53 protein-coding genes (2 of these 53 running past the window's edge) are annotated in these 56,244 nt (G+C 71.1%); 15 read left to right on the forward strand and 38 right to left on the reverse strand.

Annotated elements, in window-relative coordinates:
* Nucleotides 1–108: the 5' end (the start) of a phosphoribosyl-AMP cyclohydrolase gene (hisI, locus tag ACIQ8J_RS01295; RefSeq protein ID WP_329465685.1), read on the reverse strand. Its footprint begins 243 nt before the window's first position; 108 of the gene's 351 nt are visible here — the first part of the coding sequence; it begins with the start codon at nucleotides 106–108; its stop codon lies beyond the left edge, outside the window.
* An 83-nt stretch (nucleotides 109–191) separates the two neighbouring features.
* Here hisI and ACIQ8J_RS01300 point away from each other — a divergent pair, with 83 nt between their 5' ends.
* Complete coding sequence (locus ACIQ8J_RS01300) at nucleotides 192–824, forward strand: TIGR03085 family metal-binding protein (protein ID WP_403263614.1); 633 nt, start codon at nucleotides 192–194, stop codon at nucleotides 822–824.
* A gap of 27 nt (nucleotides 825–851) precedes the next feature.
* Here the strand turns inward: ACIQ8J_RS01300 and ACIQ8J_RS01305 are convergent, their stop codons facing one another.
* The 10 genes from ACIQ8J_RS01305 to hisD form a co-directional block, all read right to left on the reverse strand.
* The gene (locus ACIQ8J_RS01305) at nucleotides 852–2,096 is read right to left on the reverse strand and encodes an MFS transporter (protein WP_403263615.1); all 1,245 of its coding nucleotides are present in this window, start codon (nucleotides 2,094–2,096) and stop codon (nucleotides 852–854) included.
* A 46-nt stretch (nucleotides 2,097–2,142) separates the two neighbouring features.
* Nucleotides 2,143–2,730, reverse strand: a complete 588-nt coding sequence (locus ACIQ8J_RS01310; protein WP_403263617.1) for an ArsR/SmtB family transcription factor — start codon at nucleotides 2,728–2,730, stop codon at nucleotides 2,143–2,145.
* 119 nt (nucleotides 2,731–2,849) lie between these two features.
* Nucleotides 2,850–3,605: an imidazole glycerol phosphate synthase subunit HisF gene (gene hisF, locus ACIQ8J_RS01315; protein ID WP_403263619.1), complete on the reverse strand. Its 756-nt coding sequence runs from the start codon at nucleotides 3,603–3,605 to the stop codon at nucleotides 2,850–2,852.
* Complete coding sequence (locus ACIQ8J_RS01320) at nucleotides 3,602–4,003, reverse strand: RidA family protein (RefSeq protein ID WP_403263621.1); 402 nt, start codon at nucleotides 4,001–4,003, stop codon at nucleotides 3,602–3,604. Before ACIQ8J_RS01320 ends, hisF begins: the two co-directional genes overlap by 4 nt.
* Complete coding sequence (gene priA / locus ACIQ8J_RS01325; protein WP_403263623.1) at nucleotides 4,000–4,728, reverse strand: bifunctional 1-(5-phosphoribosyl)-5-((5-phosphoribosylamino)methylideneamino)imidazole-4-carboxamide isomerase/phosphoribosylanthranilate isomerase PriA; 729 nt, start codon at nucleotides 4,726–4,728, stop codon at nucleotides 4,000–4,002. Before priA ends, ACIQ8J_RS01320 begins: the two co-directional genes overlap by 4 nt.
* On the reverse strand, nucleotides 4,728–5,372 hold the full coding sequence (gene hisH / locus ACIQ8J_RS01330) for an imidazole glycerol phosphate synthase subunit HisH (protein ID WP_403263625.1): 645 nt from the start codon (nucleotides 5,370–5,372) through the stop codon (nucleotides 4,728–4,730). Before hisH ends, priA begins: the two co-directional genes overlap by 1 nt.
* Nucleotides 5,369–5,533 carry a hypothetical protein gene (locus ACIQ8J_RS01335; RefSeq protein WP_189389242.1) on the reverse strand — a complete coding sequence of 55 codons (165 nt, stop codon included), beginning with the start codon at nucleotides 5,531–5,533 and terminating at the stop codon, nucleotides 5,369–5,371. Before ACIQ8J_RS01335 ends, hisH begins: the two co-directional genes overlap by 4 nt.
* Nucleotides 5,534–5,535: 2 nt before the next feature.
* Nucleotides 5,536–6,129, reverse strand: coding sequence for an imidazoleglycerol-phosphate dehydratase HisB (gene hisB, locus ACIQ8J_RS01340; RefSeq protein ID WP_329465676.1), 594 nt, complete (start codon nucleotides 6,127–6,129; stop codon nucleotides 5,536–5,538).
* Nucleotides 6,126–7,259: a histidinol-phosphate transaminase gene (locus ACIQ8J_RS01345; protein WP_403263627.1), complete on the reverse strand. Its 1,134-nt coding sequence runs from the start codon at nucleotides 7,257–7,259 to the stop codon at nucleotides 6,126–6,128. The genes hisB and ACIQ8J_RS01345 overlap by 4 nt, the downstream gene beginning before the upstream one ends.
* Nucleotides 7,256–8,581, reverse strand: a complete 1,326-nt coding sequence (gene hisD, locus ACIQ8J_RS01350) for a histidinol dehydrogenase (protein WP_403263628.1) — start codon at nucleotides 8,579–8,581, stop codon at nucleotides 7,256–7,258. Before hisD ends, ACIQ8J_RS01345 begins: the two co-directional genes overlap by 4 nt.
* 135 nt (nucleotides 8,582–8,716) lie before the next feature.
* Here hisD and ACIQ8J_RS01355 point away from each other — a divergent pair, with 135 nt between their 5' ends.
* The 4 genes from ACIQ8J_RS01355 to ybaK all read left to right on the forward strand — a co-directional run bounded on the left by ACIQ8J_RS01355 (nucleotide 8,717) and on the right by ybaK (nucleotide 12,903).
* A complete protein-coding gene (locus ACIQ8J_RS01355; RefSeq protein WP_403263630.1) occupies nucleotides 8,717–10,321 on the forward strand; it encodes an oxidoreductase in 1,605 nt (534 codons plus the stop codon).
* A 220-nt stretch (nucleotides 10,322–10,541) separates the two neighbouring features.
* Nucleotides 10,542–11,618, forward strand: coding sequence for a hypothetical protein (locus ACIQ8J_RS01360; RefSeq protein WP_403263632.1), 1,077 nt, complete (start codon nucleotides 10,542–10,544; stop codon nucleotides 11,616–11,618).
* 5 nt (nucleotides 11,619–11,623) lie between these two features.
* Nucleotides 11,624–12,394 carry an LON peptidase substrate-binding domain-containing protein gene (locus tag ACIQ8J_RS01365; protein ID WP_403263634.1) on the forward strand — a complete coding sequence of 257 codons (771 nt, stop codon included), beginning with the start codon at nucleotides 11,624–11,626 and terminating at the stop codon, nucleotides 12,392–12,394.
* A 17-nt stretch (nucleotides 12,395–12,411) separates the two neighbouring features.
* Nucleotides 12,412–12,903 carry a Cys-tRNA(Pro) deacylase gene (gene ybaK / locus ACIQ8J_RS01370; protein ID WP_403263635.1) on the forward strand — a complete coding sequence of 164 codons (492 nt, stop codon included), beginning with the start codon at nucleotides 12,412–12,414 and terminating at the stop codon, nucleotides 12,901–12,903.
* A gap of 145 nt (nucleotides 12,904–13,048) precedes the next feature.
* On the opposite strand, the gene ACIQ8J_RS01375 is transcribed toward ybaK, so the two are convergent.
* From ACIQ8J_RS01375 to ACIQ8J_RS01390, 4 genes are all read right to left on the reverse strand, one after another.
* Nucleotides 13,049–13,717, reverse strand: coding sequence for an ABC transporter permease (locus tag ACIQ8J_RS01375; protein WP_403263637.1), 669 nt, complete (start codon nucleotides 13,715–13,717; stop codon nucleotides 13,049–13,051).
* Nucleotides 13,718–13,751: 34 nt separating this feature from the next.
* Complete coding sequence (locus tag ACIQ8J_RS01380; protein WP_403263639.1) at nucleotides 13,752–14,594, reverse strand: ABC transporter permease; 843 nt, start codon at nucleotides 14,592–14,594, stop codon at nucleotides 13,752–13,754.
* Nucleotides 14,591–15,598 (reverse strand): ABC transporter ATP-binding protein, encoded by a 1,008-nt coding sequence (locus ACIQ8J_RS01385; RefSeq protein WP_403263641.1) that lies wholly within the window; start codon nucleotides 15,596–15,598, stop codon nucleotides 14,591–14,593. The genes ACIQ8J_RS01380 and ACIQ8J_RS01385 overlap by 4 nt, the downstream gene beginning before the upstream one ends.
* Before the next feature lie 72 nt (nucleotides 15,599–15,670).
* Nucleotides 15,671–16,918, reverse strand: a complete 1,248-nt coding sequence (locus tag ACIQ8J_RS01390) for an NYN domain-containing protein (RefSeq protein ID WP_403263642.1) — start codon at nucleotides 16,916–16,918, stop codon at nucleotides 15,671–15,673.
* 265 nt (nucleotides 16,919–17,183) lie between these two features.
* Between ACIQ8J_RS01390 and ACIQ8J_RS01395 the strand changes: the two genes are divergently transcribed.
* The gene (locus tag ACIQ8J_RS01395) at nucleotides 17,184–17,360 is read left to right on the forward strand and encodes a hypothetical protein (protein ID WP_403263644.1); all 177 of its coding nucleotides are present in this window, start codon (nucleotides 17,184–17,186) and stop codon (nucleotides 17,358–17,360) included.
* A gap of 72 nt (nucleotides 17,361–17,432) precedes the next feature.
* Here the strand turns inward: ACIQ8J_RS01395 and dnaE are convergent, their stop codons facing one another.
* Complete coding sequence (dnaE, locus tag ACIQ8J_RS01400) at nucleotides 17,433–20,972, reverse strand: DNA polymerase III subunit alpha (protein WP_403263646.1); 3,540 nt, start codon at nucleotides 20,970–20,972, stop codon at nucleotides 17,433–17,435.
* A gap of 169 nt (nucleotides 20,973–21,141) precedes the next feature.
* Here dnaE and ACIQ8J_RS01405 point away from each other — a divergent pair, with 169 nt between their 5' ends.
* The 3 genes from ACIQ8J_RS01405 to ACIQ8J_RS01415 all read left to right on the forward strand — a co-directional run bounded on the left by ACIQ8J_RS01405 (nucleotide 21,142) and on the right by ACIQ8J_RS01415 (nucleotide 24,099).
* Entirely contained in the window at nucleotides 21,142–22,470 is a 1,329-nt protein-coding gene (locus ACIQ8J_RS01405) for a DUF2252 domain-containing protein (RefSeq protein WP_403263648.1), read from the forward strand.
* 90 nt (nucleotides 22,471–22,560) lie between these two features.
* Nucleotides 22,561–23,235, forward strand: coding sequence for a hypothetical protein (locus ACIQ8J_RS01410; protein ID WP_403265152.1), 675 nt, complete (start codon nucleotides 22,561–22,563; stop codon nucleotides 23,233–23,235).
* 51 nt (nucleotides 23,236–23,286) lie between these two features.
* Nucleotides 23,287–24,099, forward strand: a complete 813-nt coding sequence (locus tag ACIQ8J_RS01415) for a thioredoxin domain-containing protein (protein WP_403263650.1) — start codon at nucleotides 23,287–23,289, stop codon at nucleotides 24,097–24,099.
* A 232-nt stretch (nucleotides 24,100–24,331) separates the two neighbouring features.
* On the opposite strand, the gene ACIQ8J_RS01420 is transcribed toward ACIQ8J_RS01415, so the two are convergent.
* A complete protein-coding gene (locus tag ACIQ8J_RS01420) occupies nucleotides 24,332–24,916 on the reverse strand; it encodes a dienelactone hydrolase family protein (RefSeq protein ID WP_403263652.1) in 585 nt (194 codons plus the stop codon).
* A gap of 30 nt (nucleotides 24,917–24,946) precedes the next feature.
* Here ACIQ8J_RS01420 and ACIQ8J_RS01425 point away from each other — a divergent pair, with 30 nt between their 5' ends.
* Nucleotides 24,947–25,999 (forward strand): mechanosensitive ion channel family protein, encoded by a 1,053-nt coding sequence (locus ACIQ8J_RS01425; RefSeq protein ID WP_403263654.1) that lies wholly within the window; start codon nucleotides 24,947–24,949, stop codon nucleotides 25,997–25,999.
* A gap of 36 nt (nucleotides 26,000–26,035) precedes the next feature.
* Here ACIQ8J_RS01425 and ACIQ8J_RS01430 read toward each other — a convergent pair whose 3' ends face one another.
* The 5 genes from ACIQ8J_RS01430 to ACIQ8J_RS01450 form a co-directional block, all read right to left on the reverse strand.
* Entirely contained in the window at nucleotides 26,036–27,622 is a 1,587-nt protein-coding gene (locus ACIQ8J_RS01430; protein WP_403263655.1) for a Na+/H+ antiporter, read from the reverse strand.
* A 116-nt stretch (nucleotides 27,623–27,738) separates the two neighbouring features.
* A complete protein-coding gene (locus ACIQ8J_RS01435; protein WP_403263657.1) occupies nucleotides 27,739–28,197 on the reverse strand; it encodes a GNAT family N-acetyltransferase in 459 nt (152 codons plus the stop codon).
* Entirely contained in the window at nucleotides 28,194–29,135 is a 942-nt protein-coding gene (locus ACIQ8J_RS01440) for an RluA family pseudouridine synthase (protein ID WP_403263659.1), read from the reverse strand. The genes ACIQ8J_RS01435 and ACIQ8J_RS01440 overlap by 4 nt, the downstream gene beginning before the upstream one ends.
* Before the next feature lie 89 nt (nucleotides 29,136–29,224).
* Nucleotides 29,225–29,791 (reverse strand): signal peptidase II, encoded by a 567-nt coding sequence (gene lspA / locus ACIQ8J_RS01445; RefSeq protein WP_403263661.1) that lies wholly within the window; start codon nucleotides 29,789–29,791, stop codon nucleotides 29,225–29,227.
* Nucleotides 29,792–29,852: 61 nt separating this feature from the next.
* Nucleotides 29,853–30,791, reverse strand: a complete 939-nt coding sequence (locus ACIQ8J_RS01450; RefSeq protein ID WP_403263663.1) for a TraR/DksA family transcriptional regulator — start codon at nucleotides 30,789–30,791, stop codon at nucleotides 29,853–29,855.
* Nucleotides 30,792–31,358: 567 nt separating this feature from the next.
* Here ACIQ8J_RS01450 and ileS point away from each other — a divergent pair.
* Complete coding sequence (gene ileS, locus ACIQ8J_RS01455; protein ID WP_403263665.1) at nucleotides 31,359–34,499, forward strand: isoleucine--tRNA ligase; 3,141 nt, start codon at nucleotides 31,359–31,361, stop codon at nucleotides 34,497–34,499.
* 421 nt (nucleotides 34,500–34,920) lie between these two features.
* On the opposite strand, the gene ACIQ8J_RS01460 is transcribed toward ileS, so the two are convergent.
* The 16 genes from ACIQ8J_RS01460 to rsmH form a co-directional block, all read right to left on the reverse strand.
* The gene (locus tag ACIQ8J_RS01460) at nucleotides 34,921–36,087 is read right to left on the reverse strand and encodes a DivIVA domain-containing protein (protein WP_403263666.1); all 1,167 of its coding nucleotides are present in this window, start codon (nucleotides 36,085–36,087) and stop codon (nucleotides 34,921–34,923) included.
* A gap of 49 nt (nucleotides 36,088–36,136) precedes the next feature.
* A complete protein-coding gene (locus tag ACIQ8J_RS01465) occupies nucleotides 36,137–36,421 on the reverse strand; it encodes a YggT family protein (protein WP_399049781.1) in 285 nt (94 codons plus the stop codon).
* A 72-nt stretch (nucleotides 36,422–36,493) separates the two neighbouring features.
* Nucleotides 36,494–37,111, reverse strand: a complete 618-nt coding sequence (locus ACIQ8J_RS01470; protein ID WP_403263667.1) for a cell division protein SepF — start codon at nucleotides 37,109–37,111, stop codon at nucleotides 36,494–36,496.
* A 139-nt stretch (nucleotides 37,112–37,250) separates the two neighbouring features.
* Entirely contained in the window at nucleotides 37,251–37,970 is a 720-nt protein-coding gene (locus ACIQ8J_RS01475; RefSeq protein WP_403263669.1) for a YggS family pyridoxal phosphate-dependent enzyme, read from the reverse strand.
* Nucleotides 37,971–37,976: 6 nt separating this feature from the next.
* Nucleotides 37,977–38,684: a peptidoglycan editing factor PgeF gene (gene pgeF / locus ACIQ8J_RS01480; protein ID WP_403263671.1), complete on the reverse strand. Its 708-nt coding sequence runs from the start codon at nucleotides 38,682–38,684 to the stop codon at nucleotides 37,977–37,979.
* A gap of 52 nt (nucleotides 38,685–38,736) precedes the next feature.
* Nucleotides 38,737–39,939, reverse strand: a complete 1,203-nt coding sequence (ftsZ, locus tag ACIQ8J_RS01485) for a cell division protein FtsZ (RefSeq protein WP_403263672.1) — start codon at nucleotides 39,937–39,939, stop codon at nucleotides 38,737–38,739.
* Between the two features lie 277 nt (nucleotides 39,940–40,216).
* Nucleotides 40,217–41,023, reverse strand: coding sequence for a cell division protein FtsQ/DivIB (locus tag ACIQ8J_RS01490; protein WP_403263674.1), 807 nt, complete (start codon nucleotides 41,021–41,023; stop codon nucleotides 40,217–40,219).
* Nucleotides 41,024–41,046: 23 nt separating this feature from the next.
* The gene (gene murG, locus ACIQ8J_RS01495; RefSeq protein ID WP_403263676.1) at nucleotides 41,047–42,132 is read right to left on the reverse strand and encodes an undecaprenyldiphospho-muramoylpentapeptide beta-N-acetylglucosaminyltransferase; all 1,086 of its coding nucleotides are present in this window, start codon (nucleotides 42,130–42,132) and stop codon (nucleotides 41,047–41,049) included.
* Between the two features lie 6 nt (nucleotides 42,133–42,138).
* Nucleotides 42,139–43,530, reverse strand: coding sequence for a putative lipid II flippase FtsW (gene ftsW / locus ACIQ8J_RS01500; RefSeq protein WP_403263678.1), 1,392 nt, complete (start codon nucleotides 43,528–43,530; stop codon nucleotides 42,139–42,141).
* Between the two features lie 58 nt (nucleotides 43,531–43,588).
* Entirely contained in the window at nucleotides 43,589–45,028 is a 1,440-nt protein-coding gene (gene murD / locus ACIQ8J_RS01505) for a UDP-N-acetylmuramoyl-L-alanine--D-glutamate ligase (protein ID WP_403263680.1), read from the reverse strand.
* Nucleotides 45,010–46,080 (reverse strand): phospho-N-acetylmuramoyl-pentapeptide-transferase, encoded by a 1,071-nt coding sequence (gene mraY / locus ACIQ8J_RS01510; RefSeq protein ID WP_399049794.1) that lies wholly within the window; start codon nucleotides 46,078–46,080, stop codon nucleotides 45,010–45,012. The genes murD and mraY overlap by 19 nt, the downstream gene beginning before the upstream one ends.
* Nucleotides 46,077–47,483, reverse strand: coding sequence for a UDP-N-acetylmuramoyl-tripeptide--D-alanyl-D-alanine ligase (gene murF, locus ACIQ8J_RS01515; protein WP_403263681.1), 1,407 nt, complete (start codon nucleotides 47,481–47,483; stop codon nucleotides 46,077–46,079). The genes mraY and murF overlap by 4 nt, the downstream gene beginning before the upstream one ends.
* 4 nt (nucleotides 47,484–47,487) lie before the next feature.
* Nucleotides 47,488–49,155 carry a UDP-N-acetylmuramoyl-L-alanyl-D-glutamate--2,6-diaminopimelate ligase gene (locus tag ACIQ8J_RS01520; protein ID WP_403263683.1) on the reverse strand — a complete coding sequence of 556 codons (1,668 nt, stop codon included), beginning with the start codon at nucleotides 49,153–49,155 and terminating at the stop codon, nucleotides 47,488–47,490.
* 14 nt (nucleotides 49,156–49,169) lie between these two features.
* Nucleotides 49,170–51,089 (reverse strand): peptidoglycan D,D-transpeptidase FtsI family protein, encoded by a 1,920-nt coding sequence (locus ACIQ8J_RS01525; protein ID WP_403263685.1) that lies wholly within the window; start codon nucleotides 51,087–51,089, stop codon nucleotides 49,170–49,172.
* A gap of 4 nt (nucleotides 51,090–51,093) precedes the next feature.
* Nucleotides 51,094–51,609, reverse strand: a complete 516-nt coding sequence (locus tag ACIQ8J_RS01530) for a septum formation initiator (protein WP_403263687.1) — start codon at nucleotides 51,607–51,609, stop codon at nucleotides 51,094–51,096.
* Nucleotides 51,606–52,556 carry a 16S rRNA (cytosine(1402)-N(4))-methyltransferase RsmH gene (rsmH, locus tag ACIQ8J_RS01535; protein WP_403263689.1) on the reverse strand — a complete coding sequence of 317 codons (951 nt, stop codon included), beginning with the start codon at nucleotides 52,554–52,556 and terminating at the stop codon, nucleotides 51,606–51,608. The genes ACIQ8J_RS01530 and rsmH overlap by 4 nt, the downstream gene beginning before the upstream one ends.
* Nucleotides 52,557–52,979: 423 nt before the next feature.
* On the opposite strand from rsmH, the gene ACIQ8J_RS01540 reads away from it, so the two are divergent.
* The 4 genes from ACIQ8J_RS01540 to ACIQ8J_RS01555 all read left to right on the forward strand — a co-directional run.
* A complete protein-coding gene (locus ACIQ8J_RS01540; protein ID WP_403263690.1) occupies nucleotides 52,980–53,546 on the forward strand; it encodes a beta-class carbonic anhydrase in 567 nt (188 codons plus the stop codon).
* Between the two features lie 201 nt (nucleotides 53,547–53,747).
* Nucleotides 53,748–54,758, forward strand: coding sequence for an AAA family ATPase (locus ACIQ8J_RS01545; protein ID WP_403263692.1), 1,011 nt, complete (start codon nucleotides 53,748–53,750; stop codon nucleotides 54,756–54,758).
* The gene (locus ACIQ8J_RS01550) at nucleotides 54,758–56,116 is read left to right on the forward strand and encodes a DUF58 domain-containing protein (RefSeq protein WP_403263693.1); all 1,359 of its coding nucleotides are present in this window, start codon (nucleotides 54,758–54,760) and stop codon (nucleotides 56,114–56,116) included. The genes ACIQ8J_RS01545 and ACIQ8J_RS01550 overlap by 1 nt, the downstream gene beginning before the upstream one ends.
* Nucleotides 56,113–56,244 carry the start of a transglutaminaseTgpA domain-containing protein gene (locus tag ACIQ8J_RS01555; RefSeq protein WP_403263695.1) on the forward strand. It continues 2,352 nt past the right edge of the window, so the window shows 132 of its 2,484 coding nt (coding positions 1–132); it begins with the start codon at nucleotides 56,113–56,115; its stop codon lies off the right edge, out of view. Before ACIQ8J_RS01550 ends, ACIQ8J_RS01555 begins: the two co-directional genes overlap by 4 nt.

Consider the following 56,244-nt stretch of genomic DNA (forward strand, 5'->3'; position numbering starts at 1 on the left):
GAGCATGAGCACCTCGCCGGTGTCGTACTGCTGGGCGATGGCCGGGACCAGACCGTCGGCGCTGCGCTTGAGGCGGGCGGCGATGGCGGGGTCGAGATTGCTGGTCATGCCCCCATTCTGCCGTGGCCCGCGGACCTTCCGGGCGGTGCGTCCACTGTCCGGACGACTCCGGCGCCCGTACGCTGGCGGACATGTCGACCCATGCCAAGCGTGAACGGCTTCTGCTCGCCGACCTGTTGGAGGCCGCGGGCCCCGAGTCACCGACCCTCTGCGAGGGCTGGACGGCCCGTGAGCTCGCGGCCCATGTCGTGGTGCGCGAGCGGCGCCTCGACGCGGCGGGCGGGATCCTGATCCCCGCGCTGAAGAACCGCCTCGACCGGGTCCAGGCGGAATTCGCCGCGAAGCCGTACGAGGAGCTGATCCAGCTGATCCGCACCGGCCCGCCGAAGTACTCCCCGTACAACCTCAAGCAGGTGGACGAGGGCGCCAACGCGGTGGAGTTCTACGTCCACGCCGAGGACGTCCGCCGGGCCCAGCCGGACTGGACGCCCCGCGAGCTCGACCCGGTGTTCTCGGACGCGCTGTGGTCCCGCCTGGAGAAGACGGCCCGGCTGATGGGCCGCAAGTCGCCGGTCGGCATCGTGCTGCGCCGCCCGGACGGCCAGACGGCGGTGGCGCACAAGGGCACCCCGGTGGTCACGGTCACCGGCGAGCCGGGCGAGCTGACGCTGTTCGCGTCCGGGCGGCAGGACGCGGCGCAGGTGGAGCTCGACGGCGACAAGGAGGCCTCGACGCGGGCGATCGAGGCCAAGCTGGGGTTCTGAACCCCGGCCGCCGCTCGGGCGGTTCGGCTACTCGGGGAGCTCCGCGCGGCGCAGGTTCCCGGACGCCAGGCCGATCAGGGCGCCCGCCGCGCACACCCCCGCGCTCACCAGGAAGACGGGTGTCGTCCCCCAGGCGCCGATCGCCGCACCCGTCACCGGGTAGCTGAGCGGTGCGATGCCGAGGGTGAACAGGGCGGACACCGAGCTGACCCGGCCGAGGTAGGCCTGGTCGGTGGCCAGCTGGAGCAGCGCCCCGCACAGGGCGCCGCTCAGCCCGGCGAGCAGACCGATGAAGAGCCCGGCGGTGGCCGCGAGCAGCGCCGAGGGGGCCTGGGCGAGGCCGACCACGGCCGCCGTGCCGCCGAGCAGCGACACCGGGAGCACGAGCCCGGCGCGCCCGATCCGGCCGCGCACCGAGAGGATCAGCGACACGATGCCGGCGCCCGCCCCGAACGCGGCGACGATCAGCCCCATGCCGGACGCGCCCCAGCCGCGCTCCTGGGCGAGCAGGGTGAGCCCGATGTTGAGCGGTCCCGCGAAGCCCAGCTCGCTGATGGCGATGACCAGCATCAGCGGGAAGAGCACGGGGTGGTTGCGGATGTAGCGCAGCCCGGCCACGAGTTCACGGCCCGCCGCGCCCTTCCGCCCGGCCCCGTCGGACGGGGCCGGTGCGATGCGTACGCCGAGCAGGAGCACGGTGGAGACGGCGAACAGCGCACCGGCGGCGGCGAAGGTGGCGGCCGAGCCGCCGAGCGCCACGGCGAGCCCGCCGAGCGGGGCGCCGGTGATGTTGGCGATGCGGGCGGCGAGCCCCTTCAGGCCCTGGATGCGGGCGAGTTGGCCCGGTCCGGTGATGCGGGGCGGCAGGGCGCCCACGGCCGGCAGGAACACCGCGTCCACCGCGCCGAACACCAGCGCCACCACGATGAGCAGCCACAGGCCGGGGCTGCTGAGGAGCAGCGTCGCGGCCATCGCCAGGATCACCAGGCAGCGCACCGCGTCGCTGCCGATGACGACCCGGCGCGGCCCGAACCGGTCGGCGACGACTCCCCCGCCGAGCATCAGAATCGCCCGCGGCACGGCGCCCACCGCCAGCACCAGGCCCGCCTGGGCGGCGCTGCCGGACTGGGCGGCAGCCCAGGAGAGCGCCATGTAGTACACGCTGTCGCCGACCAGCGAGGAGGTGTAGGCGCCCAGCCAGCGCAGGACGTTGCCGTCCCGGTGCGCGGGGCGCTCGACGGGGGCTATGGGGGCCGTGACGGTGGCGCTCATGGGAGGGGCGGGTCCTCTCGGGCGGGGCGGGAAGGGGCGGGCGGGGTCAGGCGCGGAACGGGAAGGCGTACACGTGGAGGGCGACGTTCTCGCGCCCCTCGGTGTCGCCCTGTGCCTCGGCGGCGATGGCCTCGTCGTCGTACTTCCTGATGAGGGCGAGGATCTCGGCGGTGAGCGAGGAGAGTTCGCGGGGGCTGAGCCGGGTGACCGACTCGGAGCTGGAGGCGGCGTCCTTCCACTCGGTGCCCCAGGTCTGTGCCTCGTCCAGGTAGCGGAGGTAGAGGTCGCTGCGCTGCTGGAACATCAGCCGGGTGACCGAGGCGTGCGCGGCGGCCTTCTCGGGTGCGTCGCGGAAGTCCTCCTGGCGGAAGCTCACGCCCTTCGAACTCGGCTGCCACCAGCGCTCGCGGCCGTCGGCGCTCTGCGGTTCGGCCTCCTCGATCAGCCCGTGGTCGGCGAGCTTGCGCAGGTGGTAGCTGACCAGCGAGACCGCCTCGTCCATCTGCTCGGCCAACTGGGAGGCGGTGGCCGTGCGCGCCACGAACAGGGCCCGGTAGAGCTTCATGCGCAGGGGGTGCCCGAACGCCTTCAGCGTGTCCATGTCGGTGATCCTGCGGATCTCTTTCGCTGTCATGCCCTCAGAGTAGATACGAAAGAAAACTTGCGCAATAACTGTTGCGCAATTAATCCTGTGCGTCTGGGCATGCGAAAGGCCCGGGGGCGGACCCCCGGGCCTTGAGCGGGCTCGGCGCCTCAGCGGACCGGGTGGCCCGCTTCCCGCAGCGCGTTCTTGACCTCCGCGATGCGCAGGTCGCCGAAGTGGAACACCGACGCCGCGAGCACCGCGTCCGCGCCCGCCGCGATCGCGGGCGGGAAGTGCTCCAGGCGGCCCGCGCCGCCGGACGCGATCACCGGCACGGTGACATGGCGGCGGACCGCCGCGATCATCTCCGTGTCGTAGCCGTCCTTCGTCCCGTCCGCGTCCATCGAGTTGAGCAGGATCTCCCCCGCCCCCAACTCGGCCGCCCGGTGCGCCCATTCGACCGCGTCGATGCCGGCGGACCTGCGGCCGCCGTGCGTCGTCACCTCGAAGGAGCCCGATTCGGTGCGCCGCGCGTCGACCGACAGGACCAGGACCTGGCGGCCGAAGCGCTCCGCGATCTCGCGGATCAGGTCGGGCCGGGCGATGGCGGCCGTGTTCACGCCCACCTTGTCCGCGCCCGCCCGCAGCAGCTTGTCGACGTCGTCGGCGCTGCGTACGCCACCGCCGACCGTCAGCGGGATGAAGACCTGCTCCGCGGTGCGGCGCACCACGTCGTACGTGGTCTCGCGGTTGCCCGACGACGCCGTGATGTCCAGGAACGTCAGCTCGTCCGCGCCCTCGGCGTCGTACAGCTTGGCCATCTCGACCGGGTCGCCCGCGTCGCGCAGGTTCTGGAAGTTGACGCCCTTGACGACCCGGCCGTTGTCGACGTCCAGGCAGGGGATGACTCGTACCGCCAGCGTCATGCCGACGCACCTCCTCGGTACGCCTCGACCTCGACCTCGACCACCAGGCTGGGGTCGACGAAGCCCGACACGATCAGCATCGAGGCTGCCGGACGCACATCGTCGAACAGCTCCTTGTGGGCGCGGCCCACCTCGTCCACGTCGCGCGCGTGCGTGATGTACATCCGGGTGCGCACCACGTCCTCGCGGCCGAGGCCCAGGGACTCCAGCGCCTTGACGGCGACGCCGAACGCGGTGACCGTCTGCTGGTACGGGCCGCCCTCGTCGATGCGGCCGTTGACCGTCGACGTACAGCCGGCGACCAGGACGAGACCGCCCGGCAGTTCGACGGCACGGGAGTAGCCGAAGCGCTCCTCCAGGGGGGAGCCGGAGGAGATCCTGCGGATCCCGCCGCTCATCCGGAGACCGCCTGCAGCGCCTCTTCCAGCGTGAAGGCCTTCGCGTACAGCGCCTTGCCGACGATCGCGCCCTCCACGCCGGCCGGGACCAGCTCGGAGATGGCCCGCAGGTCGTCCAGGGAGGAGACGCCGCCGGAGGCGACGACCGGCTTGTCCGTCGCCGCGCACACGTTGCGCAGCAGCTCCAGGTTCGGGCCCTGGAGCGTGCCGTCCTTGGCGATGTCGGTGACGACGTAGCGCGCGCAGCCCTCGGTGTCCAGGCGCGCCAGGGTCTCGTACAGGTCGCCGCCGTCGCGGGTCCAGCCGCGGCCGCGCAGCGTCGTGCCGCGTACGTCCAGACCGACCGCGATCTTGTCGCCGTGCTCGGCGATGACCTTGGCGACCCACTCGGGGGTCTCCAGGGCGGCGGTGCCGAGGTTGACTCGGGTGCAGCCGGTGGCGAGCGCGGCGGCCAGCGAGGCGTCGTCGCGGATGCCGCCGGACAGCTCCACCTTGATGTCCATGGCGCCCGCGACCTCGGCGATCAGCGCGCGGTTGTCACCGGTGCCGAACGCGGCGTCCAGATCGACCAGGTGCAGCCACTCGGCGCCGGAGCGCTGCCAGGCGAGGGCCGCCTCCAGGGGGGAGCCGTAGGAGGTCTCCGAGCCGGACTCGCCGTGGACGAGGCGTACCGCCTGGCCGTCGCGGACGTCGACGGCGGGGAGGAGTTCGAGCTTGGCAGCCATTACAGGGTTCCGATCCAGTTGGTCAGCAGCTGGGCTCCGGCGTCGCCGGACTTCTCGGGGTGGAACTGGGTGGCCCACAGCGCACCGTTCTCCACCGCGGCGACGAACGGCTCGCCGTGGGTGGCCCAAGTGACCCTGGGCGCACGGATCTTGGGGTTGGTGACTTCGAGGCTCCAGTCGTGCACGGCGTAGGAGTGCACGAAGTAGAAGCGGGCCTCGGCGTCCAGGCCCGCGAACAGTTCGCTGTCCTCGGGCGCCTTGACGGTGTTCCAGCCCATGTGCGGCACGATCGGTGCCTTCAGCGGCCCGACCACGCCGGGCCACTCGTCCAGGCCCTCGGTCTCCACGCCGTGCTCGATGCCGCGCTCGAAGAGGATCTGCATGCCGACGCAGATGCCCATGACGGGGCGGCCGCCGGACAGCCGGCGCCCGACGATCCAGTCGCCGCGGGCGTCGCGCAGCCCCTTCATGCAGGCGGAGAAGGCGCCGACGCCGGGGACGAGCAGTCCGTCGGCGTTCATGGCCCGGTCGTAGTCGCGGGTGATCTCCACGTCGGCGCCGACGTGGGCGAGGGCGCGCTCGGCGGACCGTACGTTGCCGAATCCGTAGTCGAAGACGACGACCTTCTTGGCGGCTGCGCTCATGACCAGACGTCCAGTCGCAGGATTCCGGCGGCCAGGCACATCGCGGCGCCGATGGACAGCAGCACGATCAGGCTCTTCGGCATCCCCTGCTTGACGAAGGAGATCACTCCGCCGATCAGGAAGAGGCCGACCACGATCAGAATGGTGTTGAGACCGTTCATGCTTACAGCGCACCCTTGGTGGAAGGAAGGATTCCGGCAGCGCGCGGGTCACGCTCCGAGGCATAGCGCAGCGCGCGCGCCAGCGCCTTGAACTGGCACTCCACGATGTGGTGCGCATTGCGTCCGTACGGTACGTGAATGTGCAGGGCCACCTGCGCCTGGGCCACGAAGGACTCGAAGATGTGCCGGGTCATCGTGGTGTCGTACTCGCCGATCATCGGCGCCATGTTCTCGGGCTCGGTGTGCACGAGGTAGGGGCGGCCGGAGAGGTCGACGGTGACCTGGGCGAGCGACTCGTCCAGCGGGACCGTGCAGTTGCCGAAGCGGTAGATGCCCACCTTGTCGCCGAGCGCCTGCTTGAAGGCGGCGCCGAGCGCGAGGGCGGTGTCCTCGATGGTGTGGTGGGTGTCGATGTGCAGATCGCCGTCGGTCTTGACCGTCAGGTCGAACAGACCGTGGCGGCCGAGCTGGTCGAGCATGTGGTCGTAGAAGCCGACGCCTGTCGACACATCGACCTTGCCGGTGCCGTCGAGGTCGATCTCGACGAGGACGGAGGTCTCCTTGGTGGTGCGTTCCACCCTGCCAACGCGGCTCATGCGCTCTGCTCCTTCGGGGGTTCGGGGGTGTCCCCCGTAAAACACGGCAGCTGACGGACCGCGTCGAGGAACGCGTCGTTCTCGGAGGGGGTCCCCGCGGTGACGCGCAGCCACCCGGGCACCCCGTTGTCGCGGACCAGCACGCCCCGGTCGAGGATCTGCTGCCAGGCGGTGTGGGAGTCCTGGAAGCGGCCGAACTGGACGAAGTTGGCGTCCGATTCGGTCACTTCACAGCCGATCGCGCGCAGCTCGGCGACCAGCCGGTCCCGCTCCTTCTTCAGCTGCTCGACATAGCCGAGCAGCGTGTCCGTGTGCTCCAGGGCCGCGAGCGCGGTCGCCTGGGTGACGGCGGACAGGTGGTACGGCAGCCGTACGAGCTGCACGGCGTCGACCACCGCCGGGTGCGCGGCGAGATAGCCCAGGCGCAGCCCGGCCGCGCCGAAGGCCTTCGACATGGTGCGCGAGATCACCATGTTCGGGCGGCCCTCGATGAGCGGGAGCAGCGAGTCGCGGTGGCTGAACTCGACGTACGCCTCGTCCACCACGACCATCGAGGGCTTCGCGGCCTGCGCGGCCTCGTACAGCGCGAGGACCGTCTCGGCGGCGACCGCCGTGCCCGTCGGGTTGTTGGGCGAGGTGATGAAGACGACGTCCGGCGCGTGCTCGGCGATGGCCCGCTCGGCCGTCGCGAGGTCGATCGTGAAGTCCGCGTTGCGGGGCCCCGGGATCCAGCCGGTGCCGGTGCCCCGGGCGATCAGGGCGTGCATCGAGTACGAGGGCTCGAAGCCGATCGCGGTGCGGCCGGGGCCGCCGAAGGTCTGGAGCAGCTGCTGGATGACCTCGTTGGAGCCGTTGGCCGCCCACAGGTTCTCGACGGAGACCGGGTGCCCGGCCGTCCGGGTCAGGTACCGCGCGAGCTCGGTGCGCAGCTCGATCGCGTCCCGGTCCGGGTAGCGGTTCAGCGTCCGGGCCGCCTCGGCGACCCGCTCGGCGATCCGCGCCACCAGCGGCTCCGGCAGCGGGTACGGGTTCTCGTTGGTGTTCAGCTGGACGGGAGTGCCCAACTGGGGCGCTCCGTAAGGGGACTTGCCGCGCAGCTCGTCCCGTACGGGAAGGTCGTCGATGTTCATGACGAGTTCGGCACCTTCCATCCGAAGCGTGCCTTGAGAGCCGCGCCGTGCGCCGGCAGGTCCTCCGCCTCGGCCAGGGTCACCACGTGGTGGGCGACCTCGGCGAGCGCGTCGCGGGTGTAGTCCACGATGTGGATGCCGCGCAGGAAGGACTGGACGGACAGGCCCGAGGAGTGGCAGGCGCAGCCGCCGGTGGGCAGCACGTGGTTGGAGCCCGCGCAGTAGTCGCCGAGCGAGACCGGGGCCCAGGGGCCGACGAAGATCGCGCCCGCGTTCCGCACCCGGCCGGCCACGGCCGCGGCGTCGGCGGTCTGGATCTCCAGGTGCTCGGCGCCGTACGCGTCGACCACCTTCAGGCCGTCTTCGATCGAATCCACCAGGACGATCGCGGACTGGCGGCCCGCGAGGGCGGGCTTGATCCGGTCCTCGATGTGCTTGGTGGCGGCGACCTGCGGCGCCAGCTCCTTCTCGACCGCTTCGGCGAGCCGCTGCGAATCCGTCACGAGGACGGCGGCGGCGAGCGGGTCGTGCTCGGCCTGGCTGATCAGGTCGGCCGCGACGTGCGCCGGGTCGGCCGTGTCGTCGGCCAGGACCGCGATTTCGGTGGGGCCCGCCTCGGTGTCGATGCCGATGCGGCCGGTGAAGTAGCGCTTGGCGGCGGCGACCCAGATGTTGCCGGGGCCGGTCACCATGTTCGCCGGGGCGCACTCCTGCGTTCCGTACGCAAACATCGCGACGGCCTGGGCGCCGCCCGCCGCGTACACCTCGTCCACGCCGAGCAGCGCGCAGGCGGCCAGGATCGTGGGGTGCGGAAGGCCGCCGAAGTCGGCCTGGGGCGGGGACGCGAGCGCGATCGACTCGACGCCCGCCTCCTGTGCCGGGACCGCGTTCATGATCACGGAGGACGGGTAGACCGAGCGGCCGCCCGGGGCGTACAGACCCACGCGCTCGACCGGCACCCACTTCTCGGTGACGGTGCCGCCGGGCACGACCTGGGTGGTCTGGGTGGCGCGGCGCTGCTCGCGGTGGACGATGCGGGCGCGCCGGACGGACTCCTCCAGAGCGGCCCTGACCTGCGGGTCGAGCTGTTCCAGGGCTTCCTTGAGCGCCTCGGCGGGCACCCGCACCCGGTCGAGCCGCACGCCGTCGAACTTCTCCGCGTACTCGATGAGCGCCGCGGTGCCGCGATGATGCACGTCCTCGCAGATGGGCCGCACCTTCTCCAGGGCGGCTTCCACGTCGAACTCGGCACGGGGCAGCAGGTCGCGCAGGGCGCCACCCTCGGGGAGGGTGTTGCCGCGCAGATCGATTCGGGAGATCACGTCATCAATTCTCTCAGACGCCTCCGGAGCACTGGACGCCTGTATCAGTGGCTGATACGCAACGCGGGCGTCACCCGCTGTCACCCCCGGGCACTAGCGTTACTCCTGTCAGGGTGGACGGCGAGGGGGACGGCATTGACCGAGGCGCCCGATGTCGGCGATGCGCCGGACTGGCTCAGTCCGGCGGAGCTGGGCCTGTGGCAGGCCTTCCGCAACGGCAGTACGTACGATCTGCGCACCCGCAATCCGGTGCGCGACGATCCCTTCTCGGTGCGCCCCTGGGGCCCCGAGCGCAGCGTGCGGGCCCGGGTGGTGGCGCTGCTGCTGCTCAGCGGGCCGCCCGCGCTGCCGGGCCGGGTCGCCGCGCTGAAGCTCAACGGGGTGCAGATCACCGGCACCCTCAATCTGTCCGGCGGCACCATCACCCCGTACGTCGAGCTGAACAACTGCCGCTTCGAGAACGAACTCCTGCTCCCCGAGGCGCACTTCACCACGGTGCGCCTGGTGAGCTGCGCGATTCCGCGGGTCGAGGCGGCCCGGCTGACCACCGAGGGCGATCTGCACCTGCCGCGCTGCCGGGTCGCGGCGGGTATCCGGCTGACCGACGCGCACATCGGCACCGACCTCCTGATCAGCCAGGTCGTGGTGCACGCCGACCGCAGGGGCCGTGCGATCGCGGCCGACGGGCTCTCCGTCGCCCAGGACCTGCAGGCCGATCTGATCGAGACGTACGGGGAGGTGAGCCTGCGGGCCGCGAAGGTCGGCGTGACGCTGAGCCTGCGCGGCAGCAGGCTGATCAACCCGGACGGCCAGCGGGCGCTGAACGCCCCGCAGCTGACCGTGGAGCGCACCCTGTACCTCACCTCGGCGGCCGTCTACCCGGGCGGCAGCCAGGCGGGCACCACACCGCCGTACGGGACGAACTACACCAACACGCCCGTGCGGGGCACCCTGATCCAGCCGTTCGAATGCCGGGGCGGACTGCGCCTGGACGACGGGCGGTTCGGGGACGCGGTGGACCTGGCGCAGTCCCGGATCGTCATGAACGATTCCCAGGAACTGTCGCTGCGCCGCATCCAGACGCCGGAGCTGCGCTTCACCGGGCAGCGCCCGGAGCGCGGCAAGGTGATCCTGTCCGGGACCCGGGTGGTGAACCTGGTCGACATGGCGGACAGCTGGCCGGGACCCGGCAGCCTGACGATGAACGGTTTCGCCTACGAGAACCTCATCCCCATCGGCACCTTCACGCTGGCCGAGCGGCTCGACTGGGTGGCCGCGGCGACGCCCGAGTACGCGCCGGAGCCGTACGAGCGGCTGGCCGCCGTGCTGCGCAACAGCGGGGAGGACGCGGACGCCCGCGAGGTGCTGCTCGCCAAGCAGCGCCGGCGCCGCGAGACGCTGCCGCTGGCGGCGAAGGCGTGGGGCGTGCTCCAGGACCTGACGGTGGCCTACGGCTACCGGCCAGGCCGGGCCGCGCTGTGGATGGCGGTCCTGTGGGCGGCGGGCGCCCTCGCCTTCTCGCGCTACAACCCCCAGCCGCTCAAGGCCGACGAACACCCCGAGTGGAACGCGCCGCTCTACGCGCTCGACCTCCTGATCCCGGTGGTCAACCTGGGCCAGGACGGCTACTGGAAGCTCACCGGCCTGTGGCAGTGGGGGGCGGCCCTGCTGATCATGCTGGGCTGGATCCTGGCGACGACGGTGGCGGCGGGGGCCTCGCGACTGCTGCGGAGGGGGTGAGCCGGGGGGCGCGGGGGCATTCCGCGGGGGCCTCTCGCGGGGCGGCGAGGGGCCCCCGCGAACACCTCGCCGGGCACCTCGCCGGGCCTCCCGCCCGGCCTCCCGACGGGCCTTCGGCGGCTGAATTTGCCGGGCCTTGACCTCGTGCCGTACAACCCTCACCACCGATACAGAAGCTTCACAGCGGCCCCCCTGGCGCGGCCCCCACCTGCGGATTTCAATGGTCCGCACCATGACTTTCGTATCCGCGCTGATCCGCACCGCACGGCGGGCCAGGCATTTCCCCAAGCTCTCGGCTTCGTTCGAGCTGGGGAGGCCCCACGCGCACCTCACCGCCGGCTTGCCGGACGGCAGGGAAGTGCTGCTCGACGCCCCCGACGCCCGGCTCGCCCCCGCGCTGGTCTCGGCCGCGCTCGGCGAGTACGGGGCGGCGGCGAAGCTGCTCGCCGTCACCCGCGAGCTGGCCGAGTGGGAGAACCGCGACCGCTACACGGTGCGGCTCGCGGCCTTCGCGGTCGGCAGACCGGACTGGCTCGCCAACTGGCTGGCCGAGGCACCCCGCGACCCGGACGCGCTGCTCGTGAAGGCCGAACTCGCGATCGTCCGGGCCTGGGGCTCGCCCGCCCGCGCCGAGCGGCTGCGTGAGGTGGCCCCGCTGATCCTCTCGGCGGCGGACGGCGACCCGGCCGACCCGGTGCCCTGGCGGATCGCCCTCGACCACGCCCGCGGCACCCATGCGCCGCACACCGTCTTCGAGGAGTTGTGGGGCGAGGCCATACACCGTTCCTCGCACCACTACGGCTGCCATGTGGCGGCACTCCAGTACCTCTCCGCGCAGTGGTACGGCTCGCACCGCGAGTGCTTCGACTTCGCCGAGCGGGCCGCCGAGGACTCGCTGCCGGGCTCCCTGATCCGCGCGCTCCCGGCCCGTGCGGCCTTCGCCTACCTGGTGGGCGGCGCGGGCCGGGCGATCCCGTACGAGCGCATCGACGCGGCGGCCGACCTCGCCATCGAGCTGTCCGCCGCCTACGAGCCGGGCGACCCCTGGCCGGCCGAGGTCCGCAATCTGCTCGCCTACGTGCTCGCCGTCCGGGGGCGCTGGCCGGAAACGCTGGAGGAATTCCGGCGTATCGGGCCGTATGCGACGTCCTTTCCGTGGCTGCATCTGGCCGCCGATCCGCTGGGCCAGTTCCTCGAACTGCGCGAGTTCGCACGGACCGAGGTCGCCGCGGGCATGCCGTGGGGACGGGAGCGGGCGAAGCCCGGACGAGCCCGGTCCGGCGGCCATTACGCTTGAGCGTTGTGACCACCGCACGCCTCCCACTCTTCCCGCTCAACTCGGTGCTGTTCCCCGGGCTCGTCCTGCCGCTGAACATCTTCGAGGAGCGCTATCGCGCCATGATGCGCGATCTGCTGAAGACCGGCACCGACGCATCCGGCTCCTCGGACGAGGCCGGCGACGAGCCGCGCCGCTTCGCCGTCGTGGCGATCCGGGACGGCCGGGAGGTCGCGCCGACCGCGCCCGGTCTGCCCGACCAGACCGCGCAGCCCGAGAAGGGCCCGGCGGCCGGCTTCGGCCCCGACCCGATCCAAGCCTTCCACCGGGTCGGCTGCGTCGCGGACGCGGCGACGATCCGCGAGCGCTCGGACGGCAGCTTCGAAGTGCTCGCCACCGGCACGACCCGGGTGCGCCTGCTCTCGGTCGACGCGAGCGGGCCGTATCTGACCGCCGAGATCGAGGAGATCCCGGAGGAGCCGGGCGAGGAGGCGGGCGCGCTCGCCGAGGGCGTCCTGCGGGCCTTCCGCTCGTACCAGAAGCGGCTCGCCGGTGCCCGGGAGCGCTCGCTGGCCGGCACCACGGAGCTCCCCGACGAGCCCTCGGTGGTGTCCTATCTGGTCGCCGCCGCCGCCGTCCTCGACGTCCCGGCCAAGCAGCGGCTGCTCCAGGCCCCCGACACCGCGACCCGGCTCCGCGAGGAACTGCACCTGCTGCGCCAGGAGACCGCGGTCATCCGCCACCTCCCCTCGCTCCCCGCGGTGGACCTGACCCGCGCCCCCACGAGCCCCAACTGACCGACCGGAGGGCCGCCTTGGCCAAGAAGAAGCAGTCCGCGGGCACTCCGGCGACGGTGGCGCTGACCGCGGCGGGCACCGCGTTCACCGTGCACGCCTACGAGCACGACCCGGCGGCCGCCTCGTACGGGGAGGAAGCGGCGCAAGCCCTCGGGGTGAGCGCCGAGCGGGTCTTCAAGACGCTGGTCGCCGACGTGGACGGCGAGCTGACGGTGGCGGTGGTCCCGGTGGCGGGCTCGCTCGATCTGAAGGCGCTGGCCTCGGCGGTCGGCGGCAAACGCGCGGCGATGGCCGATCCGGCGGCCGCCGAGCGCACCACCGGTTATGTGCGGGGCGGCATCTCCCCGCTGGGCCAGCGCAAGAAGCTGCGCACGGTCCTGGACGACTCGGCGTCCGCGCACCCCACGATCTGCGTGTCGGCGGGCCGCCGCGGCCTGGAGGTCGAGCTGTCCCCCGCCGACCTGGCCGCCCTCACCGGCGCCCTGCTGGCCCCGATCGGCCGCGGGTAAAAGCCTGCGTCCAGGGTCTCGACGTACCTCCCGTCCTCGACTAGAACCCGAGGACGGGAGGTACGCCCATGTCGAAGCGGACCCGCAAGCGGAAGTGGCGCATCAAGAAGGGCCGGGCCAACCACGGGAGGCGGCCCGCGTAGCACTACGGCTGCGGCGACCCGGGCGGACCGGAGTCGAGCGACGGGATCTCGTCCGCCGGTCCCGGCGGCCACATCTGATCCGCGTCGCGCGGCCCGAACACGGCGGTCAGGCCCAGATGGACGGCCATCGCCGCGAACGGCCAGGCCAGCAGCGCGCCCTTGGCGTTGAGCTTGAGCGGGGCGTCGAAGGTGACGCCCTTGCCGGCCGCCTTCGCCGCCGCCACCACGTCCTGGTTGGGCCCGAGCCAGACGCCCAGGCGCCAGGCGAGCACGGAGCCGAGCAGGGCGCCGACCGCGAGGCCGATGACCACCGCGATGCCGCCGGCCTTGCGGAACAGGAAGACCGCGGTGGCGGTGAGGGCGCCGAGGCCGAGCGCGAGCAAGATGAACGTTCCGTCGCCGCCGATCGCCTCCTCCCCCTCGGTGTCCTTGAGGAAGACGGCCTTGTCGTCGGCGATCAGCGGCACCCGGGGCGCCAGCCACAGCCACAGGAGCCCGAGCACCACACCGGCCAGCGTCACCGCGAGGGCGACGAGCACCGCGTCCCGCAAGTCCTTCTTCACGGCGGGCGCCTCCTCGACGGGCCCGGGGTGCGAGCCCCCGGTGTGCGTCCGCCACGGATCGTTGTCCGGCGGCTGCTGGTGAGGAGGTGGTGTCAGAGGTGCGGTCACCCTGACATCGTGCCAGGCGTGTCTGTGCGCTGCCTCACCGGACCGCCGCCCGGCGGTAGGCCCACGCCGCCACCGCCAGCGAGACGACGCCGACGGCCGCGCACACCGCGAGGTCGAGCCCGACGACGCCCCAGTCGGGGTGCGCGTCGAAGCTGTGCGCGAAGGCCTCCACACCGTAGGTGGAGGGCAGCAGATCACGTGCGTACGCGATGGGGCCGGGCAGCCGGTCGGCCGGGAGCACCCCGAGCAGCAGCGCCGCCGACATCCCCAACTGGCCGAAGAGCGTGGCGAGTTCCTGGCGTGGCGCGAGCAGTCCGAGGGCCGCGCCGAGTCCGGCGAGCGCGGCGCCGGTCGGCGGGATCACCGCGGCGAGCACCCACAGGTGCCCCATCGGCAGCCCGAACAGGAGGCATCCCGCCACGGCCGTCACGGCCGTCCCGGGCACGGTGAAGGAGGCGTACGCCCCGGCGGCGCCGAGCACCACGGACGCGGGCGGCACCGGCAGCGTCGCGTAGTGGTCGAGACCGCCGCCGGCCCGCAACTGCCCGAAGTACTGGGCGAGCAGGTTGAGCGCGACGAAGGCGACGACGAGCACGCTGGATCCGGCGACCACGGACCGTGCCTCGCTCCCGCCGTCCACCACCCCGCGCATCAGGATCATGATCCCGACGGACTGGAAGGTCGCGACGAACAGCAGCGGGATCCGGGCCACCCGGGCCCGTGAGAGCTGGGCGCGGTAGACGGCGGCGAGCGCGGGCAGCAGCCGGGCGCGGGGGGCGAGCGGGGCGGCGGCGTGCGCGGTGTTCCGGGCGGGGCCGTTCGCCGGCGCGAGGTCGGCGAACGGCTCGACGCCGCTCTCCAGGGGAATGGCGCTCATGCCTTCACCAGCCCTTCCGTGCGGCCGCCCAGGGCGAGGTAGACGTCTTCGAGGCTCGGCGTGGCCAGGGTGAAGTCGTCGAGGGCCGCGAAGGCCGGGCCTCCGGTGACGGTGGCGACGGCGGCCCGCGCCCGCTCGGGGCTGAGCCGCAGCGTCCAGCGCCGCCCGGACTCCTGGGCCGCCGCGCGCAGCGCCGCGACCTCGGGCACCTCGACCGGGGCGCGGTCGCGCCACACGAGCTCGACCCGCACCTCGTCGGCGACCCGCGCCTTGAGCCCGGCGGGGGTGTCGCAGGCGATGACCCTGCCGCGTTCGATCACGGCGACCCGGTCGAGCACGGTCTCGGCCTCGATGACGTTGTGGGTGACGAGCAGCACCGTCGCGCCGCGCTCGGCCCGGCGCCGGTCGACGGCGGCCCACACCGCCCGCCGGGCCACCGGGTCCATGCCGGTGGTGGGTTCGTCGAGGACGAGGACGGGGCGTTCGCCGACGAGTGCGGCGGCGAAGCAGGCGAGCCGCCGCTGGCCGCCGGAGAGCTTCTTGAGCGGCCGCCCGGCGATCTCGCCGAGCCCCAGTTCGGCCAGCACGTCGTCGCGTTCGGCGCGCGCCGCGCGCAGGGTGAGTCCGCGCAGCCGGCCCGTGGTCTCGGCGGCGAGCGAGACGGTCAGCTCGTCGAGGGCGGTGGATTCCTGGCCGAGGTAGGCGATGAGGCGGGCGGCCCGCTCGGGATGCCGCACCAGGTCGTGCCCGAGCACCTCGACGGAGCCCGCGTCGGGCCGCATGAGCCCGGTCAGCTGGCGTACGAGGGTGGACTTGCCGGCGCCGTTGGGGCCGAGCAGGCCGAAGATCTCGCCGCCCCGCACCTCCAGGCTGATCCCGTCGGTGGCCCTGACCTCGGGCGTACCGGGTGCGCCCCGTCTGCCCCGCGCCGCGGGGTACGTCTTGACCAGGCCCCGCACCGCGCAAACGGTGCCGGCCCGCGCCGCTGCTGTGCCGGTACTCACGGGGCACGAGCCTAAGGGGTCGAGGCACCCGCCCCGCCCCGGGGGCGGTTCTAAGCCACGCTGTCCGTCCGGCTACTCCCCGACCGGCTGCCGCTCGGCCGCCGCGCGTACGTCGATCTCGCGCCAGAAGCCCGCCCGGATCGCGTACCGGTCGTGCTCGTCGATCTGGTCGTCCTTGTGCGCGAGGAGGCCGAACCGGGCCGCGTAGCGCAGGAGTTCGCCGTCGATGCGGTGCGGGATGCGCGGGTACATCGTGGACAGCTTCTGGACGTGCGAGGGCTCCGGGAGACGTTCCATCCAGCGCCGCGCGAAGACCTGGCCCACTTCGTAGGGGTCGCCGCCGACCGTGGTGATGTCCTCCTCGCGGTCGGCCCAGCGCTGCTCGGCGCTGGTGAGCTGGGCCAGCGTCGGCAGGGAGGCCGTCTCGGGGGACTCGCCGAGCGCCGAGCCGGGGCGCTCCACCCAGCCCTTGTCGGAGGACCAGCGCAGCGTCGCCGATGCGGGCTGGGGCGGCGCGGGGGTGCTGCCGGGTGCGCGCAGACCCGCGAGGTCCTTCGGTGTCGGTACGCCCTTGACGCCGCCCGGGGCGGGCACCGCGGCACCGTTCTCGCCGGGGGCCACGGACTGCGCGGTGCCGTTGCGGGTGGCCGCCGCCTGGGCCTCGGCGGCCCGCTCGGCCGATGCGGCGAGCGCCGACTCGGGCAGCGGCGCGGAGAGGATCGCGGCGATCTCCGGGCGGGGCGCGGGGGCCGGGGAGCAGATGCCGCTGAGGTCCTTGGCCCGTACCGCCTGGGTGATCCAGGAGCGGTCGAGCACCCGGCGCTCGTCGGCCTCGGCGACCAGGTCCTCGGACTGGTTGTAGTCGCCGTCGGCGGCCTGCACGGCCCACAGGTGCACGGCGACGCCGTGTTCCTTCGCGGACATCAGACCCGGCAGCAGATCGCCGTCGCCGGTCACCAGGACCACGTCGGAGCAGGCGCGGTTGCGGGCCAGTTCGGTCAGCTCGGCGTGCATGGCGGCGTCCACGCCCTTCTGCGCCCAGCGGCCGTCGCTGCGGGTCAGCGCACCGAGGCGGACCGTCACCCTGGGCATCACGCGCAGCCGCCGGTGCTCCGGCTGCGGCACCCGGTCGGGGGCGCCGTCGAACCAGTAGATGCGCAGCAGCGGCTGCTGGGTGTCGGCCTCCGCGCGCTCTCGGAGCCCCTGGATCAGGGCGGCATGGTCGACGGTGATGCGCGAACGGGCCGGTTCTCCGGCGAGCAGACTCGCGGCGGCGCCGAGCAGGTAACCGGCATCCACCAGGACGACGCAGCGGTCCATGCGTTCCACCCTCTTTCGGGAACCGAAAAGCCAAAGAAAAAAGAATCAGGAGCGGGGGTGCGGGAGATCACCGAATGAACTTCGGGGTTTCCTTCGAGTCTGCCCGACCGCGCAAGGGTTGACGTCCGGAACTCGATCATCGGCGTGGCGGATTGGGAAGAGACGGCGCCATCACACACGGTAATGGTCCGAAATGCGCTCTTTGTGGAGATGTGTGAGTCTGGCAGCGGCCCTGGCCCCGAGTTCCCCCACAGGAGGCATCCCCATGGCCAAGAACAAGAACCGCAAGTCGGCCCAGCAGGACAAGTCCAGCTCCGCCGAACGCGGCCAGGAGCAGGCGAAGTCCACCGCCTACGAGTCCCAGGCCATGCCGCAGACGCAGGCTCAGGGCAGCCCGGCGGATGTTGCCCGTAAGCACCAGCGTCGATTCGGTCACAACTAGCCGTTCTGGCATGAGTAAGGGGCGCACCCCCATGGGGTGCGCCCCTTACTCATGCCAGAACGTACGGAGAACTCAGCCGGCCAGGCAGGACGGGCCGAGCAGCACCTTCAGGTCACCGAAAAGGGCCGGATCCGGCTGGACCCGGTGCCGGTCCAGGCGCAGGACCGTGGTCGAGCGCGGTCCCTGGAGCTTGATCCGTACCTCGGTGTTGCCCTTGTGGTGCTTCAGGATCTCGCCGAGCCTGCTGACCATCGGCGGGGTGACCTTCACGGTGGGGATGGTCAGGACCACCGGCGCGTTGGTGCCCGCCGAGGACAGGTCGGGGACCATCAGCTCCATCGCGACCAGGCGCGGGATGTCCTCGCGCTTGTCGAGGCGCCCCTTGACGAACACCACGGCGTCCTCGACCAGTTGGGTCGACACCAGCTGGTAGGTCGCCGGGAAGAACATGCACTCGATGGAGCCCGCCAGGTCCTCGACGGTGGCGATCGCCCAGGCGTTGCCCTGCTTGGTCATCTTGCGCTGGAGGCCCGAGATGATGCCGCCGATGGTGACGATCGAGCCGTCCGAGTAGTCGCCGCCGGTCAGCTGCCCGATGCCCGCGTCCGCCTTGTCGGAAAGGACGTGCTCCAGGCCGAAGAGCGGGTGGTCGGAGACGTACAGGCCGAGCATCTCCCGCTCCTGGGCGAGCAGGTACGACTTCTCCCACTCCACGTCGCCGAACTCGACGTCGAGGCCGAAGCCCGGCTCGCTGGTGTCCTCCTCGCCCATGCCGCCGAAGAGGTCGAACTGCCCCTCGGCCTCCTTGCGCTTGACCTGCACCACGTTGTCGATCATGGGCTCGAAGTGGGCGGTGAGGCCCTTGCGGGTGTGGCCCATCTCGTCGAAGGCGCCGGCCTTGATGAGGGATTCCACGGTCCGCTTGTTGCAGACGACCGCCTCGACCTTGTCCAGGAAGTCGGGGAAGGAGCTGTACTTCCCCTTCGCCTTGCGGGACTTGATGATCGACTCGACCACGTTGGTGCCGACGTTGCGGACCGCGGTGAGGCCGAACAGGATCACGTCGTCGCCCTGCGCCGCGAAGTTCGACTCGGACTCGTTCACGTTCGGCGGCAGCACCTTGATGCCCATGCGGCGGCATTCGTTCAGGTACGTCGCCGACTTGTCCTTGTCGTCCTTGACCGAGGTCAGCAGTCCGGACATGTATTCGGCGGGGTAGTTCGCCTTGAGGTACGCCGTCCAGTACGTGACCAGGCCGTACGCGGAGGAGTGCGCCTTGTTGAAGGCGTAGCCCGCGAACGGCACCAGGACGTCCCAGAGCGCCTGGATCGCCTCGTCGCTGTACCCCTTCTTGCGCGCGCCCTCCTGGAACAGGACGAAGTTCTTCGCCAGTTCCTCGGGCTTCTTCTTGCCCATCACGCGGCGCAGGATGTCGGCCTCGCCGAGCGAGTAGCCCGCGATGATCTGGGCGGCCTTCTGCACCTGCTCCTGGTACACGATCAGGCCGTAGGTGATGTCGAGGACCTCCCTGAGGGGCTCCTCCAGCTCCGGGTGGATCGGAGTGATCTCCTGCTGCTTGTTCTTGCGCAGGGCGTAGTTGGTGTGCGAGTTCATGCCCATCGGGCCCGGCCGGTACAGGGCCGAGACGGCGGAAATGTCCTCGAAGTTGTCGGGCTTCATCAGGCGGAGCAGCGACCGCATCGGTCCGCCGTCGAACTGGAAGACGCCGAGCGTGTCACCGCGGCAGAGCAGTTCGTACGTCTTGGGGTCGTCGAGCGGGATGGACAGCAGGTCGAGCTCGATGCCCTTGTTGGCCTTCACCATCTTGACGGCGTCGTCCATGATGGTCAGGTTGCGCAGACCCAGGAAGTCCATCTTCAGCAGGCCGAGCGACTCGCACTGCGGGTAGTCCCACTGCGTGATGGTCACGCCGTCGGTGTGCCGGACCCAGATCGGGGCGTGGTCGACGATCGGCTCGCTGGACATGATCACGCCGGCCGCGTGCACGCCCATCTGCCGGACCAGGCCCTCCACGCCCTTGGCGGTGTCGATGACCTTCTTCACGTCCGGCTCGTTCTCGTACATCGCCCGGATCTCGCCCGCCTCGCTGTAGCGCGGGTGGCTCGGGTCGGTGATGCCGGAGAGGTCGATGCCCTTGCCGAGGACGTCGGCGGGCATCGCCTTGGTGAGGCGGTCGCCCATGGCGTACGGGTAGCCGAGGACGCGGGCCGAGTCCTTGATGGCGTTCTTCGCCTTGATCTTTCCGTAGGTGCCGATCATGGCGACCTTGTCGGCGCCGTACTTCTCGGTCACGTACCGGATCACCTCGACGCGCCTGCGCTCGTCGAAGTCGATGTCGACATCGGGCATGGAGACGCGCTCGGGGTTGAGGAACCGCTCGAAGATCAGGCCGTGCTCGATCGGGTCGAGGTCGGTGATGCCCATGGCGTACGCGACGATCGAACCGGCCGCGGAACCACGGCCCGGACCGACCGCGATGCCGTTGTTCTTGGCCCACATGATGAAGTCGGCGACCACGAGGAAGTACCCGGGGAAGCCCATCTCCAGGATGATCCCCATCTCGTACTCGACCTGCTTGAGGCGGTCGTCGGGGATTCCGTTGGGATAGCGCCGCTTCATCCCGCGCATGGTCTCCTCGCGGAACCAGGTGACCTCGGTGTATCCGTCGGGGATGTCGAACTTCGGCATCAGGTTCTTCTCGACGAACATCCCGGTGGTGTCGATCTGCTGGGCCACCAGAAGCGTGTTGGCGCAGCCCTCCTGCCAGGCGTCCGAGGAGTCGATGGCGTACATCTCGTCCGTGGACTTCAGGTAGTAGCCGGTGCCGTCGAAGCGGAAGCGGTCCGGGTCGGAGAGGTTCTTGCCGGTCTGGATGCACAGCAGCGCGTCGTGCGCGGTCGCCTCGTGGGCGTAGGTGTAGTGCGAGTCGTTGGTGACCAGGGGCGGGATGCCGAGCTTCTTGCCGATCTCCAGGAGCCCGTCGCGGACCCGGCGCTCGATCTCGATGCCGTGGTCCATCAGCTCCAGGAAGTACCGGTCCTTGCCGAAGATGTCCTGGTACTCGGAGGCCGCCTTGAGCGCCTCGTCGAACTGGCCCAGGCGCAGCCGGGTCTGGAGCTCGCCGGAGGGACAGCCGGTGGAGGCGATGAGCCCCTCCGACCACTGGGAGATCGTCTCCTTGTCCATCCGGGGCCACTTCTGCAGCCAGCCCTCGGCGTACGCGTCCGAGGAGAGCCGGAACAGGTTGTGCAGGCCCTTCGCGTTGGCCGCCCAGATCGTCTTGTGGGTGTAGCCACCCGAACCGGACACGTCGTCGCGCTTCTGGTGCGGCTGGCCCCACTGGATCTTGCGCTTGTTGCGCCGCGACTCGGGGGCGACGTACGCCTCGATGCCGATGATCGGCGTGACGCCCGCCTTCTTCGCCGTATGGAAGAAGTCGTAGGCGCCGTGGAGGTTGCCGTGGTCGGACATGGCGATGTGCGTCATGCCCATCTCGTTGCAGGCGTTGAACATGTCCTTGAGCCGCGCGGCACCGTCAAGCAGCGAGTACTGGGTGTGTACGTGAAGGTGCGTGAACGGCGGCTTGGACACGGTTGTGGCCTCCAGCGGCAGGGGGTTCGCAGAGCGAGGGGGACAGCCTCGGAGTCTACGTCGCCCCACTGACAGCCGCGGGGCACTCCGGGGTACGGTCACGCGTTGGAAGGGGCACGGACACCGTCCCGACCGTGACGCACGCAGTACGCACCAGGAGGCACCAGCGATGTCGGTCCCGCAGCCCAGCGCCGAGCAGCGCGGCGAGCAGATCCTCGCCGTTTTCGAGACCGCGTTCGGCGAGCTCCTGGCCGCCGACCCGGCCGCCTTCCGGGTCAAGTTCCGCAGGATGGCGGCCTCGGCGTTCGCCTTCTACCGGGGCACGGCCTGCCTGTTCTACGCCGACCTGGAGAAGGAGCGGACCGGCGGTCCCTACCTGGACGAGCGCACCGGCCGGGTCTGGATCCACGGCGATCTGCACGCCGAGAACTTCGGCACGTACATGGACGCCAACGGCCGGCTGATCTTCAACGTCAACGACTTCGACGAGGCGTACGTGGGCCCCTTCACCTGGGACCTGAAGCGGCTCGCCGCCTCGCTCGCGCTGATCGGCTGCACCAAGGCGTTCAGCGACGAGCAGATCACCGCGCTGGTGCGCACCTGTGCCGCCGCCTACCGCGAGCGCATCCACGCGCTGGCCACCGGCGCCAAGGAGGACGAGGTGCCGCCCTTCACCCTGGACACCGCCGAGGGCCCGCTGCTGGGCGCGCTGCGCGACGCCCGCGCCCGGACCCGGTTCGCGCTGCTCGACTCGATGACCGAGATCCGGGAGTACGAGCGCCGGTTCACCGAGGGCGACGGCTCGATCGAGCTGGACGCGGCCACCCGCTACAAGGTCCTCGCGGCCTTCGACGGCTATCTGGAGACGCTGCCCGACGAGAGCCTGGTGCGCCCGGACTCCTACCGGGTGAAGGACGTCGTGGGGCGGCGCGGCATCGGGATCGGCTCGGCCGGGCTGCCCTCGTACAACATCCTTCTGGAGGGGCACAGCGACGCCCTGGAGAACGATGTGGTGATCTACATCAAGCAGGCGCAGACCCCGGCGGTGTCCCGGCACATCACGGACCCGGCGGTGCGCGGCTACTTCCAGCACGAGGGGCACCGCACGGTGATCTCGCAGCGGGCGCTGCAGGCCGCCGCCGACCCGTGGCTGGGCTGGACCGAGCTGGACGGCGCGGGCCAGCTGGTCGCCGAGGTCTCGCCGTACGCGGTGGACCTGGACTGGTCGGACATCGACGACCCCGACGAGATCGCCTCGGTCGTCGCCGACCTGGGCCGGGCCACCGCCGCCATGCACGCGGCGGCCGACGACGAGAGCGGCCACTCGGAGCTGGTGCCGTTCTCCACCGAGCGGGCCATCGACGCGGCGATCGCGGCCGACGAGGAGGGTTTCGCCGACCTCCTGGTGGACTTCGCGCACTCGTACGGGACGCGGGTCCGGGCCGACCACCAGATCTTCGTGGACCTGTTCCGCAACGGCCGGATTCCGGGTCTTTAGGGTCACCGAAGCCGCAGCCGGACTCCGGGCCGAACTCTTAGCCGAATTCTTGGGCACGGCATACGGCGGGACATGACACACTCCTCCGCGATGGACATATCAGGGACGCAGCTCAGAGCGGCACGCGCGGCGCTTTTCACGGCGCTCGTCGTGACGCTCTCCGCCGCGTCCCATGTGCTGCTCTCACGGGTTCCGCTGCCGCTCACGCTGGTGGCCTCGGCGGCCGGCGCGGTGTTCGTCATCGCGTACGCGCTCGCCGGGCGCGAGCGCGGCTTCTGGGCCATCGCCGGGGCGCTGGTTCCGCTGGAGCTGACCGCCGACACGGTGTTCACCACCGGCCAGCACGTCTGTTACGGACCGGCCGGCGGGCCCGTGGCCGGCGCCCTGCGCGCGGTCGGCGTCGACGTGCTGTGCGGCGGCGGCACGCTGGGGGGCATGCGCACCCCGGCGAACGCGGCCACCCTGCTGACCCACCCCGGCCCGGCCGTTCCCTGGCTGCTGCTCGCCGCCCACCTGGCCGTCGGACTGCTCGCCGCCCTGTGGCTGCGCCGCGGCGAGGCGGCGCTGGCCCGGCTGCTGCGCGCGGTGGCCGCCTTCGCCTTCCGGCCGCTGCTGATCGCGGCGGCCGTGGTGGGCGGCGCCGCCGACGGCCTGCGCCCGCGCGGATGCCCGGCGCACCGGAGCCCGGACCTCTCGCACACCCGCCTCCTGGTGCACTCCGTGGCGCGGAGGGGACCTCCCTGCCCGTCGCTCGGCCTCGCCTGAGCACAGCAGTCCCCCGTCACTTTCCCCACCTGCCATCCGGAGAAAAAAATCATGAGTTCCCGCAACAGCCAGGCCAACAAGGCTGCCGCCCGCGATCGGCTGCGGGCGGAGCGCGAGCGCCAGGCCAAGAAGGACAAGGCGCGTCGGCAGATCATCGTGGCCGCCTCCATCGTCGGCGTGCTCGCCATCGCGGGTGGCGCCAGCTACCTGGTGATGCAGAACATGAAGCCCACCGCGTGGGAGGCCGCCAAGGACAAGACGCTGGTGAAGCCCGCCAACACCACGGGCACCGACGGCACGACCGTCGTCATCGGCAAGGCCGACGCGAAGAAGACCCTCGAAATGTACGAGGACCCGCGCTGCCCGATCTGCTCGCAGTTCGAGCAGACCGTCGGCCCCTCGATCAGGAAGGACGTCGACGCGGGCAAGTACAAGATGCAGTTCATCGGTGCCACGTTCATCGACAACGGCAGCCCGGGTGTGGGCTCCAAGACCGCGCTGAGCGCCCTCGGCGCGGCGCTGAACGTCAGCCCCCAGGCGTTCCTGGACTACAAGTCGGCGCTGTACTCGGCCAAGTACCACCCGGACGAGACCCAGGACAAGTTCAAGGACCGCAACTACCTCATCACGATCGCGGACACCGTTCCGGCGCTCAAGGGCAACGCGGCGTTCGACAAGGACGTGAAGGACGGCACCTACGACAAGTGGGCGCTGACCATGTCGGACAAGTTCAACAAGAGCGGCGTCACGGGCACCCCGACGCTCAAGATGGACGGCAAGAAGATCACCGACGGCGCCTCGGACAACGCCCCGATGGACCCGGCCTCGTACGCCGCGGCGATCGACAAGGCCCTCAAGGGCTGATCGCGGCGGCTGCCGCCGGCGAACGGGCAGTACGGACTCCCGGGTCCGCGCTGCCCGTTCGGCGTCTCTAGGGGGTGTCCGGTGGGTCAGGGTCGGACAGGGCGCGGCGGCTGGTGCGGTGCATCGCAAGGCGCCGGAGCGTCTTCATAGCGGAGCTATGGGGACGTTTCGGCAACGCGGCGAGGTGCCGTGCCAGCCGCCGTGACCCCGGCCATGACCCACCGGACACCCCCTAGTCCGCGGCGGGCTCCAGGGTCTCCAGGAATCCCAGCGCGGTGCGCCAGGTCAGCTCGGCGGCCGCCTCGTCGTAGTCCGGGAGCTCGGGGTCGGTGTAGACGTGGCCGGCCCCCGGGTAGCGGTAGATCTCCACGTCGGCGCCGGCCCGCTGCATCTGCAGGTACCAGGAGTTGAGCCAGTCGCCCGGCTCGAACGGGTCGGGGTCGGCGACATGGAGCTGTACGGGCAGTTCGTCCACGGCCGTGTCCTCGGCCATGTCCGAGGTGCCGTGGAGCAGCAGCAGACCGCGCGCCTTCTCGTCGCCGAGCGCCAGGGTCTGCGCGATGGACGCGCCGAGCGAGAATCCGGCGTAGACGAGGCCGCGCTCCGAGTAGGGGGCGGCGGCGAGGATGGCGCGCTTGAGGAGCTCGTCCTTGCCGATCTCGTCCTTGATCTCCATGCCCTCCTCCACGGTCTCGGTGGTGCGGCCCCGGTACAGGTCGGGGACGTGCACCTCGTGACCCGCGGCGCGCAGCCGTTCGGCCGACTCGTGCACGGCGGGACGCAGGCCGTAGGCCGAATGGAAAAGCATGATGTTCATAGGACCATCGTGCCAGTTACGGTCGGAAGCATGGAGAACGTGCTGCGTCCGTTGATCGTCATCGGCGGCTCGGTCGTGCTCACGCTGCTGCTGGGGTGGCTGGTCGACCGCCTGGTCCGGCGAGCCGGCTCCCGGCACCGCGAGACCCCGCTGTGGGGCCTGCTGCGCCGCTGCCGCGCACCGCTGCGGGTCGTCCTGCTCACCGCCCTGCTCAGAGGCTCCTACCGGCAGATTGCCTGGCGTCCGGTGCGGGACCACGGGGCGGCCCTCGGCCAGGTCCTGACGCTCGTCCTGATCGGCGCGAGCGCCTGGCTGGCGGTGCGGATCGCGGCCGCGGTCGTGGAGTCCTCGTACGCCCGCTACGCGGTCGCCGGCCGCGACCCGGCACGGCTGCGCCGGGTGCGCACGCAGGTCACGCTCATCCACCGGGTGGTCACCGCGATCGTCGGCGTGGTGGCGGCCGCCGCGATGCTCCTCACGTTCCCGCCGATGCGCGCGGCCGGTGCCTCGCTGCTCGCCTCGGCCGGCATCCTGGGCATCGTCGCCGGTGTCGCCGCGCAGTCCACCCTCGGCAACCTCTTCGCCGGATTCCAGATCGCGTTCGGCGACATGGTGCGGATCGGCGACACGGTGGTGGTCGACGGGGAGTGGGGCGTCGTGGAGGAGATCACGCTCACCTTCCTCTCGGTACGCACCTGGGACGAGCGGCGCCTCACCATGCCGGTGTCGTACTTCACCAGCAAGCCGTTCCAGAACTGGTCGCGCGGCGGCGTCCAGATGACCGGCACGGTCTTCTTCCATCTGGACCACTCGGCGCCGCTGCCGCTGATGAGGGAGCGGCTCGCCCTGATCCTCAAGGAGTGCCCCGCCTGGGACGGGCGGGACTTCTCGCTGGCGGTGACGGACACCACGCCGTCCACGATCCAGGTGCGGGCGGCCGTCACCGCCAAGGACGCGAACGACATCTGGACGGTCCGCTGCGCGGTGCGGGAGCAGATGGTGGCGTGGCTGTACGAGCACCATCCGTACGCCCTGCCGCGCATCAGCACGGGTCCGTCGGCCCCGCCTCCTCGACCCGAGTGACGCCCTCCCCGTCGTGGGCAGGCGTTCGGACCGCGGTCAGCGCAGGCTTCGTACGTCCAGCTGCCGCAGCACGCGGTCCACGATCTCCGGGTCGGCGCCCGGCTCGCTGCGGGCGGAGAGCACCTCGTGCCGGGCCGCCGACATCATCTCGCGCTGGATGCGCTGCACCGCCCTGATCCGCTCCACCCGCTTCGCGTACGACTCGCGGCGTTCCTCGTCGACCATGTCGGGGCTGATCCGCGCGCCCACGTCGTACGCCCGTCGCATCAGCTGCTCCATGACGTCCTCGGGCAGCTCCTCGACCTCCTCGATCTCCTTCAGGCGCCGCTTCGCCGCCTTCGCGGCGCGGATCGCCAGGTCCCGCTCCAGGCCGCGCTCGGCGTCCGTGTCGGCCCGTACGCCCAGCTTCCTGACCAGCCAGGGCAGGGTGAGCCCCTGGAAGACCAGGGTGGTCATGATCACCGCGAAGGCGATGAAGACGATCTCGTCGCGGCCGGGGAAGGGCGAGCCGTCGTCCGTCTTCAGCGGGATGGCCAGCGCGAGGGCCACCGAGGCCACCCCGCGCATCCCGGCCCACCACATCACGACGGTCTCCCGCCAGGACACCGGGATCTCCTCGTCGTAGTCGCGCTTGGTGTGCAGCCGCTTGGCCAGCCAGGTGGCGGGCAGCAGCCACAGCAGCCGTACGCCGACGACGACGCCCACCACGGCTCCGGCCCAGCCGAACATGTGCAGTTCGCGGCCCGTCGCGGTGCCGAACACGTTGTGCAGTTCGAGTCCGATGAGGCCGAAGGCGACCCCGGTGACCAGGGTGTCGACGATCTCCCAGAACGTGGCCCCGGCCAGCCGCCCCTGCACGTCGTCGGCGTCCATCGTGTGCTCGGCGAGGAACAGCGCCACGGTGAGCACGGCGAGCACCCCGGAGCCGCCGAACTCCTCGGCCAGTACGTAGCCGACGAACGGGACCAGGAGCGTGAGGCCGATCTGCAGGGTCGCGTCCCCGAGCAGTCCCATCAGCTTGTTGGCGGCCCAGCCGAGCGCGAGGCCGACCACGACGGCGACCACGGCCGAGAGCACCAGTTCACCGGCGGCCGACGCCCACGAGAAGCTGCCGCTCACGGCCGCCGCGATCGCCACGTGGTAGAGCACGATCGCGGTGACGTCGTTGAACAGGCCCTCGCCCTCCAGGATCGACACCAGCCGGCGCGGCAGCCCGAGCGCGCCCGCGACGGCGGTCGCCGCGACCGGGTCGGGCGGTGCGACGAGCGCGCCCAGCGCGACGGCGGCGGCGATCGGCAGCCCCGGCACGATGGAGTTGGCCACCGCGGCGACGGCGGCCGTGGTCACGAAGACGAGCGCCACCGCGAGCAGGAAGATCGGCCGGACGTTGGCCGTGAACTGCCGCCAGGAGGTGCGCTGTACGGAGGCGTAGAGCAGCGGGGGCAGCACCAGCGGCAGGATGAACTCCGGCTGGATGGACACGTTCGGCACGAACGGCAGCAGTGCCATGACCATCCCGGCGAGCGTCATGAGCACCGGCGCGGGCAGACCGAGCCGGTTGCCCAACGGGACCATCACCACCGCGCCCAGGAGAAGCACGAGCAGCAGGGCCAGCTGATCCACGGATGCCCTCCGGGGCGGTGCGGGCCGGAACGGCCTTGACGATCAAGGCCTCCAGCGTGCCACGCACTCCGCCCGAACCGCCCATCGGGGGCGATAACCGCATGAGGCGGACAGGGTCAGAGAACCCGGCGCATCGCCCGGTGCGCCATCCCCGCGTCCGAGAACTCCGGTCCGTACGCCTCGTACCCGAGCCGCTCGTAGAAGCCCAGCGCCTGCGTCTGCGCGTGCAGGTCAACGGCGGTCAGGCCGTGCTCGCGGGCCGTGTCCTCGATGGCGCGCACCAGCGCCGCGCCGACGCCGAGGCCCCGGGCCGCCTCGGTGACCGCGAGGCGGCCGAGCGAGCCGACGCCCGCGTCACCGGTCTTGGCCAGCGCCTCGGGGCCGTGCAGCAGCCGCCCGGTGCCGAGGGGGCCTTCGGCGCCCACGGCCAGGACGTGCAGGGCGATGGCGTCGTACGCGTCGTACTCCAGCTCCTCGGGCACCCGCTGTTCGACCACGAACACCTGCCGGCGCACGGCGAAGCAGGCCTCCCGGTCGGCCTCGTCCGCGGCGAGGCGGACCCGGAAGCCGGTCACTCGCTCTCGGCCCGGATCGTGTCGAGGGCGTACTGCAGATCGGCCGGGTAGGCGCTCTCGAACTCGACCCACTGGCCGTCGGAGGGGTGCTCGAAGCCCAGCCTCACCGCGTGCAGCCACTGGCGGGTCAGCTTGAGGCGCTTGGCGATGGTCGGGTCCGCGCCGTAGGTCAGGTCGCCGACGCAGGGGTGGCGGTGGGCCGACATGTGGACGCGGATCTGGTGCGTGCGCCCCGTCTCCAGCTTGATGTCGAGCAGCGAGGCGGCGCGGAAGGCCTCGATCAGGTCGTAGTGCGTGACCGACGGCTTGCCCTCGGCGGTCACGGCCCACTTGTAGTCGTGATTGGGGTGGCGGCCGATCGGGGCGTCGATGGTGCCGCTCATCGGGTCCGGGTGGCCCTGCACCAGGGCGTGGTAGCGCTTGTCCACGACCCGCTCGCGGAACTGCTGCTTGAGCAGGGTGTACGCCCGCTCCGACTTCGCCACCACCATCAGGCCGGAGGTGCCGACGTCCAGGCGGTGCACGATGCCCTGGCGCTCGGCGGCGCCGGAGGTGGAGATCCGGTAACCGGCCGCGGCGAGGCCGCCGATGACCGTGGTGCCGGTCCAGCCGGGGCTCGGGTGGGCGGCGACGCCCACCGGCTTCACGATGACCACGATGTCGTCGTCGTCGTGGACGATCTCCATGCCCTCGACGGGCTCGGCGACGATCTGCACCGGCGCGGGCGCCTGCGGCATCTCGACCTCCAGCCAGGCGCCGCCGTGCACCCGCTCGGACTTGCCGACCAGGGCGCCGTCGACCTGCACCTTCCCCGCCGCGGCAAGCTCGGCCGCCTTGGTACGGGAAAACCCGAACATGCGGGAGATGGCGGCGTCGACGCGCTCGCCTTCGAGGCCGTCGGGAACGGGCAGGGTGCGGATCTCGGGAATCGTACTCACCCGTCGAGTATGCCTTGCCCCACCGACATCCCCCGCCGCGGTGACCGGCGGCCGGACCTCGCAGCGGGCCCGGCCCCGCGGCCGGTGCCTCAGTCCTTGTGGACGGTGCCGTCCGGGTCGAGGCCGCGGAAGGACAGGATCACGATCAGGAAGCCGCCGCAGACGATCGCGGAGTCGGCCAGGTTGAAGACCGCGAAGTGGGCAGGCGCGATGAAGTCGACCACCGCGCCCTCGAAGACGCCGGGCGAACGGAAGATCCGGTCGGTGAGGTTGCCGAGGGCGCCGCCGAGCAGCAGGCCGAGCGCGATCGCCCAGGGCAGGCTGTAGAGCTTGCGCGCCAGGCGCGCGATCACCACGATGACCGTGGCCGCGATGATCGTGAAGATCACCGTGAACGCCTCGCCGATCCCGAAGGCGGCGCCCGCGTTCCTGATCGCGTTCAGTTGCAGCAGATCACCGATGATCCTGATCGGCTCGTGGTGCTCCAGCCTGGCCACCACGAGCATCTTGCTGCCGAGGTCGAGCAGGTAGGCGAAGACCGCCACCGAGAACAGCACGGGGATCTTCCGCTTGCCCTTGGGCCGCTCGTCAGGGGCCGCCGAGTCGTCGGCCCCTTCCACATCCGGCGTACCGATGATGCGCTCCGCCTCTGCCACGTGAGTCCCTCAACGACTAGGTGCCTGACTGAGCACGAGGGTACGGCACACCCGTACGGAGTCAGCCCCGGCGTTCCTGCTTCTGCTTGTCCTCGACGCACAGGGTGGCCCGCGGGAACGCCTGCATCCGGGCCTTGCCGATCGGCTTCCCGCAGATCTCGCAGTAGCCGTACGTCCCGGCGTCGAGCCGCTCCAGGGCGTGCTCGGTCTGCTCCAGGGTCTCGCGGGCGTTGGCGGCCAGCGCCATCTCGTGCTCGCGGGTGATGTTCTTGGTGCCGGTGTCGGCGTCGTCGTCCCCCGCGCCGTCCCCGGAGTCGCGCATGAGGCCGGTCAGCGCCGCCTCGGAGGCCTCGATCTCGCTGCGCAGCCGCAGGACCTCGCTGGACAGCTCGTTGCGGGCCTCGGCGACCTCGGCCGGGGTCCACGGATCCTCGCCCGGCCGGACCGGAAGCTCCCCGGGAGCCGTGGCGACCGCACGGGCCGCCGGCACCGCCGACGCCGCGGCGGTCTTCCCGGCCGCCGCCACCCCTCCCGCAGTCTTCTTCGCAACCACCTTTTTGGCTCCCGTCTGTTGCGCGGCCGCAGCCGCCCCCTGGGCCGCGGTCGCGGCCCTCTTGGCGCCCGCCCCGGCCGACTTCACCGGCGCCGTCTTGTCGGTCGCCTTGTCGGACGCGGCTCGCGCCGTCCCGGTTGCCTTTCCGGCCGCCGTCTTCCCGGCCGCGCTCTTCCTGGCGGCCTTCTTGGCGGGCGCCGCCTCCTTCGCACCCGCTTCCCCGCCCCCCGCCGCGTCCTCGGCCGCCGCCTTCTTCGCGGTCGCCTTCTTGGCCGTCGCCTTCTTCGCCGGGGTGGTCTTCTCGGCCGCCGCCTTCTTGGCGACGGCGGACTTCTTCCCGTGGGTCTCCTCGGCCGCCGAGCCCGTGGAGGCACCTGCGGCAGCACTTGTGGCACTGGCTCTCTTGGACGCCGTTGTGGTCTCTACGGCGGTCTTCTTCGCCACCATGGCCGCGGCCCCTTCACATATTGTGATCTTGCTCGCGAATCGTGCTGGGACGATAAGTCGACCCCAGGCCCGCGGCAACGGGGCACGCCGCCGGTTCGCCCCGCCCCGGAGCGGCGGCAAGACGAACCTGCATCCGTTGTGCCCAGCTCCCGCCCCGGTGAATCCGCCGGACGGGCGGAGCCGGACTCCGCCATGACCCGTATGGCCATTCGGGTCATGGGCGCACCCCCGGCCCGGCCCGCCGAAAACCGGTCTGCCGCCCTCCGCCGGGCCCCGTACACTGGCCCCAGCGAGAGGCGTGGACGGGACGAGTAGCGGCGTACGCAGCCAAGAGCGATCCGGGGACGGTGTGAGCCCGGAGGCGAGCGCGCGGCGAAGATCACCCCCGAGCCGCCGGAAGAAAGACCCCGCATGCGGCGGGACCGAGTAGACCCGGCTTCGCGACCCCAATGAGGGGGCGGTGTGTTCCCACACCGCCAAGGAGGGTGGTACCGCGGGAGCGCCCCACGAGGGCGGCCTCTCGTCCCTCCGACGGAACCGCACGACGATCCGCCGGAGGATGAACGGATGTCGCAGTACCGCCAGGTGCCCGCCCAGGTAGACCTGCCCGCTCTTGAGCACGCCGTGCTCGAATTCTGGGAGCAGTCCAAGGTCTTCGCCAAGAGCCTCGAACAGTCCGAGGGCCGCCCCGAGTGGGTCTTCTACGAGGGCCCGCCCACCGCCAACGGCATGCCGGGCGCCCACCACATCGAGGCCCGCGTCTTCAAGGACGTCTTCCCCCGCTTCCGCACGATGCAGGGCTACCACGTGGCCCGCAAGGCCGGCTGGGACTGCCACGGCCTGCCCGTCGAGCTGGCGGTCGAGAAGGAGCTCGGCTTCAACGGCAAGAAGGACATCGAGGCGTACGGCATCGCCGAGTTCAACGCCAAGTGCCGCGAGTCCGTGACCCGCCACACCGACGCCTTCGCCGCGCTCACCACCCGCATGGGCTACTGGGTCGACCTGGACGACGCCTACCGCACCATGGACCCGCAGTACGTCGAGTCCGTGTGGTGGTCCCTGAAGGAGATTTTCAACAAGGGCCTGCTCACCCAGGACCACCGCGTCGCCCCCTGGTGCCCGCGCTGCGGCACCGGCCTGTCCGACCACGAGCTGGCGCAGGGCTACGAGACGGTCGTCGACCCGTCGGTCTTCGTCCGCTTCCCGCTCACCGGCGGCCCCCTCGCGGGCGAGGCGGCCCTCCTGGTGTGGACGACGACCCCGTGGACCCTGGTGTCCAACACGGCGGTCGCCGCCCACCCGGAGGTCACCTACGTCGTCGCCACCAACGGCGAGGAGAAGCTGGTCGTCGCCCAGCCGCTTCTGGAGAAGGCGCTCGGCGAGGGCTGGGAGGCCACCGGCCAGAGCTTCACCGGCGCCGAGATGGAGCGCTGGACCTACCAGCGCCCGTTCGAGCTCGTGGAGTTCCCCGCGCCCGCCCACTACGTGGTGAACGCGGAGTACGTGACGACCGAGGACGGTACGGGTCTGGTCCACCAGTCGCCCGCCTTCGGCGCCGACGACCTCCTGGTCTGCAAGGCGTACGGACTGCCGGTCGTCAACCCGGTCCGCCCCGACGGCACCTTCGAGGAGGACGTCCCGCTCGTCGGCGGCATCTTCTTCAAGAAGGCCGACGAGAAGCTCACCGAGGACCTGCGCGAGCGCGGGCTGCTGTTCCGCCACGTCCCGTACGAGCACAGCTACCCGCACTGCTGGCGCTGCCACACCGCGCTGCTCTACTACGCGCAGCCGTCCTGGTACATCCGCACCACCGCCGTCAAGGACGCGATGCTGCGGGAGAACGAGAAGACCAACTGGTTCCCCGAGTCGGTCAAGCAGGGCCGCTTCGGCGACTGGCTGAACAACAACATCGACTGGGCGCTGTCCCGCAACCGCTACTGGGGCACCCCGCTGCCCATCTGGCGCTGCGAGGAGGACCACCTCACGTGCGTGGGCTCGCGCGCCGAGCTGAGCGAGCTGTCCGGCACGGACCAGTCCGCCCTGGACCCGCACCGCCCGTACATCGACGACGTGACGTTCACCTGCACCGCCCAGGGCTGTTCCCTCGAAGCGGTCCGCGTGCCCGAGGTCATCGACGCCTGGTACGACTCGGGTTCGATGCCGTTCGCGCAGTGGGGCTACCCGCACCAGAACAAGGAACTCTTCGAGTCCCGCTACCCCGCGCAGTTCATCAGCGAGGCCATCGACCAGACGCGAGGCTGGTTCTACACGCTGATGGCCGTGGGCACCCTGGTCTTCGACAAGTCCAGTTACGAGAACGTCGTCTGCCTCGGCCACATCCTGGCCGAGGACGGCCGCAAGATGTCCAAGCACCTGGGCAACACCCTGGAGCCGATCGCGCTCATGGACCAGCACGGCGCGGACGCGGTGCGCTGGTTCATGGCGGCCGGCGGCTCCCCGTGGGCGGCCCGCCGGGTGGGTCACGGCACCATCCAGGAGGTCGTGCGCAAGACCCTCCTCACCTACTGGAACACGGTCGCCTTCCAGGCCCTGTACGCGCGGACATCCAACTGGGCGCCGAGCGCGGCGGACCCGGCCCCGGCCGACCGCACGGTCCTGGACCGCTGGCTGCTGAGCGAGCTCAACTCCCTGGTGGACCAGGTCACTTCGGCCCTGGAGTCGTACGACACCCAGAAGGCGGGCAAGCTGCTCTCCTCCTTCGTCGACGACCTCTCCAACTGGTACGTACGCCGCTCGCGCCGCCGCTTCTGGCAGGGCGACAAGGCGGCGCTGCGCACCCTGCACGACGTGGTGGAGACGGTCACCCGGCTGATGGCCCCGCTGACGCCGTTCATCGCCGAGCGCGTCTGGCAGGACATGATCGTGCCGGTGACCCCGGACGCCCCGGAGTCGGTCCACCTGTCGTCCTGGCCGAAGGCGGACCAGACGGCGATCCACCCGACGCTCTCCTCCCAGATGACGCTGGTACGTCGCCTGGTGGAGCTGGGCCGCGCGACGCGCGCGGAGTCCGGCGTGAAGACGAGGCAGCCGCTGTCCCGCGCGCTGGTGGCGGTGGCGGGCTTCGAGTCGCTCTCGCCCGAACTGCACGCGCAGATCACGGAGGAGCTGAACGTCAGCTCGCTGGCCTCCCTCTCCGAGGTCGGCGGCTCGCTGGTCGACACGACGGCCAAGGCCAACTTCCGCGCGCTGGGCAAGCGTTTCGGCAAGGGCGTGCAGGATGTGGCGAAGGCGGTGGCGGCCGCCGACGCGGCGGCGCTGTCGGCGTCCCTGCGCGACACGGGCGAGGCCTCGGTGGAGGTCGACGGCGAGACGGTGACGCTGGCCCCCGACGAGGTCATCATCACCGAGACGCCGCGCGAGGGCTGGTCGGTGGCCTCGGACTCCGGCGCCACGGTCGCCCTCGACCTGGAGATCACCCCCGAGCTGCGTCTGGCGGGCCTGGCCCGTGACGCGATCCGGCTGATCCAGGAGGCGCGCAAGAACAGCGGCCTGGACGTGGCGGACCGGATCGCGGTGCGCTGGCAGTCGACGGATCCGGAGGTCTCCTCGGCGCTGACGGCCCACGCGGACCTGATCGCGGACGAGGTCCTGGCCACGGACTACGCGTCCGGCGAGGCGGACGCCGCCTACGGCACCCCCTTCACGGACGAGCCCCTGTCCCTGACGTTCCGCCTCCGCAAGGCGTAAACGCTGGCCCCGGCCGCTTTCCCCCACCCCACCCCGTCCGGGGGTGGGGTGGGGGAAAGGGCGGGCCGGTGGCCCCTGGGGCTCCGCCCCAGCCCCCCGCTCCTCGATCTCCCCCAAGGCCTTGAGGGCCAGGGAGGGACCCCCACGAGGGGCTGATTTTTTGCCCCGGGCGGAAAGCCGAAGCCGCCCCGGGGCCGAGGGGCGCAGCCCCCGCGGGGCCCGGGGCGCAGCCCCGGAGAAAGCACTCTCCCCCGCCCCGTCCCATCCCCGGAGAACTTGGGAAGGGGCGGGGTGGGGGGATCCTCGCCGGAGGCGCCCGTCTGCGGCCACGCACGGCAAAAGGGCCGGGCCCCTGGAAAACCAGGGGCCCGGCCCTTGCAGCCTGCCGACGGCTACGCGCGTGTCACGCGCGCAGAGCCCGTCAGTTGTCGTCCTCGTCGATCAGGAAGCCGCGCATCGGCGACGGAGCCTGCTGCATCGGCGACGGCCCCTGCGGCCGCACCGGCGCCATCGGCTGGGTCATCGCCGGCGACATCTGCTGCTGGCCACCGTAGGACGGCGCGCTCGGCATGGACGGCTGGCCGCCCATCGACGGGTTGCCACCCATCGGGTGCCCCATCGCACCGGCACCGGCCGACGCCATGGACCCGCTCATCTGCGGAGCCGGCGGCAGCGAGGCGGTCGCCGGGGTGCGCGGCGGCGCGAGCGAGTCGTCCGCCTGGGTCTCCAGCTGGCGCAGCTGGGACTCCAGGTAGGACTTCAGCCGCGTACGGTACTCGCGCTCGAAGCCGCGCAGGTCCTCGACCTTGCGCTCCAGCGTGGCGCGGGCGGACTCCAGCGAGCCCATCGCGACGCGGTGCTTCTCCTGCGCGTCCCGCTCCAGGGCGTCCGCCTTGGCACGGGCGTCGCGCTCAAGACCCTCGGCGCGCGAACGGGCCTCGCCGACGATCTTGTTGGCCTCGGAACGGGCCTCCGCGATCGCCTGGTCGGCGGTCTGCTGGGCGAGCGAGAGCACACGAGCGGCGCTGTCGCCACCGGGCGCCTGGGCCGGCTGTCCCATCTGCGGACCGTGGCCCATGGGGCCGCCCATCGGCTGGCCCATCGGGCCCTGACCGAGCTGGTTCTGGCCCATGGGGCCCTGACCGAGCTGGTTCTGGCCCATCGGACCCTGACCCATGGAGCCCTGGCCCATGGGGCCCTGGCCCATCTGGCCCGGACCGTGCTGGCCCTGCGGGCCGTGACCGCCGGGTCCTGCGGGCAGCTGCGGCGCACCGCTGGGCAGCTGGGGCGGGCCCATCTGCGGCTGCTGCTGGACCTGCGGGGGGCCAGATATGGCGGCGGGCACGGGAGCACCCGGGCCTCGGCCGTCCTGCGGCTCCGGCTTGCGCATTCCCTGCTGCTGGTTCTGCGCGGCGGCGCGGGTGGCGGCGGCCAGCTTGGCGCGCAGATCCTCGTTCTCGCGGAGCAGTCGCGTCAGCTCGGACTCGACCTCGTCGAGGAAGGCATCGACCTCGTCCTCGTCATAGCCTTCTCGGAGGCGGACGGTCGTGAACTGCTTGTTCCGCACGTCCTCGGGGGTCAGCGGCATCTCTTCTTCACCTCTACGTAGTCGTCGGCAGTCGGCAGGACCGTATCGTTCACAACCTGACCACGATGCTGATCAGGACGGAAACGATGATCATCAGAACGAAGAAGGACAGGTCGAGTGCCACGCCCCCGAGACGCAGCGGCGGAATGAACCGCCGCAGAAGCTTGAGCGGTGGATCGGTGACAGTGTAGGTGGCCTCAAGAATGACCACCATCGCCTTACCGGGTTCCCATGAACGGGCGAACTGGAAGACGTAGTCCATGACGAGCCGGAAGATCAGCACGATGAGGAAGCACATCAGCGCGATGTAGACCACCTGTTGTGCGACGCCCATTTCGCGCTTCCCTCTCCCCTTGCTTCAAAGCCCCCGGCCTGGTATCGGCCGGATTGTTCCCGGTGTCGTGTCTCAGCTCTGGTTGAAGAAACCGCCCTCTGCGATGCGGGCCTTGTCCTCCGCCGTGACATCGACGTTAGCAGGAGACAGCAGGAACACCTTCTGCGTCACCCGCTCAATGCTGCCGTGCAGCCCGAAGACGAGTCCGGCGGCAAAGTCGACAAGTCGCTTCGCGTCCGTGTCGTCCATCTCCGTGAGATTCATGATCACCGGAGTGCCCTCGCGGAAGTGTTCCCCGATGGTACGGGCCTCGTTGTAGGTCCGCGGGTGCAGCGTGGTGATGCGGTACGGCTCCCGCTCTGACACGACCTTGGGCATGATCACCGGTGCGTTCTTCTCCAGGTTCGGACGTTCAGGTGTGATGGACGCCACGGGGGCGATTCGTGCCGGACGTCCGCTTTCTACCGGTAGCTGAACCGGTTCTCTCGGAGCCGGAGGCTGAGTTACTCGTACCGGTTCGTCCCGTTCGTCCTGGAGCGAGGACTGATGCGGAGGCTGATGCCGCCGACGGTCGCGCTCCGGTTCGGGCTCGGGTTCGAAATCGTCGTCGGGGTCGAACCCCCGGCCGTCGTACCCATCGTCCTCCACGAGGCCGAGGTAGACCGCCATCTTGCGCATCGCGCCGGCCATGCTCAGATTCCTCCGCTCTGTGGTGGATCGCTCCTGTCGCCAACTAGCAGCGTCACCAAGTGCCCACGATCCACGCGGCCTGCCCACCAAAAGTGGGAATGACCATATTTTCTGCTGTGGTCCGACTTGCTTCGCGACGTTACCCGAGCCGGGGTCGGACTCCGAGTACCGCCGTTCCGACGCGTACATGTGTCGCTCCGGCCGCCACGGCCTCTTCGAGGTCCGCACTCATCCCTGCTGACACCATGTTCGCAGCCGGATGGTCCGCGCGCAGGCGGGATGAGAATTCCATCAGCCGCTCGAAGGCGGCCCGTTGGCGGCCCGCGTACTCGCCCGCGAGCGGCGCCACGGTCATCAGACCGTCGAGCCGGAGTCCGGGCGCCTCGGCGACCCGTGCGGCCAACTCGCCGATTCCGTCCGGCGCGACGCCTCCGCGCTCGCCCCGGGCGCCGGACTCCGCGTCAAGCGCGACCTGGATGAGACAGCCCAGCTCCCGCCCCGCTCCGACCGCCGCGGCGGAGAGCGAGGCGACCAGCTTCGGTCGGTCGATCGACTGCACCATATCGGCATAACTGGCAACAGAACGAACCTTGTTCGTCTGCAATTGGCCCACGAAGTGCCAGCTCAGATCAAGGTCCGCACAGGCCGCCGCCTTGGGGGCCGCGTCCTGGTCCCGGTTCTCCGCGACGTGGCGTACGCCCAGTTCGTGCAGCATCCGCACATCGCTCGCCGGGTAGGTCTTGGTGACCACGATCAGGGTCACTTCCGCCCGCTTACGCCCGGCCGACGCACAGGCGGAGGCGATACGTTCCTCCACCTGTGCCAGGTTTGCGGCGAGTTCGCTCTTGCGATCCGTCATGAGTCGTCAGTCCAGCCAGACATATCCGGCGAGCCGCCCAGTGGTGCGGTCGCGGCGGTACGAGAAGTGGTCACTCGATTCGAGCGTGCAGACCGGCGAGGCCGCCAGGTCCGTGACGCCGAGCGCGGTGAGCTGTGCGAGCACCCCGGCGGTGACGTCCACCGCGGGCGTGCCCCAACTGGTCCGGGACCAGGCGGCGGGCTCGACTTCGGCGACCTCGGCCCGCATCCGCTCGGGCACTTCGTAGCAGCGCCCGCAGACGGCGGGGCCGGTACGGGCCAGGATCCTGGCCGGGTCGGCGCCGAGCGAGACCATCGCGGAGACCGCGGCGGGCACCACGCCCGCGACCATTCCGGGCCGCCCCGCGTGGGCGGCGGCCGCGACCCCGGCCACCGGGTCGGCCAGCAGGACCGGGGTGCAGTCCGCGGTGAGCACGGCGAGGGCGGTCCCCCGACGCGCCGTCACCACCGCGTCCACGGCGGCCGCGCCGTTTGGACCCCAGGGTCCGTCGACCACGGCGACCTCGCGTCCGTGCACCTGGTTCATCCAGACCACCCGCGCCGGGTCGAGCCCGAGCGACTTGGCGGCGAGCTCGCGGTTGGTGCGTACGGATTCGGGGTCGTCGCCGACCGCACCACCGAGGTTGAGCTGCTCGTACGGAACGGCGCTCACCCCGCCCCACCGGTCGGTGAAAGCGAAGTGCGCGCCGCTCACAGTGCCCTGCTCTCGTATCACTTCAAGAGATCGCTTCGAAACGTCACTTCGGTCACTTGAGGAAGTCCGGGACGTCCAGCTCTTCGGCCTGGCTGTCCGGGTAGGGACGGGCCGTCGGGATGGACGAGGGGGCCGGGGCCTCCTTGACCGGGGCGGGCTCGACCGGCACCGGGGCCGGGGGCTCCTCGCGGGTGCCGACGGCGCCGAGTCCGCCGAGCGGGCGGGACGTCTCGGTCGGGCGCGAGGAGATGGGCTCGTCGCGCTTGTTGGCGTTGCCGCCGAGCACGGTGTCCCGGCGGGCCGGCGGCTGTCCGCCGTCGAAGCCGGCCGCGATGACCGTGACGCGCACCTCGTCGCCGAGGGCGTCGTCGATGACCGCGCCGAAGATGATGTTGGCCTCGGGGTGGGCGGCCTCGCTGACCAGTTGGGCCGCCTCGTTGATCTCGAAGAGACCGAGGTCCGAGCCGCCGGAGATCGAGAGCAGCACACCGCGCGCGCCGTCGATGGACGCCTCCAGGAGCGGCGAGGAGATCGCCATCTCGGCGGCGGCCACCGCGCGGTCGTCGCCGCGGGCCGAGCCGATGCCCATGAGCGCCGAACCGGCCTCGGACATGACCGACTTGACGTCGGCGAAGTCCAGGTTGATCAGGCCCGGGGTGGTGATGAGGTCGGTGATGCCCTGGACGCCGGACAGCAGCACCTGGTCGGCCGACTTGAACGCGTCGAGCACGCTGACCTGGCGGTCCGAGATGGACAGCAGCCGGTCGTTGGGGATGACGATGAGGGTGTCGACCTCTTCGCGGAGCTCGGCGATGCCGTCCTCCGCCTGGTTCGCGCGGCGCCGGCCCTCGAAGGTGAACGGGCGGGTGACCACGCCGATCGTCAGGGCGCCCAGCGAGCGCGCGATGTTGGCGACGACGGGGGCGCCGCCGGTGCCGGTGCCGCCGCCTTCGCCGGCGGTGACGAAGACCATGTCGGCCCCCTTGAGGACCTCCTCGATCTCCTCGCGGTGGTCCTCTGCCGCCTTGCGGCCGACTGCCGGGTTGGCTCCGGCCCCGAGGCCGCGGGTGAGTTCACGGCCGACGTCGAGCTTGACGTCGGCGTCGCTCATCAACAGTGCTTGTGCGTCAGTGTTGATCGCGATGAACTCGACGCCCTTGAGACCGACCTCGATCATTCGGTTGATGGCATTGACACCACCGCCGCCGACACCGATGACCTTGATGACTGCGAGGTAGTTCTGCGGTGCTGCCACGTCGAAGGCCTCTCGCCTCGAGTTACGGGTCGTCACTTCGCGGTTGCCGCAAGGTGACGACGAATGCCGATTGGGACGGTCCGTATCGCCGACCCGAACCCTAACGTTGAAGTTTAGGGTTACCAGTGTGTCTGTTCGCTGGACTCTTCCGAACAGGACACTAAGTCGACAAGTGGCGCACGTTCAACGAACACGCCGAACCTCCCGTTTTTCTTTTCACCCTATGTGATCACCCATGTCGCTGACCAACCAGGGTGCTGGCCAGCGCATATGTCCGTCAACTACCCGATACCGCAGGGGCGGTGGGCGCACTCACATCGAAGCGGGTCGACTTCGGCCGGGCTTTCATCAGTGCACTGAGGGTACGTCCCTTCAGCCCACCCTCCTCGTCGCTTCCCCACACCACGCTGCGTCCGTCGTTCAACTCCAGCGTGACGGAGTCGTACGAGGAAATCTTGACGGAACGCGTCTCCTTGGCGACGGCGGGCGGGAGTTCGCCCGCCACCCGCACGGCTTCCAGGACGAGTCGGTCGGTGCCGAAGCGGCGCAGACTCGGGGACTGGGACACCGCCAATTCGAGCAGCGGGGTGCCCTTCGCGGGCTGTTGGACCGTGGCGAAACGCACACCCTTCACGTCCACTTCGTCGAACTTCGCACCATTCTTCATGACCAGAGCGGGCTTGCGTTCGGTCACTTTCAGACCGATCCCGTGCGGCCATGAACGAACGACCTCGACGGTGTCGATGCGCGGCAGCTTCTGGCGCAATCGCGCCTCAATCGCCCCTGTGTCGACGGAAATCAGCGGCGAACCGATCGGCACCGCGGCGACCGCCTCGACCTCGCCGGGCGTCAGAACCTGTGTCCCGGTGGTCTTCACATGCTCGACGCGCAGCCAGCTGGAGCCGTAAAGCACCCAGATGGCGCCCGCGCCGAGCAGGACGGCGCCGATGAGAACGAGCAGCAGACCGCGGCGGCGGGGCAGCCGGAGCCGGCCGCCGCGCCGGGGACGGGGGCCGGACCGGCCGGACTTCGCGGACTTCTTGATCCGTCCGCCACCGCGCTGGGCGGTCGCCTGTCCGGCCACGGTCCCTGCCTTCCGTCAGTTGATCAGCGTCCTGCGATGGCCTCGTACACCATCTGTACGAGGAGTTGGTCGGCGTCGCGCCGCCCGAACTCGGCGGCGGAGCGCGACATCTCGTACAGCCGGTGCGGATCGGCGAGCACCGGAAGGACGTTGCCCTGCACCCACTCGGGAGTGAGTTCGGCGTCGTCCACGAGCAGTCCGCCGCCGGCCTTGACCACCGGCTGGGCGTTCAGCCGCTGTTCGCCGTTGCCGATCGGCAGCGGTACGTAGGCGGCGGGCAGTCCGACGGCGGAGAGTTCGGCGACGGTCATCGCGCCCGCGCGGCAGAGCATCATGTCGGCCGCGGCGTACGCGAGATCCATCCGGTCCACGTACGGTACCGGGACATAGGGCGGCATTCCGGGCATGTGCTCGACACGCGGCAGTTCGTTCTTCGGGCCGACCGCGTGCAGGATCTGGATGCCGGAGCGCTGGAGCACCGGGGCGATCTGCTGGATCACCTCATTCAGGCGGCGGGCGCCCTGCGAGCCGCCGGAGACCAGCAGCGTCGGCAGGTTGGGGTCGAGCCCGAACGCGGCGCGCGCCTCGGGGCGGACCCGGGCGCGGTCCAGGGTCGCGATCGAGTAGCGCAGCGGGATGCCGATGTAGCGGGAGTTGCGCAGCTTGCTGTCGGGGGTGGCGACGGCCACCCCGGCCGCGTACCGCGAGCCGATCTTGTTGGCCAGGCCGGGGCGGGCGTTGGCCTCGTGGACCACGATCGGCACCCCGCGCCGCTTGGCGGCGAGGTAGCCGGGCAGCGCCACATAGCCGCCGAAGCCGACCACGCAGTCGGCCTTGGTGCGCTCCAGGATCTGCTCGGCGGCCTTGATGGTGCCGCGCAGCCGCCCGGGGACGGTGATCAGTTCGGGGGTGGGTTTGCGTGGCAGCGGGACGGCCGGGATGAGCGCGAGCTCATAGCCGCGCTCGGGGACGAGCCGGGTCTCCAGGCCCTTCTCCGTACCGAGTGCCGTGATCCCCACGGTGGGGTCCTGCCTGCGCAGGGCGTCCGCGAGGGCGAGCGCGGGCTCGATGTGGCCGGCGGTCCCCCCACCGGCGAGTACGACATGCACCGAAATTCACCGCTCTCCGGACGGACGCTTCTTGACGCGCCGTCTCATCGACTTCCAACTCACCCGAGGCTGCCGCATGGCCAGCGCCGCCCGCGCCGCGGGGTCGTCCCGCGCGAACGCGACGAGCAGCCCCACGGCGAACATGGTCGGCAGCAGGGCGGACCCACCGTAGGAGAACAGCGGGAGCGGGACACCGGCGATCGGCAGCAGGCCGAGCACCGCACCGATGTTGATCACGGCCTGGGCCACGATCCAGGTGGTCACACCTCCCGCGGCGTACCTCACGAAGGGGTCCTCCGTGCGTCCGGCCACGCGGATACCCGCATAGCCTAGAGCCGCGAAGAGGGCGACGACCGACAGCGTCCCCGCCAGACCCAGTTCCTCGCCGGTGATGGCGAAGATGAAGTCGGTGTGGGGCTCGGGGAGTTGGCCCCATTTCTCCACACTTGCACCGAGGCCGGATCCGAACCATCCGCCGGAGGCCAGCGCGTAGATTCCGTGCACCGCCTGCCAGCACTGGTCCTGCGGCCCCGGGTCGGTGGCGCCGATGCAGTTCAGCCGGCCCATCCGGTGCGGGCTGATCTTGATGAAGAGGGCGGCGAGCGTGCCCGTGATGCCCAGGACGCCCGCGAAGAGCCGGGTGGGGGCGCCGGCCAGCCAGAGCAGTCCGAAGAGGATCGCGGTCAGGATGATCGTGGTGCCCATGTCGCCGCCGAGCATGATCAGCCCGAGCAGCAGGAAGGCGACCGGCACCAGCGGCACCAGCATGTGCTTCCACTCGGTGAGCAGCCGCTTGTCCTGCTTGCGGGCCAGCAGGTCGGCGCCCCACAGGAGCAGCGCCAGTTTGGCGAACTCGCTGGGCTGGAGCTGGAAGGGACCGCCCAGGTAGATCCAGTTCTGGTTGCCGTTGACGGATTTCCCTATCCCCGGCACCTGCACGAGGACCAGCAGGAAGACCGTACCGGCCAGTATCGGGTAGGCCAGCGCCCGGTGCAGCTTGGCGGGCATCCTCGCCGCGGCGATCATCAGCCCCGACCCGATGGCGGCGGCGAGGAACTGCTTGCGGAAGAAGTACGAGCCCGGCAGCGACAGCTCCAGGGCCTTGATCATCGAGGCCGAGTACACCATCACCAGGCCGAGCACGGTGATGAGCATCGCGCTGCCGAGGATCACGTAGTACGCCGTCAGCGGCCGGTCCCAGGCCCTCCTGGCCTGTTCGACGAGCCGCCGGGGGCCGCGCGGTCCGCGGGGCCGGGGCGTGCCCGTGCCGCCGCGGCGGACGGCCGGGCGCCGCACGGATGCGGCGGTACGGCTGCGCAGGACGAGACCGGCGAGTGCGGGCACCCCGCGCGCGCCGCGCCCGGCCGCGCCGGAGCCGCCAAGAACATCGGCCGCCATGTGTGCTGTCCCCTCCAGTCGTGCCCGGCGCCGCCGGTCCGTGGAACGGGTGGTCCGGCTAGGCGCGGCCGGCGGCGAGTTCGCGGACCGCTTCCGCGAAGGCCTCGCCGCGCTTGTTGTAGTTCGCGAACATGTCCATCGAGGCGCAGGCCGGGGCCATCAGTACGGTGTCCCCCGGCTCGGCGAGCCCTGCCGCCTCGCGGACCGCCGCGGACATCGCCCCAGTGTCGGTCCGGTCGAGGTCGACCACCGGGACCTCGGGGGCGTGTCGCGCCAGGGCTTCGGCGATCAGGTGGCGCTCGGCGCCGATCAGGACGACCCCGCGCAGCCGCTTCGCCGACTTCTGGACGAGCTCGTCGAAGGAGGCGCCCTTGGCGAGCCCCCCGGCGATCCAGACGATCGGGTCGTACGCCGCCAAGGAGGCCTCGGCGGCATGGGTGTTGGTGGCCTTGGAGTCGTCGACGTAGGAGACCCCGGCGACGTCGGCGACGTGCTCGATGCGGTGCGCGTCGGGGCGGAACGCCCTCAGTCCGTCGCGTACCGCCTTGGGCTCGACGCCGAAGGCACGGGCCAGGGCGGCGGCGGCCAGGGCGTTCGCGATGTTGTGCGGGGCCGGCGGGTTGACGTCGGCGACCTCGGCGAGCTCCTGGGCGTTCTTCTGCCGGTTGTGCACGAAGGCCCGGTCGACCAGGATGCCGTCGACCACGCCGAGTTGGGAGGGGCCGGGGGTGGCGAGGGTGAAGCCGATCGCGCGGCAGCCCTCCTGGACGTCGGCATCCCGCACCAGGTCCTCGGTCGCCCTGTCCTCGGCATTGTAGACGCAGGCGACCGTGTTGCCCTCGTAGATGCGGCCCTTGTCGGCGACGTACGCCTCCATGGAACCGTGCCAGTCGAGGTGGTCCGGGGCCAGGTTGAGCACGGCGGCGGAGTGGGCGCGCAGCGAGGGCGCCCAGTGCAGCTGGTAGCTGGAGAGCTCGACCGCGAGCACGTCGTACTGCTCCTCGCCGAGGACCACGTCGAGCAGCGAGACGCCGATGTTGCCGACGGCGGCGGTGCGCAGGCCCGCCGCGCTGAGGATCGAGGCGAGCATCCGGGTCGTGGTGGTCTTGCCGTTGGTGCCGGTGATCGCGAGCCAGGGCGCGGGCGTGCGGCCGTCCAGGTCCCGCAGCCGCCAGGCCAGTTCGACATCGCCCCAGACGGGCACGCCCGCCGCGGCGGCCGCCGCGAACAGCGGCTTGCCGGGCCGCCAGCCGGGCGTGGTGACGACCAGTTCGGTTCCCTGAGGCAGGGTGTCCCCGTCGCCGAGGCGCACGGTGATGCCCTGCGCCCGAAGCTCCGCGGCCTGCGCGCGGGAGCGCTCGTCGGCGCCCTCGTTGACGGCCGTGACGACGGCACCGAGTCCCTTGAGGACCCGGGCCACCGGCATCCCGGAGACGCCGAGACCGGCCACCGTCACGCGCTTGCCCTGCCAGCTGGTGCTCACTTGTCGGCTGCCCATCCCGCGTAGAAGAGACCCAGGCCCACGATCACGCACATGCCCTGGATGATCCAGAACCGGACCACGACAAGGACTTCGGACCACCCCTTGAGTTCGAAGTGGTGCTGGAGCGGCGCCATCCGGAAGACCCGCTTGCCGGTCATCTTGAACGAGCCGACCTGGATGACCACGGACATCGTGATCAGCACGAACAGGCCGCCGAGCAGGGCGATCAGGAACTCCGTACGGGAGCAGATCGCCAGACCCGCGAGCGCGCCGCCGAGGGCCAGTGAACCGGTGTCGCCCATGAAGATCTTGGCGGGCGAGGTGTTCCACCACAGGAAGCCGAAGCAGGATCCCATCAGGGCCGAGGCGACGACCGCGAGGTCGAGCGGATCGCGCACCTCGAAGCAGGCGTTGGGGTTGGTGAGGGTCTGCGCGTTGGCGCAGGACTCCTGGAACTGCCACAGGCCGATGAAGGTGTACGCGCCGAAGACCATCACGGACGCACCGGTGGCCAGGCCGTCCAGACCGTCCGTCAGGTTCACGCCGTTCGACATCGCCAGGATCATGAACAGCGCCCAGACCACGAAGATGACCGGGCCGACCGACCAGCCGAAGTCGTTGATGAACGACAGCTTGGTGGAGGCCGGGGTGTTTCCGCGGGCGTCGGCGAACTGGAGGGCGAGCACCGCGAAGGCGATGCCGACGATCAGCTGTCCGGCCATCTTCGCCTTGGCCCGCAGGCCCAGCGAACGCTGCTTGACGATCTTGATGTAGTCGTCCAGGAAGCCGACCATGCCCATGCCGGCGGTCAGGAAGAGCACGAGCAGACCCGAGAAGGTCGGGGACTCGCTGGTGATCACCTTGGTCAGCGCGTAGGCGATCAGCGTGGCCAGGATGAAGGCGATGCCACCCATGGTGGGTGTGCCCTTCTTCCCGGCGTGGCCGCGCGGGCCGTCGTCGCGGATGAACTGGCCGTAGCCCTTGCGGGCGAGCAGCTTGATCAGCAGCGGGGTTCCGACCAGGGTCAGGAAGAGACCGATGGCTCCCGCGAAGAGGATCTGCCTCATCGGGCGGCGACCTCACCCTCGACGGCGTTGTCGAGCAGCGCCAGTGCCACCCGCTCCAGGCCGATCGACCTGGATGCCTTCACCAGCACGACGTCTCCCGGGCGCAGTTCACTGCGCAGCAGGTCGACGGCCGCCTGTGCGTCGGACACGTGCACCGACTCCTCACCCCACGAACCCTCGTTATATGCGCCCAGTTGCAGCCAGGACGCCTCCCGGTCCCCGACTGCCACGAGCTTGCTGACGTTGAGCCGGACGGCGAGCCGTCCGACCGCGTCGTGCTCGGCGAGCGACTCGTCGCCGAGCTCGGCCATCGGACCGAGCACCGCCCACGTACGGCGCCCCTTGCCCATGGCCGCGAGCGCGCGAAGAGCGGCTCGCATGGATTCGGGGTTCGCGTTGTAGGCGTCGTTGACGACCGTCACACCGTCCGGACGCTCGGTGACCTCCATACGCCAACGGGAGAGGGTGCCCGCCTCGGAGAGCGCGCGGGCGATCTCGTCTGCGGACATGCCCAGCTCATGGGCGACGGCGGCCGCGGCGAGCGCGTTCGACACGTGGTGCTCACCGTACAGGCGCAACGTCACATCGCTGCACCCGGAGGGTGTGTGAAGCCTGAAGGAGGGCTGTCCGGACGCTGTGAGCCGGACATTCTCGGCGCGTACGTCGGCGTCCTCGGCCTCGCCGAAGAGCAGCACGCGCGCCTTGGTGCGGGGGGCCATGGCCCGTACGAGAGGGTCGTCCGCGTTCAGGACGGCGCAGCCGTGCTCCGGCAGCACCTCCACCAACTCGCCCTTGGCCAGGGCGATCTGGTCCCGGCCGCCGAACTCGCCGATGTGGGCGGTCCCGACGTTCAGTACGAGACCGATCCTGGGCGGGGTCAGACCGGTGAGGTAGCGGATGTGGCCGACGCCGCGCGCGCCCATCTCCAGGACCAGGTGCCTGGTCTCCTCGGTGGCGGTGAGCGCGGTGAGCGGCAGACCGATCTCGTTGTTGAGGGAGCCCGGTGTGAAGACCGTCGGCGCATGGCGCTGGAGCACCTGCGCGATCAGGTCCTTGGTGGACGTCTTGCCGGACGAGCCGGTGAGGGCGACGACTTCGGTGCCGAGACGGCGTACCGCGTCGCGGGCGAGCGCGCCGAGCGCGGCCTGCACGTCGTCCACGACGATCGCGGGCACGCCGACCGGGCGGGCCGCCAGGACCGCCGCCGCGCCCGCCTCGAAGGCGCGCTGCGCGTAGTCGTGGCCGTCGACGTGTTCACCGGCGAAGGCCACGAACAGCGAACCGGCCGCCACCTGGCGGGAGTCGATGACGACGGGTCCGGTGACGCGGACGGACGGATCCGGTATGTCGTGCGGCTGCCCGCCGACGATTTCGGCGATCTCGGCGAGGGAGAGGGCGATCACTACTTCATCCCTGACTTTTCTGGATGGCGGCGCGGAGCACCAGGCGGTCGTCGAAGGGGCGTACCACTCCGTTGACGTCCTGGCCCTGTTCATGGCCCTTGCCCGCGACGAGGACGGTGTCGCCCGGCTGAGCGCGGGCCACCGCCGCCGCGATGGCGGCGGCCCGGTCGGCGTCCACCAGCACGTCGCCGCGCTCGTGCGCGGGCACCTCGGCGGCGCCCGCCAGCATCGCGGCGAGGATCGCGAGGGGGTCCTCGGAGCGGGGGTTGTCGGAGGTCAGTACGGCGGTGTCGGCGAGCCGGGCCGCGGCGGCGCCCATCGGGCCCCGCTTGGTCTGGTCGCGGTCGCCGCCGCAGCCGAGGACGATGTGCAGCCTGCCCTCGGTGACCTTGCGCAGCGAGCGGAGGACCGATTCGACGGCGTCCGTCTTGTGGGCGTAGTCGACGACGGCGAGGTAGGGCTGTCCCTCGTCCACGCGCTCCAGGCGGCCGGGCACGCCGGGTACGGCGGCCACTCCGTCGGCGGCGGTCTGCGGGTCGAGGCCGGCGGTGGCCAGCGTGACGACGGCGGCGAGGGTGTTCGCCACGTTGAACGGGCCCGGCAGCGGGGCGGTGGCCGAGATCCGCTCGCCCCGCGGCCCGACGACGGTGAAGGTGCTGCTGTCCGGGCGCACCCGGACGTCCTCGGCCCGCCAGTCGGCGTCCGGGTGTCCCTCGGCGGAGAAGGTGGTGACCTCGATGCCCGCCTCCTTCACCAGCCTGCGGCCGTACTCGTCGTCGTAGTTGACGACGCCGCGCCTGGCCCGGTGCGGAGTGAAGAGCTGCGCCTTGGCCCGGAAGTAGTCCTCCATGTCGGAGTGGAACTCCATGTGTTCCGGGCTGAGGTTGTTGAAGACGGCGACGTCGAAGACGCAGCCGTCCACCCGGCCGAGCACCAGGGCGTGGCTGGAGACCTCCATGGCGACCGCGTCGACTCCGCGCTCGCGCATGACCGCGAACAGCGCCTGGAGATCGGTCGCTTCGGGGGTGGTGCGCTCCGACCTGATGCGCTCGTCGCCGATCCGCATCTCGACCGTGCCGATCAGGCCGGTGGCGTGCCCGGCGCCGCGGAGGCCGCCCTCCACGAGGTAGGCGGTCGTGGTCTTGCCGGAGGTGCCGGTGATGCCGATCTGGAGCAGGCCCTCGCCGGGGTGACCGTAGATCTCCGCGGCGAGCTCCCCCATCCGGCCGCGCGGGTCACCGGCGACCAGGACCGGCAGTCCGGTCGCGGCGGCGCGGTCCCGGCCGGCCGGGTCGGTCAGGACGGCGACGGCGCCGAGGCTCGCGGCCTGGGCGGCGAAGTCCGCGCCGTGCAGCCGGGCGCCCGGCAGGGCGGCGTACAGGTCCCCGGGGCGTACCGCGCGGGAGTCGTGCGTGATGCCGGTGACCTCTCCCGGCCCTGGGTCGCTCGTCCCCAGTCGCTCTGCCAGCTCGCTGAGCGAGGTCGGACGGGCCTGTTCCGGTCGGGGCGCTCCCGGCTGTTTCGCGGGGGCGTCCTTCGGGGCGGTTCGGTACTGATCAGCGTGTGGCACGGCGGTGAGCGTACCGGGCGCACCCGCCGGGTCGCCAAAAGAGGGGGGCGGGGCGTCCTGGGTCCCGTCCTGGTTCCCAGGACCCTGGGTGATGGTTGTCACTGAGGCTTCCGGATTCAGTCGTTGCTGCCGAAGGAGACGGGCAGGTTGGGAGGCTGGGCTCCGGTCGGCGGGATCTGCAGGGTCTTGAGGGCGAACTCCATGACCTGCTTGTAGATGGGTCCGCAGATCTGGCCGCCGAAGTAGCTGCCCTTGGTGGGGTTCTGGATGGCGCAGTAGACGGTGATCTTCGGGTTGTCGGCGGGGGCGAAGCCCGCGAAGGACGCGGTGTAGCCCCGGTAGGTGCCGGTCTTGGGGTCGATGCGGTTGGCGGTGCCGGTCTTGCCCGCGACCCGGTAGCCGGGGATGGCGGCCTTGGTTCCGGTGCCCTCGGCGTCGCCGACGACCGATTCGAGCATCTGGGCGACGCTCTTGGCGGTCTTCTCGCTGACCACGCGGGTCTGCTTGGGCGCGGGCGCCGGGGTGAACCGGCCGTCCGGTCCCCTGGTGCCGCGCACCAGGGTCGGCTCGACGCGTACGCCGCCGTTGGCGATGGTCGAGTAGACCGAGGCGGCCTGCATGGCGTTGAGCGAGAGGCCCTGGCCGAATCTGACCGTGTACTGCTGCGAGGTGGACCACTTGCTCGCGGGGGCCAGGATGCCCGGGGTCTCACCGGGGAAGTCCAGACCGCTCGGCGAGCCGATGCCGAACTTCCTCAGGTACGAGTACAGGACGCCGTCGGCCTGGGCGTCGGTCTTGCCCAGCTGCTCGACGGCGAGGATCGTGCCGATGTTGCTGGACTTGGCGAGCACGCCGTTGAGGGTCAGGTTCCAGGTGGCGTGGTCGATGTCGTCCTTGAAGAGGCGGTCGCCGCGCTGCAGCCGGTTGGGCACCACCACATGGGTCTCGGGGGTGGCCACGCCCTCCTCCAGGACCGCGGCCATGGACATGACCTTGGCGGTGGAACCGGGTTCGAAGGCGTCCTGGAGCGCCGCGTTGCCCATGGCGGCCGAGTCGGCCTGGGCGAGGTTGTTCGGGTCGAAGCCGGGGGCGTTCGCCATGGCCAGGACCTCGCCGGTGTCGGACCGCTGCACTACGACGTAGCCGCGATCGGCCCTGGACTCGGCGACCTGGTCGGAGATCGCCTTCTGGGCCATCCACTGGATGTCCCGGTCGATGGTCAGCTCGACGTCGGAGCCGGGCACGGCCGGGGTCTCGTGGGTGCCCGCGGTGGGCACCCGGCGGCCGCCGGACTGGGCGTAAGTGATCTTGCCGTCGGTGCCGGCCAGCTCCCCGTTCAGGGACGATTCCAGGCCGCCGCCGCCCTTGCCGTCGGCGTTGACGTAGCCCAGTATCCCGGCGGCGAGGTCGCCGTTCGGGTACACGCGCTTGGTGCTGGACTCGTTCAGCACCCCGGCCAGCACATTGGTGCCGGGGCCGCCCTTGGCGCGGTCGGCGGACGCCTTCTCGGCGAAGACCTTCTTCAGGTCCTTGATCTGGTTCCAGACCTGCGGGGTCTGCCGGCGGGCCAGCACCACATAGCGGGTCCTGGGGGTCTTGAGCTTCTTGGCGAGGTCGCCCTGGTCCTTGCCGACCAGCGGCGCGAGCAGCGCGGCCGCCTGCTCGGCGGCGTCCGGGACCTTGGTGGCCTCGGGGGTGAACAGGCTGGGGTCGGCGGTGATGTCGTACGCGTCGACGCTGGTGGCGAGCGCGATGCCGGCCCGGTCGGTGATCCGGCCGCGCTCGGCGGGCAGGGCGTAGCTGGCGTACCGGTTCTTTTCGGCCTTGGCCGCGTACGCGCTGGCGTCCACGGCCTGCACCTGGAGCAGCCGTGCGACGAAGGCCAGCATGACCAGGGTGAGCCCGAGGCTGACCAGGCGCAGCCGGGGCCGGTGGCTGCCCAGCTTGAGCTTCTTGGCGGGCGCGGGGCGGCGGGCCGGGGGCCTCGGCCGCGCGGGCGGGGGCACCCGGCGCCGGACGGGTTCCTTGGGGCTCACTGCGTCACCTGCCGGGGGTCGGGGAGGTCTTCGCGGGCTGCCGGGGCCGGGTGGCCGGGGTGCGGTGCTTGGGCTGCGGTGAGCCGGCACCCGGGTTCTGCGCCGCCGCCGGCAGCGGGGCCGGCTCGGCGGCCTCGGCGGGCGAGGGGTCGCCGACGGAGCTGGGGACGCCCTTGACGGTGCCGTCGGGGCCGAGGAAGACGGGACTGCCGCCGGGGACCATGCCGAGGTCCGCGGCCCGGCGGGCCAGCGCGTCGGGGGCGGACAGGTCGTCCACGTCGCGCTGGAGGGCCTGCTGTTCGTCGGTGAGTTCGGTGGTCTGCCTGCGGTATTCGCTGAGCTGGAACGAGCCCGCGTTGAGCGCCGAGTTCAGCACCAGCAGGGTGATGAGACCGCCGCCGAGGAGAGTCACGACAAGGAGTACGAACGGCGTGCGGGCGGCGCTGTTCGGTCCCTGTGAAGGCATCAGCCTGCCGAGCCGCGCGGCGGTGCCGCGCAGCTGCCTGGCCGGTTTGCTCACACGTCCTCCCTGATCCGCTGGACCCCCCGGAGCCGGGCGGGGGCCGCCCGCCGGTTCTCGGCGACCTCCTCCTCCGTGGGGAGTTCGGCACCGCGGGTGAGGAGCTTGAGCCGCGGCTGGTAGCGCTCGGGCACCACCGGAAGGCCGGGCGGCGCGGTGTTGGCGGCGCCGGCCGCGAACACCTGCTTGACAATGCGGTCTTCGAGGGACTGGTAGGAGAGCACCGCGACCCGGCCGCCCACCGCGATGGCCTCGACCGCCGCGGGGATCGCCCGCTCCACGCTGGCGAGTTCGCCGTTGACCTCGATGCGCAGCGCCTGGAAGGTGCGCTTGGAGGGGTTGCCGCCGGTGCGCTTGGCGGCCTGCGGCAGCGAGTCGCGGATCAGCTCGACCAGCCGGGCGCTGTTGCTGAACGGCTCCTTCTCCCGCTCGCGGACGATCGCCGAGACGATCCGCTTGGCCTGCTTCTCCTCGCCGTACGCCCGCAGGATCCGCACCAGTTCACCGGCCGGGTAGGTGTTGAGCACCTCGGCGGCGCTCATTCCGGTCGACTGGTCCATGCGCATGTCCAGCGGCGCGTCCTGGGCGTAGGCGAAGCCGCGGTCGGCCTCGTCCAGCTGCATGGAGGAGACACCGAGGTCGAACAGGACGCCCTGGACGCGGGGGGTGCCGAGACGTTCCAGCACGTCGGGCAGCTCATCGTAGACGGCGTGCACCAGGGTGGCGCGCTCGCCGAAGGGGGCCAGACGCTCACCGGACAGGCGCAGGGCCTCCTTGTCGCGGTCGAGGCCGATCAGGCGCACCTCGGGGAACTGGGTGAGCAGGGCCTCGCTGTGGCCGCCGAGACCGAGGGTGCAGTCGACGACGACCGCCCCCGGCCCGGTCAGGGCCGGTGCCAACATGTCCAAGCATCGCTGGAGCATCACCGGGACGTGTCGCTGGCTCAAAGCCGCCCTCTCAAGGATCCGGTGCACCGCCGCACATACGTGCCGGATCCCCGCTCCCCCGGGAGAAGGGGGGACGAACGGATGGCGCCGGGGAAGGGGCGTCAGCCGACCGGAGAGCGGGAGGAGGCCGAGCCGTACGTGCGCCGGGCTCGCGGGTAAACGTATGGTCCGGGAGGCCGTGCTTCCCGGAGGTTTGGGATTGTGCAAAGGGGAGGACCGTGTGTCACGCCTCCCGCTTCGCGCCACTTTAGTCCACTCGTCCCTTGGGTCAATCAACCCTCCAGCGCGCCGCCGAGCACTTTTTTCACTCGTACGGGTGACACGTGGCGGGGGTTGTGGGTTAGCTCACAAGCGCCCGAGTTGACAGTCTTTTTCCGCCCCCATGGCGAGACCGAACGATCAGCGGCGACTACCGTCATAGACATGTCGACTCCTGCGCACATACCCGCAGAGCCTCCTGCGTCCCGTCCGCACCTGACCGTCCGCAGCGGCGGGACGGTGACAGACCGGCTGGTCGAGGCGAACCGCACGTATGCCGACGCGTTCAGCGATCCCGGCATGGACGCCCGCCCGGTGCTCCACGTGGCCGTCGTGGCCTGCATGGACGCCCGGCTCGACCTGCACGCCGCCCTCGGTCTGGAGCTCGGCGACTGCCACACGATCCGCAACGCGGGTGGCGTGGTCACCGACGACGTGATCCGGTCCCTCACCATCAGCCAGCGCGCGCTCGGCACCAGCAGCATCATGCTGGTGCACCACACCGGCTGCGGTCTCGAATCGCTCACCGAGGACTTCCGGCACGAGCTGGAGGACGAGGTCGGGCAGCGGCCCGCCTGGGCGGTGGAGTCGTTCCGCGACGTCGACCAGGACGTACGCCAGTCCATGCAGCGGGTCCGGACCTCGCCGTTCCTGCCGCACACCGACGACGTCCGCGGCTTCGTCTTCGATGTGACGACGGGACTGCTGCGGGAAATCGATCCGGCGGACTGACAACCGTCGGAACGGAAAAAAGGGGGCAACGCATGGCCAATCCCCCTCAGTTGTCCACAGGCGAGTGACACGGCGCGCGAACGCCAACAAGAATGCGGATGTGACACCGGTCCGAACCGTTCGGCCGTGGTGTCCGTATTCCGGGGTGGGCCGGGCCGTCGAAGGCGCATCGGCCCGTATGCAAGGGCCGAGGAGGGCCGGGTGACGACCTATGACGATCGAGCGAGCCTCACAGATCTGACCGCCACAGCGGAGCGCGTCCGCAGGTCGGTGGAGAGTGTGATCGAGGGCAAGCCCGAGGTCGTACGGCTTTCGCTGACCGTACTGCTCGCGGAAGGGCACCTCCTCATCGAGGACGTGCCCGGCGTGGGCAAGACCATGCTGGCCAAAACGCTGGCCAGATCCATCGACTGCTCGGTCCGGCGCATCCAGTTCACGCCGGACCTGCTGCCGTCGGACATCACCGGTGTGTCGATCTACGACCAGCAGCGGCGGGACTTCGAGTTCAAGCCGGGCGCGATCTTCGCGCAGATCGTGATCGGCGACGAGATCAACCGCGCCTCGCCCAAGACGCAGTCCGCGCTCCTGGAGTCCATGGAGGAGCGGCAGGTCACCATCGACGGGCAGACCTACGAACTGCCCAGCCCCTTCATGGTCGTCGCCACCCAGAACCCGGTGGAGATGGAGGGCACCTACCCCCTCCCCGAGGCACAGCGCGACCGGTTCATGGCCCGCGTGTCGATGGGCTATCCCACGCCCGAGGCCGAGCTCCAGATGCTCGACGTGCACGGCGCCGTCTCCCCGCTCGACGACCTCCAGCCGGTGGCGCACGCCCATGACATCGTCAAGCTGATCGACGCGGTCCGCGGCGTGCACGTCGCCGACGCGGTGCGGCGGTACGCGGTGCAGCTGGTCGGCGCCACCCGCAACCACCCGGATCTCAGACTCGGCGCCTCGCCGCGCGCCACGCTCCACCTGCTGCGCGCGGCGAAGGCGTCCGCCGCCCTCAGCGGCCGCGAGTACGCGCTGCCCGACGACGTCCAGGCGCTGGCCGTCGCGGTCCTCGCGCACCGGCTGCTGCCCACCGCCCAGGCCCAGCTCAACCGGCGCACCGCCGAGCAGGTCGTCCTGGAGATCCTCCAGCGCACGCCCGTTCCGCAGGCCGGTAATCCGCTGTACGGCCAGCAGCCGCCCGGCGCCCGGCGGCTGTGATGGCGGCCGGGGGGCCTGCCGCGGAGGAGCAGGCCAGGGGCGGGCCGTGGGCCGCCCTGTCCGGACTCACCACCCGCGGCCGCTCCTTTCTCGCGGCGGGCGTCGCCGCCGCCGTCTGCGCCTTCGTGCTCGGCCAGGAGGACCTGCTCCGGGTCGGTCTGCTGCTCGCCGTGCTCCCGCTGGTCTGCACGGTGGTGCTCTACCGGACCCGCTACCGCGTGGCCGGCAGCCGCCGGCTGGCCCCCGGCCGGGTCCCGGCCGGCGCCGAGGCCCGGGTCCAGCTGCGGGTCGACAACGTCTCCCGGCTGCCCACCGGTCTGCTGATGCTCCAGGACCGGGTGCCCTACGTCCTCGGCCCGCGCCCGCGCTTCGTGCTCGACCGGGTCGAGGCGGGCGGCAAGCGCGAGGTGTCCTACCGGGTGCGCTCGGATCTGCGCGGGCGCTACCCGCTCGGTCCCTTGCAGCTGCGGCTCACCGACCCCTTCGGGATGTGCGAGCTGACCCGCGCCTTCAGTGCGTACGACACGCTCACCGTCATCCCCAGGACCGAGCCGCTGCCGCCGGTGCGGCTGTCCGGCGAGGCCGCCGGGTACGGCGACGGACGGCACCGCTCGCTGGCGCTCGCCGGTGAGGACGACGTCATCCCGCGCGGCTACCGGCACGGCGACGACCTGCGCCGGGTGCACTGGCGCTCCACCGCGCGCTACGGCGAGCTGATGGTGCGCCGCGAGGAGCAGCCGCAGCGGGCCCGGTGCACGGTGCTGCTCGACACCCGGGAGATCGCGTACGCGGGCGCGGGTCCCGACTCGGCCTTCGAATGGGCGGTCTCGGGCGCGGCCTCCGCGCTGGCGCACATGCTGGAACGGGGCTTCTCCGTACGGCTGTTGACCGACACGGGCAGTTCGGTGCCGGGCGAGGGGGCCGGCGGCTTCGCCGGTTCCACCCAGGACTCCTCCGACTCGGCCGGGCTGATGATGGACACCCTCGCGGTCGTCGACCACTCCGACGGCGGCGGACTGTCGCGCGCGTACGACGTGCTGCGCGGCGGCAACGAAGGGCTGCTCATCGGGTTCTTCGGCGATCTCGACGAGGAACAGGCCGCGGTCGCGGCGAAGATGCGGCGGCGCAGCGGCGCAGCGGTCGCCTTCGTGCTCGACAGCGGGCGGTGGATGCCCGGCGCCACGGAGCGCGGCCCCGTCGAGGAGCGGCTGCGGCTGCTGCGCGAAGGGGGCTGGACGGCGCTCGCGGTGGAGCCGGGCGCGGCCCTGCCCGAGCTGTGGCGCCTCGCGGGCCAGGAACGTACGAACGCGGGAGCGGCGCCCGGCGGCGCTCCCGGCACGGCAGGGGGATGGTCATGAGCGGGCGCGGACGGCTGGCGCTGTGCGCCTACGCGGCCACGGTGATGGCGGCGTGCTCGATGCTGCCGCTGGTCAACCCGGCGCCCTGGATCCTCCAGGCCGCCTTCCTGCTCGCGATCCTGAGCGGG

Source organism: Streptomyces sp. NPDC094147, from assembly GCF_044764265.1.
Classification (GTDB): Bacteria; Actinomycetota; Actinomycetes; order Streptomycetales; family Streptomycetaceae; genus Streptomyces.

Bases quoted from the DNA above. Each gene is read 5' to 3' on its own strand.
- ACIQ8J_RS01300 (WP_403263614.1), top strand. From the start codon at position 192: ATGTCGACCCATGCCAAGCGTGAACGGCTTCTGCTCGCCGACCTGTTG.
- ACIQ8J_RS01305 (WP_403263615.1), bottom strand. From the start codon at position 2,096: ATGAGCGCCACCGTCACGGCCCCCATAGCCCCCGTCGAGCGCCCCGCG.
- ACIQ8J_RS01310 (WP_403263617.1), bottom strand. From the start codon at position 2,730: ATGACAGCGAAAGAGATCCGCAGGATCACCGACATGGACACGCTGAAG.
- hisF (WP_403263619.1), bottom strand. From the start codon at position 3,605: ATGACGCTGGCGGTACGAGTCATCCCCTGCCTGGACGTCGACAACGGC.
- ACIQ8J_RS01320 (WP_403263621.1), bottom strand. From the start codon at position 4,003: ATGAGCGGCGGGATCCGCAGGATCTCCTCCGGCTCCCCCCTGGAGGAG.
- priA (WP_403263623.1), bottom strand. From the start codon at position 4,728: ATGGCTGCCAAGCTCGAACTCCTCCCCGCCGTCGACGTCCGCGACGGC.
- hisH (WP_403263625.1), bottom strand. From the start codon at position 5,372: ATGAGCGCAGCCGCCAAGAAGGTCGTCGTCTTCGACTACGGATTCGGC.
- ACIQ8J_RS01335 (WP_189389242.1), bottom strand. From the start codon at position 5,533: ATGAACGGTCTCAACACCATTCTGATCGTGGTCGGCCTCTTCCTGATC.
- hisB (WP_329465676.1), bottom strand. From the start codon at position 6,129: ATGAGCCGCGTTGGCAGGGTGGAACGCACCACCAAGGAGACCTCCGTC.
- ACIQ8J_RS01345 (WP_403263627.1), bottom strand. From the start codon at position 7,259: ATGAACATCGACGACCTTCCCGTACGGGACGAGCTGCGCGGCAAGTCC.
- ACIQ8J_RS01360 (WP_403263632.1), top strand. From the start codon at position 10,542: ATGGTCCGCACCATGACTTTCGTATCCGCGCTGATCCGCACCGCACGG.
- ACIQ8J_RS01380 (WP_403263639.1), bottom strand. From the start codon at position 14,594: ATGAGCGCCATTCCCCTGGAGAGCGGCGTCGAGCCGTTCGCCGACCTC.
- ACIQ8J_RS01390 (WP_403263642.1), bottom strand. From the start codon at position 16,918: ATGGACCGCTGCGTCGTCCTGGTGGATGCCGGTTACCTGCTCGGCGCC.
- ACIQ8J_RS01395 (WP_403263644.1), top strand. From the start codon at position 17,184: ATGGCCAAGAACAAGAACCGCAAGTCGGCCCAGCAGGACAAGTCCAGC.
- ACIQ8J_RS01405 (WP_403263648.1), top strand. From the start codon at position 21,142: ATGTCGGTCCCGCAGCCCAGCGCCGAGCAGCGCGGCGAGCAGATCCTC.
- ACIQ8J_RS01410 (WP_403265152.1), top strand. From the start codon at position 22,561: ATGGACATATCAGGGACGCAGCTCAGAGCGGCACGCGCGGCGCTTTTC.
- ACIQ8J_RS01415 (WP_403263650.1), top strand. From the start codon at position 23,287: ATGAGTTCCCGCAACAGCCAGGCCAACAAGGCTGCCGCCCGCGATCGG.
- ACIQ8J_RS01420 (WP_403263652.1), bottom strand. From the start codon at position 24,916: ATGAACATCATGCTTTTCCATTCGGCCTACGGCCTGCGTCCCGCCGTG.
- ACIQ8J_RS01425 (WP_403263654.1), top strand. From the start codon at position 24,947: ATGGAGAACGTGCTGCGTCCGTTGATCGTCATCGGCGGCTCGGTCGTG.
- ACIQ8J_RS01450 (WP_403263663.1), bottom strand. From the start codon at position 30,791: ATGGTGGCGAAGAAGACCGCCGTAGAGACCACAACGGCGTCCAAGAGA.
- ileS (WP_403263665.1), top strand. From the start codon at position 31,359: ATGTCGCAGTACCGCCAGGTGCCCGCCCAGGTAGACCTGCCCGCTCTT.
- ACIQ8J_RS01460 (WP_403263666.1), bottom strand. From the start codon at position 36,087: ATGCCGCTGACCCCCGAGGACGTGCGGAACAAGCAGTTCACGACCGTC.
- ACIQ8J_RS01465 (WP_399049781.1), bottom strand. From the start codon at position 36,421: ATGGGCGTCGCACAACAGGTGGTCTACATCGCGCTGATGTGCTTCCTC.
- ACIQ8J_RS01470 (WP_403263667.1), bottom strand. From the start codon at position 37,111: ATGGCCGGCGCGATGCGCAAGATGGCGGTCTACCTCGGCCTCGTGGAG.
- ACIQ8J_RS01475 (WP_403263669.1), bottom strand. From the start codon at position 37,970: ATGACGGATCGCAAGAGCGAACTCGCCGCAAACCTGGCACAGGTGGAG.
- ftsW (WP_403263678.1), bottom strand. From the start codon at position 43,530: ATGGCGGCCGATGTTCTTGGCGGCTCCGGCGCGGCCGGGCGCGGCGCG.
- murD (WP_403263680.1), bottom strand. From the start codon at position 45,028: ATGGGCAGCCGACAAGTGAGCACCAGCTGGCAGGGCAAGCGCGTGACG.
- mraY (WP_399049794.1), bottom strand. From the start codon at position 46,080: ATGAGGCAGATCCTCTTCGCGGGAGCCATCGGTCTCTTCCTGACCCTG.
- ACIQ8J_RS01540 (WP_403263690.1), top strand. From the start codon at position 52,980: ATGTCGACTCCTGCGCACATACCCGCAGAGCCTCCTGCGTCCCGTCCG.
- ACIQ8J_RS01550 (WP_403263693.1), top strand. From the start codon at position 54,758: ATGGCGGCCGGGGGGCCTGCCGCGGAGGAGCAGGCCAGGGGCGGGCCG.